This window comes from Isoptericola sp. AK164 (genome assembly GCF_029643425.1).
Lineage (GTDB): Bacteria > Actinomycetota > Actinomycetes > Actinomycetales > Cellulomonadaceae > Isoptericola > Isoptericola haloaureus.
The window spans coordinates 2,962,559-3,019,880 of the sequence record NZ_CP119106.1 but is presented as its reverse complement, the minus strand read 5'-3'; the positions used below and the strand labels follow the sequence as shown (position 1 = coordinate 3,019,880).

Genomic DNA, 57,322 nt, shown 5'->3' with positions numbered 1-57,322 from the left:
GGGGCCCAGAGCCTGCTGTGACGGCACGGTGAGGGCCGGGCCGGACCCGCGCCGGGCGGGCGCCGCCGCCGGCACGGCCGTGCGGAGCCTGCTGCGGCGGATCCGGCTCCGCCAGGGCTGGGCGCGGGTGCGGACCGGGTTCTGGCCCATCGTGCAGGCCTCGCTGGCCGCCGGGGCCGCCTACGGGATCGCGCACCTCCTGCTCGGGCACGCCCAGCCCTTCTTCGCGGCCGTGGCCGCCTGGGTCTGTCTCGGCTTCTCGTTCGACCGCGAGCTGCGCCGGGTGGCCGAGGTCGCCGTCGGCGTGGCCGTCGGCGTCGGGATGGGCGAGCTCGTCGTCGAGGTCATCGGCTCCGGCTGGTGGCAGCTCACCGTGGTGCTGCTCGTCTCCGCCCTGCTGGCGCGGTTCATCGACCGCGGGCCGCTGCTCGTCACGCAGGCGGGCGTCCAGGCGATCGTCGTGGTGGGGCTGCCGCTCGCCGTCGCCGCCGACGGCGCGTTCGGCCGCTGGACCGACGCCGTGATCGGCGGTCTGGTCGCCCTGGTGGTGACCGTCCTGACGCCGGGTGACCCGCGGCGCCGGCTGCGGGTCCAGGCGGCGAACGGGACCGGTGAGCTGGCCGAGACCCTCGAGTCGATCGCCCGCGGGCTGCGCGCCCGGGACCTGGACGAGCTGGGCGCGGCGCTCGTGCGCGGCCGGGCGAGCGAACCGGTGCTGGCCGAGTGGCGTGACGGGGCGCGACGGTCCGCCGAGATCGCCCAGGTGAGCGTCAACCGCGGCCACTGGGCCGAGTTCCGGCTGCTGGCCGAGCAGGCCGTGCTCCTGGACCGGGCGATGCGCAGCGTGCGGGTGCTGGCCCGGCGCGCCCCGACCGTCGTCGGGCCGGACGGCTCCTGGCCCGACGTGACCGCCGCCGCCGATCTCGTCGAGCGCTACGCCGGCGGGGTGCGGCTGCTGTCGACGGCGCTCGGGGGCGGAGGATCGATGGAGGACGCCCGGGCGCTGCTGCTCGAGGTCGCCGCCGCCGCGGACCCCCGGCTGGTCGGCGGTGACGACCTCGGCGTGGCCTCGTTGGTGGTGCTGCTGCGGGCCCCCGTCGTCGACACCCTGGAGGCCGCCGGCGTGCCCGCGGGAGAGGCCCGGGCCGCGCTGCCGGAGCTCTGACCCCGCCGCTCGACGCCGTTGTGGGCGTGAAATCTGCAGCCCGGACCCGCCCGAGACTGCAGATTTCATGCCCACAGCGGAGACGAGGAGGACGAGGAGTCAGGGGGCCGGGTCGGCCGCCTCGTGGAACAGGATCGACTCGACCTCGGCGGCGATCTCCTCGACGTCCGGGTCGTGGTCGTGCCACTCCCGCACGATCTGCTGCAGCCGGCGCCGCTCGCTCTCGCGCAGCACCTCCGCCGCGAGGTCCGTCTGGTCCGTGGCGACGACCGAGTCCCCGTCGAACCGCAGCAGGCCGCGGGCGGCGAGCCCCGTGGCCACGTGCCGCACCGTGGCGACGGACGCTCCGCTGCGCTCGGCCATGACGGAGACCGCGCGGCGGCGCTTCAGGGAGACGCGGGTGACCATCCACGCCTCCTCGGGCGAGAGGTCGGCGTCGGCGGCCGTGACGGCGTAGACCCGCAGCGGGTCGCGCACCCCCACCCGCCGCCACAGGATCATGCGCAGCTCCTCCAGCGAGGTGCGCGCGGCCGGGAGCGCGAAGGCGTCCCCCGCGGCCTGCCCGGCGACGTCCGTCAGGTCCGCCTCGCGGGTGGCGGTGCGCAGCTCCACCTGGGGCAGCAGCCAGGACAGGGCGAAGGCGACGACGGCGACCGGCACCGCCCACGCGAAGACCGTCTGCAGGGTGTCGGTGTAGCCGTCGAGGAACCACTCCTGCACCGGCGGCGGGCACTGGGCCAGGGTCTCCACCGACGACTCCAGGGTCGCCGGCCCGCACGGCCCGGTGGCGCCCGCCGGGGGAGCGGCGGTGAGGTTGGCGGCGAGACGGTTGGCGAAGACGGTGCCGAAGACGGCGACGCCCACGGCGGACCCGATCGTGCGGAAGTACGTGGCACCGGACGTGGCGGTGCCGAGGTCGCGGTAGGCGACGGCGTTCTGCACGGCGATGACCAGCACCTGCGTGACCATGCCGAGCCCCGTGCCGAGCACGAACATGCTCAGGCCGGCCTGCGTGGTCGTGGTCGTGCGGTCCATCAGCGACAGCAGGAACAGCCCGACGGCGGTCACGGCCGTACCCACGACCGGGAACACCTTGTACCGGCCGGTGCGGGTGATGAGCTGGCCGGAGCCGATCGAGGTGAGCAGCATCCCGAGCATCATCGGGGTCATCTCCAGCCCCGACACGGTCGGGGAGGATCCCTTGACGGTCTGCAGGTACAGCGGCAGGTACGTGATGGCGCCGAACATCGCGAACCCGACGACGAAGCCGACCACAGCAGCGACCGAGAACACCCGGTTCGTGAACAGGCGCAGCGGCAGCACGGGCTCGGCGGCGCGCCGCTCGACGAGCACGAACGCGACGATCCCGACGACGGCGACCGCGCCGGTGAGCAGGACCTGCGGCGAGCCCCAGCCCCAGGCGGTCCCGCCCAGGCTGGTGACGAGCACGATCGCCGTCGACACCGTGGCGAGCAGCACGATGCCCGCGTAGTCGATCCGCGGCCGCGCCCGCGGCGTGATGGGCGGCAGCACGACGGCCACCACGACCAGCGCGACGACCCCGATCGGCACGTTGACGTAGAACACCCACTGCCACGACAGGTTGTCGACGAACCAGCCGCCCAGCAGCGGGCCGGCCACCGAGGCGACGCCGAACACGGCGCCGAACAGGCCCTGGTAGCGCCCGCGCTCGCGCGGGGAGACCACGTCGCCGATGATCGCCTGGCTCAGCACCATCAGACCGCCGCCGCCCACGCCCTGCAGCGCGCGCCAGGCGATGAGCTCGCCCATCGACCCCGAGGTCCCGCACAGCATGGATCCGCCGAGGAAGATGCCGATGCACACCAGGAACAGCACCTTGCGACCGAACAGGTCGCCGAGCTTGCCCCACAGCACCGTGGTCGCGGTGGTGGCGAGCATGTAGGCCGTCACGACCCAGGACAGGTGCTCGGCGCCGCCGAGGTCGCTGACGATCGTCGGCAGGGCGGTGGCCACGATCGTCTGGTCGAGCGCCGCGAGCAGCATCGCGAGCATGAGCCCGCCGAAGACCGCCCAGACCCTCGACGAGGGCAGCACCGGTGGGTCGTCGGTCCGTGCGGTCGTCACCGGGTCGCCCTCCCTGGGTCGCCTCGTCGGCAGCCTGCCACGCGGGCCGGCGGGGCGCGCGGGGAGCGGCACGAGCAGGTCCAGGGGCGCCGACCTACCTCCGACGGGCCGGACTGCGGTAGCGTCGTCGCTCATGGACGTCCCCGTGAGCACGCTGCGCGCCGAGCTCAAGTCGTGGATCGAGAAGGCCCGCGCCGGCGAGGAGGTCATCATCACCGAGCGTGGCGTTCCCGTCGCCCGCCTCAGCGGGGTGCAGAGCGCCGACCTGGTCACGCAGCTCGTGCGCGACGGGCTGGTCTCCCCGGCGGACCAGCCGCGTCCCGAGCACCAGGTGCCGACGACGGCGGAACCGGCCGGGGCGGGCAACGGCTCGTCCCGAGCCGCCTCCGGGTCCGGTCTGTCGGGTCTCGTCCGCCGCATCCGGCGCTGACCGGGACGGGAGACCGCGATGGCCCTCGTCTACTTCGACGCCAGCGCCCTGGTGAAGCTCTGCGTCCCCGAGGCCGGTTCCGAGCTGGCCAGCGCGCTGTGGAACCGTGCCGACCTCGTGGTCACCTCGCGGCTGGCGGACGTGGAGCTCCGCGCGACGCTGGCGGCCGGCCTGCGTGCCGGCGTGCTCGACGCCGCCGCGCACGAGGAGGCGGTCGCCCGGTGGGAGGAGCTGTGGCCCGCCCTGCACCGGGTGGAGCTCACCGAGGAGCTGGCCGAGCAGGCCGCCGTGCTGGCGGCCGGGCCCGCACCCCTGCGCGGCGGCGACGCCGTGCACGTCGCCGGCGCGATCGCCGTGACCCGGGACGGCGGTCTGGTCGCCGCCTGGGACGACCGGGTGGCCGCCGCCGCGCGGAGCCACGGACTGCACGTGCTGCCGTAGCCTGGGCCCGTGATCGCGAGCCTGCAGTTCTACGTCTTCGTCATCCTGGCGGTCGTCATCTTCGTCATCGAGGTCTTCGCCCTCGTCGACGCGGTGCGACGGCCCGCTCACGCGTACACCGCCGAGGGCAAGCTGTCCAAGCCGATCTGGCTGATCATCCTGGGTGTCGCCACGGCGCTCGGTTTCCTGGCGCTGCCCACGTCCGGCGGCGCGATCAGCTCCCTGGGGTTCCTCAGCATCGTCGCGGTGGTCGCCGCCATCGTCTACCTCGTCGACGTCCGGCCGCGGCTGAAGCCGTACGGCACCGGCCGCGGCTCCGGCCGGTCGCAGGGGTCGAACGGGTGGTGAACGTCGCGCGCGGAGCCGTCCCCCTGGCGGAGGTCGTGCGCGGCGACCTCGTGGAGTCGGTGCACCTGGGCCACCTCGTCGTGCTGGACCCGGACGGCGCGGTCGTCCTCGAGGCCGGTGACCCCGACGTCGAGATCTGGCCGCGGTCGTCGCTGAAGCCGGTCCAGGCGCTGGCGATGCTGCGCGCCGGGCTGGATCTCCCGCCCGAGCAGCTCGCGCTCGCCGCCGCCAGCCACGACGGGACCCCTCGGCACGTCGAGGTGGCCCGCGAGGTCCTGGCCGGGGCCGGCCTGACCGAGGGGTCGCTGGCGAACACGCCGGACCTGCCGCTCGACCCCGCCACGGCCGCGACGTGGCAGGCCGCCGGGCGCGGTCCGGACCGGCTCACGCAGAACTGCTCCGGCAAGCATGCCGCGATGGTGGCGACCTGCCGCGTCGCCGGCTGGCCGGTCGCGGGGTACCTGGCGGCGGACCACCCGCTGCAGCAGCAGGTGCAGGCCGCCGTCGTCGAGCTGGCCGGCCCGGGCGCGGCACGGCACCGGACCGTGGACGGGTGCGGGGCGCCGTTGTTCTCCACCACGCTCGTGGGTCTGGCGCTGTCGTTCGGCCGTCTGGCCGCGGCGCCGGTCGGCAGCCCCGCGCAGCGGGTGGCCGCCGCGATGTCGGCCCACCCCGAGCTGGTCGCCGGGGCGCGGCGCGACGCCACCCTCGCGATGCGCGCGGTGCCGGGGCTCGTCGCCAAGGACGGGGCCGACGGCGTGTACGCCGCCGGGCTGCCGGGTGGCGCAGCGCTGGCGTTCAAGATCCTCGACGGGGCCTCGCGGCCGCGTCCCGCCGTGCTGTCCGCGGCCCTGCGGGTCGCCGGGGCGCTCGACGTGCCGGGCACCGACGAGGCGGCGCTGGACGCGCTGGCCGCCACGCCCGTGCTCGGCGGTGGTGCACCGGTCGGCGAGGTCCGCGCCACCGTGGCCGTCCCGGCGGAGGCGGCCTCGTGAGGGCCGTGGTCCAGCGGGCGACACGGGCGAGCGTCACCGTCGACGGCGAGGTCGTCGGGGCGATCGACCGGCCGGGTCTGGTCGCGCTCGTGGGCGTGACCCACGAGGACGGGGCGGGCGACGCGGCGACGATCGCCCGCAAGATCGCCGACCTGCGGATCCTGCGCGGCGAGCGCTCCGTGGCGGACGAGGGAGCGCCGGTGCTGGTGGTCAGCCAGTTCACGTTGTACGGCGACGCGCGCAAGGGGAGGCGGCCGACCTGGCAGGCGGCCGCACCCGGCCCCGTCGCGGAGCCGCTCGTCGACGCTGTCGTGGCGCACCTGCGCGAGCGGGGGCTCGAGGTCGCCACCGGCGCCTTCGGCGCCGACATGGCGGTCGAGCTCGTCAACGACGGCCCGGTGACCCTCCTGCTGGAGACCTGAGCGCCGGCGTCACCCGGCCCGGCGCCGGCGGACGACGACGATGGCGGCACCGCCGGCGACGAGGCCGAGGGCCAGGACGATCAACCCGGTGAGCTGCGGCCCGGTCACGGGCAGGATCGGCGTGTCGCCGTCGGGCGGAGGCGCTGCCTCCGCGGGCGGCTCGGTCGCGGGGGGCTCGCTCGCGGGGGGCTCGGTGGTCGGCGGTTCCCCGGGCGGCGGGTCGGTGGAGCAGTTCGGCGTCGACGGCGGGTAGGCGACCGTCGTGGTGACCGTCGGGTTCACCTCGAACGTCACCTGCACGCTGGGTCGGACCCAGTCGAACTCGTCGCCGACCACCCACTCTCCGTCGACCAGGCGCCAGCCGGGCCAGTCGACGGCGTTGCCGGAGCCGTCCACGACGGCTCCCGGCCACAGCACGCGCCCGGACAGCGGGAGCTCGCTCTGCACGACGTCCTCCCCGCCGGGGTTCACCCAGATGATCCGCACGTCCGAGGGCGGCGGCTCGACCCCTTCGGTGGCGACCTCGTACACGAGGTACGGCACGTCGCCGTCGCAGACCGGGCTCAGCACCTCGACCGTCAGCGTCGGCTCCGGCGGCGGTCCGTACCCGTCGTCGCTCGGTCCGGGGCTCGGGCTGACGTCGTCCTCGACGTCGGCGATCACGCGGACGTCGTCGTCGACGTCGGCGGTGGCGACGGCCGCGCCGGGCAGCAGGAGGGCGACGCCGAACGCTGCCGTCCCCAGCACTCGTCCCACAGGCCGTCGAACTCTCATCGGACTCGTCTCCTCGTCGCGCGTCCCGGACCACTCGTCTTCACGCTAGGCACATGTGCCGTCGCACGGTGAAGCAGCACGGGGTGAAACCTCACGACGGCACGAACTTCACCCGCAGACCGGGACCTCGGAGACGTGCAGACCGGGCGTCCCGACGGTCGGAGTGGTCCAGAGCTCCCGCGTGCCCGGTGCCGGCGCTCCGCCGCCCCGGGCGACGGCGGCCGGGGCGCGCGTGGTCATGGTCACCTCCGTCGACTCCCCGGGCGTCAGCCGCACGTTGACCGCCACGCGCTGCCGACCCTGCACGACCACGGAGGAGCCGCCGACCACGTCGTCGTCGCGCGTCAGCTCCGGCACGACCCCGTCGCGCGCGCCGTACGCCGTGAGATTGAGCGACATCGTCCCGCGGTCCGGGGCGTCGTGCGGCCCGGCGACGTAGAACGGCAGGTCGCGGGCGCGCTCCTCGTCCAGGGTGTTGGCCATCCGCAGGGTCACGGTGTCCGTCCGGCCGTCGTCGGTGCAGACCGACCCGGTGTGCTCGACCGTCGTCTCGAGGTGGGACGAGAGCTTGCCCACGACGGTGTCGTCGAGGAACATCCCGGTCGCGTCCGCGGCACGGTCGGCGCTGAACCCGCCGGACAGGAGGGTGCCGTCGACCAGGGCCTGCTCGTCCTCGCGGGCCGACCACACGAGCAGCCGGTGCGACTGCGCGGCGTGCTGCAGCGCGGGCAGCGCGTCCACGGGGGAGACGTCGGCGGTGGACAACCGGGCGAAGACGGTGCTGGCGACGACCGCGAAGAACGCGTCCGCCCGAGCGCCGTCGAGCGCGTCGTAGGCGCGGCGCAGGAGCAGGTCGACGACGGTCTCGGCGGTGATCTCGACCCGCTCGGTGCCGATGGCGTCGGCGATGTCCTCCGGGACCTCGACGGTGACGGGGCCGGTGACCTCCAGCAGCCGGGACAGCGCGACGGGGTCGGTGGCGAGCACGCCGTCGACGGGGCCGTGGTCCTGCTCCCACATCGCCGCGGCGATACGGGCGGACGTGGGGAAGTCCGGGGTGAGCGTGACGTCCTGCACGAACCGGCCCACGCGGGTCGTGTATGCGGCCTCGACCTCGGGGTCGAGAGGCACCACGGGCTCGGCGAACGGTCCCACGTCCCCGCTCGAGGCCTGGCGGACGACGTCGACGCGGCCGCCGTCGGCCTCCAGCAGCGTCAGGGAGCCGACGATGCCGCCCCCGGCGCGCAGCTCGGCGTTGTTCAGGCCCAGCAGCAGGTAGCGGCGGGGCTCGTCCGCGCCGAGCATCGGGGGGAGCAGGACGGCGGCCCGTTCGGCGCCGCCGAGCAGCTCGTCCAGCTGGGCCAGCTGGTCCTCGAGCATGGTCACGGGCTCGACGAACTGGGACTGGAGCGCGGTGGTGTCGATGCCGGCGAGCTCGGCGTGGGCGTCGGCGATCACCGCGCGGGCGGTGCCGACGTCCTCGGCGGAGGCGGCGAGCGGCTGCAGGTCGATGCTGCCGTCGTCGTCGCGGCCGGTGCGTGCGACGGCGTCCCCGGCCGTCGCGAGCGCGGGCAGCGCCACCTCGGCGACCTGGTCGAGGACCGCGGAGACGGTCGTGGCGGCGTCCACGGACGCGCCGACGACCGGGAGGAGCGCGGCGACCCGCCACAGCGGGCCGTCGGTCGCCTCGCGGGCGGTGCCGGTCTGCTCCTGGAGCTCGGCGAGCGCGGGCACGTCGGTCAGGGAGCCGCCGGCGTCGGCGGCGACGTCGGTGAGGCCGGTGCGCAGGGACTGCTCGACCTCCGGGACGATGAGCGCGGCCTCCTCCAGCGCGTCCCGGGCCGTGAGGGCATCGCGCGCCAGCAGCGCGGTGCACGCGACGACGACGACGGCGAGCACGGCGAGGCCGAGCAGCACCCAGCGCACGGGGCGACGCCGGCGGGGCGCCGGCCGGGTCGCGCTCGACGCCTCGGCGTCGGTCGGGCGAGCCATGCAGAAACAGTACGTCGGTCCGCCACGCCCCGGGCGGGCAGGGGCGGGTGAATCGGGCGCGATATCATCCGGAGACCTGACAAACTCGTGACCTGCATCGATCATGCGGTTCACCGGGAGGTTGACGATGACGTCCCTGGGACCGGCCGATCCGGCGGTGGGACGCACGGACCGTGCGCGCGCCGTCGTCGCGCCGTCGGTCGTGGCGCGGCTCGAGCGGGTGGCGCCGGGCGACCCCCGCGCCGTCGACCAGCTCGCCGCCGTGCTGCGACCGGTGCACCTCGACGGCGGTGCGCTGCTGCCCGATCCGCTGCCCGCGGTCCCCGCCGTGCAGGCCCGCGTGCCGACGGCCGTCCTCGCGCCGGAGGAGCGACGCGTGCTGGTCTGCGCCGCGCTGGCGGTGACCGAGCGGGCCGAGGTCGTCCTGCACGCCGCGGCGGCGGACGCGGCCGTTCTTGCCCGACCGGTGGTGCGCGAGCTGCTCGCCGTGCGCGACGGGCGCGCGACCCTGCGCGACGTCGGGGTGCGTGCCGCGCTGCACGCCGGCACCGCGCTCTCCGAGCGGTCCGGGCTGCACGCCGCGCTGGCCCGCTCGGCGCGGCGGGTCGGGGACGCGGCGAGCGCGCTCTGGCACACGGCGGCGAGCACCCTGTCGGGCGACGAGCTGCTCGCGGACGGCCTGCTGGAGCTGGCGGACCTGCTGCTGTCCCGCGGGGACGCGGAGTCGGCGCACCTCGTCGCCCGGGAGGCGATCAGCCATGCCACCGGCGTCCGGCGGGCCCGCGCCTTCCTGCTGTCCGGCCGGAGCGCCCTGTGGAGCGGACACCTCGACGACGCCGAGCGGTGGCTCCGGCGGGCGGCGGGGTGCGAGGTGCCCGAGGTGGCCGGTGCGGCGGACGCAATGCTGGCACCGACCCTGGGTCTCCGTCGGGGATCCCCCGACGGGTCGACCGCCGCGCACGCCCCGGGCGGCGCCGGTGCGGCGCTGTCCCGCCTGGTCGTGCCGGTGGGGGCCCTGGCGGCGACGCCGTCCGACCGGGCCGCGCTGGCGTCGGCGGTCGACGCCCTGCACCTGTTGGACAGCGACCCCGCGGCCGCCGACGCCGCGCTGGCCCGCGCCGTCGTCGGGGCTGTGCCGACGGTCCGCCGTCCCGGCCCCTGGCCGGTGGTCGCGGGGGCGCTCACGCCGCTGGCGGAGGCGCACCTGCGCGTGGTCCAGGCCCTGGTGCTCGTGTGCACGGGCGAACGCGGTGTCGCGGCCGAGGTGCTCTCGGACGGGGTCGCGCGGCTGCCGGTGTCGCACGTCGTGGGCGGCCTCGTGGCCGACCTGACCGCCCACCTGGGTGCCGAGCCGGGCGCGCGCGGAGGTGCGCCGGCCGCGGCGTGGCAGCGCTGGGGGCCCGAGCGGTCCGTCGCGGCGGGGGCGGTCACGGCCCTGCTGCCCGGGGCCGTCCCGCCGTCGGGGTCGACGCTCGCGCTGGCTGCGGCGCCGGCGCCGCGGGTCGACGAGAGCGGTCAGGAGGGCCCGGCCGGGCTGCCGGCGGCCTGGTCGTCCGCGCTCACCGCGCGCGAGCTCCAGGTCGTCGCCGCCGTGGCCCGGGGCCGCAGCAACCGGCAGGTGTCGGACGAGCTCTCCGTCTCCGTGCGGACGGTCGAGGTCCACCTGGGGCGGGTGTTCCGCAAGATCGGCGTCTCCTCGCGGTCCGAGCTGCTGGTCCGCGCGCTGCGCCCCGCGGACTGACGGCGCCGTACGGGTTCACCCGTACGGCGTGGTCGCGGTCCCTCCGGCCAAGTGTGTGGACATCCCTGATCCCCAGAAACGCAGGTTCCCTTACTTTTCTGGGGAGCGGCGTTCACCGACGAACGGCCGGGCGGGTCTGCCGGCCGGCGCCGGCGGTGGCGTCCCCGACGACAGGAGCAGGAGATCCCATGCGAGCACCTCACCCGGCGCGACGCCGACTCGGCGCCGCCACCGCCGCGGTCGCCCTCGCGGCGACGACTCTCGTGGCGGCCGCGACCGCCCAGACGGCGAGCGCCGCCGTCGAGTGCGCGACGCCCTGGGCGGCCGAGGCCGTCTACACCGGCGGCGACGTCGCCTCGTTCGACGGCCAGAACTGGACCGCCGGCTGGTGGACCCAGGGCGAGGAGCCCGGGTCCGCCGCGTGGGGTCCCTGGACCAGCGACGGCGCCTGCGGCACGACCGAGCCCAGCCCCGAGCCGACGCCGGAACCGACCGAGGAGCCGACGCCGGAACCGACCGAGGAGCCCAGCCCCGAGCCGACGCCCGAACCGACGGCGGACCCCGGCGAGCCGCTGTCGACGAACCCGGACGACGTCTGCCGCCCCGACGGCATGAAGCCGACGGCGGGCGTGGAGACGCCGTACTGCGACGTCTACGACACCGACGGACGCGAGATCCTGCCGAACGGGCTCGACCGCCGCGTCATCGGCTACTTCACGAGCTGGCGCACCGGCGCGAACGACCAGCCCAGCTACTTCGCGAGCGACATCCCCTGGGACAAGATCTCGCACATCAACTACGCGTTCGCCCACGTCGGGCCGGACAACAGGGTGTCGGTCAACGAGGACGTGCCGGGCAACCCGGCCACGGACGCCACCTGGCCCGGCCAGGAGATGGACCCGGCGCTGCCGTACACCGGGCACTTCAACCAGCTCGCGCAGTACAAGGCCGCCAACCCGGGCGTCAAGGTGATCCCCGCCGTCGGCGGCTGGGCGGAGACCGGCGGCTACTTCGACGGTGACGGCAACCGGGTCGCCTCGGGCGGCTTCTACACGATGACCGAGACGCAGGAGGGCATCGACACCTTCGCCGACTCCGTCGTCGACTTCGTCCGCACCTACGGGTTCGACGGCATCGACATCGACTACGAGTACCCGACGTCGAACACGAACGCCGGCAACCCCGACGACTTCGCGTTCTCCGACGCACGCCGTGGCGAGCTGTTCTCCGGGTACGTCGACCTGATGCGCACCCTGCGCGAGAAGCTCGACGCCGCCGGCGCCGAGGACGGCGAGTACTACCTGCTCACGACCGCCTCGCCGTCCTCCGGCTGGCTGCTGCGCGGCATGGAGGCCCACCAGGTCGTCCAGTACCTCGACTACGTCAACCTGATGTCCTACGACCTGCACGGGTCGTGGAACGAGTACGTGGGCGGCAACTCCCCGCTGTTCGACGGCGGGGACGACCCCGAGCTGGCCGCCGGCGGCGTCTACACCGCCTACGACGGCATCGGCTACCTCAACGGCGACTGGGCCGCGCACTACTTCCGCGGCGCGATGCAGTCCGGCCGCATCAACCTCGGCGTCGGCTTCTACACCCGCGGGTTCCAGGACGTGCAGGGCGGCACCCACGGCGACGGCGGCACGGCCCCGGCTCCGGCGGGCTTCGACTGCCCGGCGGGCACCAACGGCTCGTGCGGGTACGGCGCCGACGGCATCGACAACCTCTGGCACGACCTCGACCCCGAGACGGGTGAGCCGATCCCGGCCGGGGTGAACCCGATCTGGCACGCGCTCAATCTCGCCGACGGCGTCGTCGGCGACTACGCCGCGTCCTACGGCGTGCCGACCACGATCGAGGGCACCTACACCCGGCACGTCGACGAGGTCACCAAGAACGAGTGGTGGTGGAACGGGACCACGCGGACCTACCTGTCGGGCGACACCACCTGGGCGATCGGGGAGAAGGCCGACTACGTCGTCGACTCGGGCCTCGGCGGCATGATGATCTGGGAGCTCGCCGGCGACTACGGCTACGACGAGGCCGCCGGGCAGTACGGGATCGGCTCCACGCTGGTCGACCTGATGCACACGAGGCTGTCGGGCACCACGCCGTACGGGGCGACCAAGGCGAACGCCGACCGGACGATGCCGGACCGGGCGCTCGACGTGAGCATCGACTACACCGAGTTCGCGCTGGGCGACAACAACTACCCGATCGCCCCGAAGGTCGTGCTCACCAACCACGGGGCCACGGACATCCCCGCCGGCGCCACGATCTCGTTCCAGTACGGCACCAGCGACCTCGGCGAGATGAGCGACTGGTCCGGGTTCGGCACGACCGCCACCCGCCAGGGCCACACCGGCGACAACGTCGGCGGGCTGACCGGGGACTTCCACGACGCGGAGTTCACGGTGCCCGCCAGCGGCATCCCCGCCGGCGGGTCGATCACCAACAACCTGACGTGGACACTGCCGATCGCGCAGTTCTCCAACGTCCTCGTCACCGTCGACGGGACGGGCTACGCCACGACGTACGACCAGCCGCGCGGCGCGACCGTCGTCGACCTGCCCGCCGGCTCCGGCGGGTCCGGGGGCGGCGACGGCGGCGGAGCGGCGGACGGCACCGCCTGCGAGGCCCCGGCCTGGGAGACCGGCGGGACCTACACCGGCGGGGACGCCGTCACCCACGCGGGCCACGCCTGGACCGCGAAGTGGTGGACCCAGGCCGAACCCACGGCGAGCGCCGACGCCTGGGCCGACGAGGGCACCTGCTGACCGTGCACCACCGACCGACCACAGGAAGGACAGGACCATGCCTGGACCACGACGAGGAGCCCGCCGTCTCGCGGCAGCCCTCACCAGCGCCGCCGTCGTCCTGGCGGGCGCGCTCGGCACCGTCGCCGCCACGAGCGCGACGGCCGCCGAGAGCTCCGCCGGCGACAGCGCCATCAACGGGTACCGCAACGTCGGCTACTTCACGCAGTGGGGCGTCTACGGACGCGACTTCCACGTCAAGGACCTCGACACCTCCGGCGTCGCGGCCGACCTGACCCACATCAACTACGCGTTCGGCAACATCCACCACGAGACCCTCGAGTGCTTCGAGGCGAACAAGGCCCAGGGCACCGGCCCGAACGGGTCCGACGGCGCCGGCGACGCCTACGCCGACTACGGCAAGAGCTACTCCGCCGCCGAGAGCGTCTCCGGCGAGGCCGACGCCTGGGACCAGCCGCTGGCCGGATCGTTCAACCAGCTCAAGCAGCTCAAGGAGAAGCACCCCCAGCTCAAGGTGATGATCTCGCTGGGCGGGTGGACCTGGTCGAAGAACTTCTCGAAGGCCGCCGCCACGGCGGAGTCCCGGCAGAACTTCGTGGCCTCCTGCCTCGACCTGTACATCGAGGGCAACCTGCCCGTCGTCGACGGGCGCGGCGGTCCGGGGGCCGCGGCCGGGGTGTTCGACGGCATCGACATCGACTGGGAGTGGCCCGGGTCGTTCAACGGCCTCGAGGGCAACCACGTCGACGTCGAGAACGACGCCGAGAACTTCCGGCTGCTGCTGGCCGAGTTCCGCGCCCAGCTCGACGCCCTCGGCGCCGAGACCGGCGAGGACTACCTGCTCTCGGCGTTCCTGCCGGCCAACCCGGCCGACATCGCCGCCGGCGGGTGGAACGACCCGCGGAACTTCGACTCCCTCGACTTCGGCAACGTCCAGGGCTACGACCTGCACGGGGCCTGGGACCCGGCGCTGACCGGGCACCAGGGCAACCTGTACGACGACCCCGCCGACCCGCGCGAGCCCAGCCGGCAGTTCTCCGTGCACCAGGCGGTGCAGGAGTACGTCGGCGCCGGGATCGACCCCGCCCAGCTCGGCCTCGGCCTGGCGATGTACGGGCGCGGTTGGCAGGGCGCCACGTCCGCGGACGCCTGGGGCCCGGCCTCCGGCGCGGCCCCCGGCACGTGGGAGGACGGCAACGAGGACTACGACGTCCTCAAGACGCTCGGGACCGAGTACTACGACGCCGAGATCGGCGCCGCCTGGCGCTACGACGGCAACCAGTGGTGGTCCCTCGACACCCCGCAGAGCGTGACCCAGAAGGTCGGCTACGTGCGCGACCAGGGTCTCGGCGGCGGCATGTGGTGGGACCTGTCCGGCGACGAGGAGGGCGAGCTCGTCGACGCCCTGGCCGCGGGCCTGTACACGGGCGCGACCGGTCCGGTGGACGTGCCGGACCAGCCGGAGCCCACTCCCGAGCCGACCACCTCGCCCAGCCCGGAGCCGACGACGTCCCCGAGCCCCGAGCCGACGCCGGAGCCCGGCGAGTGCGCGGCCACGGCCTGGGACGCCGCCGCGGTCTACGTCGGGGGCGACGTCGTCGCCCACGCCGGCAGCGAGTGGGAGGCCAAGTGGTGGACCCAGGGCGCCGAGCCCGGCACCGCGGACGTGTGGGCCGGGCTCGGGGCCTGCGACGGCGGGGAGCCCACCCCGGAGCCGACGACGACGCCCGCGCCCGGTGACTGCACCGCCGCGGCCTGGGGCACGGGCGCCGTCTACGTCGGTGGCGACGTCGTGAGCCACGACGGCGCCGAGTGGACCGCGAAGTGGTGGACCACCGGCGAGGAGCCCGGCACCGCCCAGGTGTGGGACGGCCCGGCGACCTGCTGACGCCCGACCCGCGCGACGCCGGCCCCCGACCTGACCAGGTCGGGGGCCGGCGTCGTGCAAGGCTGGTCCTGTCGGCGACACACACCGGGTAGGACCGGCACGCGGACGCGACCCGCGCCGCCGGCCCGCGACCGACGACGACCGCAGGAGGCCCCGTGAGCGCCGACGAGGCGACCGAGCACGACGGCGCATGGTTCGACGCGCTGTTCGCCGCGCACGCCGGGGCCGTGCACCGGTATCTCGTGCGCCGGCTGCCGGCCGGTGCCGGCCACCGCGACGAGGCCGAGGACCTCGCCGCCGAGGTGCTGGCCACGGCCTGGCGGCGCCGTGACGACGTCCCGGCCGGCGCCGAGCTGCCGTGGCTCTACCGCACCGCGGGGTACGTGCTGGCCAACCACCGCCGCAAGCACCGGGCGACGCCCGTCGCGGCCGTGCCGGAGGAGCCGGACGACGTCGACCCCGCGGCGCTCGCGGTCACCGACGACGCCGTGCGGGACGTCCTCGGCCGCCTGAGCCCGCGCGACCGCCGCATCCTGCTGCTCGTCGCCTGGGACGGGCTGGGCGGGGACGCGCTCGCCGAGGTGCTCGGCGTCTCGCGCGGCGGCGCGGACGCCGCCCTGTCCCGCGCGCGGGCCCGGCTGCGCTCGGCCTGGCAGGAGGCCGAGGCGAGTGCCGCGTCGGCGGACGACGTCGAGCAAGGGAACCGGCCGTGACGACACAGACCGGGTGTCCTAGCAGAGACCGGGGCGGACCCGCCCACCGGCTGCGTCACCGAACCGTCAGGAGGTCGTGATGGACGAGCGAGACGAGGCCTTCGACAGGCTCCGGGGAGCCGACCCGGCCGCCGACGTCGACACCCGCCACGGCGTGCTGCGCGCCAAGACCGACGCGCTGCGCGACGGGCACGAGCAGCCCTCCGAGGGGCCGTCCGGCCCAGGGGCGTCCGCCGGGCGGGACGAGCTCGCCGCGCGGCGCGACCGCCGGCGCTCCGGCTGGCTGGTCGCCGCCGGCGTCGCCGGGGCGGTGGTGCTCGGCGGCGGGGGGTACGCGCTGGGCTCCGCCGACGGCTCCGGGGCGCCCGTCGCCGAGGACGGCGGCGCGCTGCCGCCGATCACGCTGGACGGCGGGTCCGGTGCGTCGGCCGGCGCCGACGCTGCGGACGGTGCGGTGACCGAGGAGCGCGCGCTCGGGAGCGGGCCCGCGCCCGAGGCGGCCGTGGGCACCTCCGTCATGCCGGCCCCCGGGTTCGGCGGGCGCGCCACCTTCAGCCACGACGGGCTGTCCACCGAGGCGGGCACCGCCACGGCGTACGCCTACGACGCCGCCGACGTCGCGACCGAGTCCGGCGCGGCGAACCTGGCCGCGGCGCTGGACGTGTCCGGTGAGCCGCGGTGGGAGTACGGGACGTGGGTGGTCGGCCCGCGCGACGGCAGCGGTCCGAGCCTGTGGCTCGCCGCCGACGGTGTCGCCTCCTTCAGCTACCAGGACCCGTCCCTGGACCCGTGGCGGTGCGAGGAGGTCGAGATCCTGCCCGAGGAGTCCACGTCCTCGGGTGCGGCCGAGCCCGGCCAGGCGATCGAGCCGGCCCCCTGCGAGCCCGCCGGGGGCGGGGACGTCTCCGCCGACGAGGCCGTCGACCGGCTGCGCGGGCTCATGGAGCAGGTCGGGGTCGACCCGGCCGGCTTCGAGATCGAGGCCACGCAGGCCCAGGGCGCGGCCCGCCGTGCCCTCGCGTCCCAGGTCGTCGAGGGGCAGCGCACCGGTGCCACGTGGAGCGCCACGGTCACGGCCGACGGCGTCGCCTGGGCCGACGGGTTCCTGGCCGGGACCGTCTCGCTGGGCTCCTACCCCGTGGTGAGCCCGGCCGAGGCCGTCGACCGCCTCGGCGACCCCCGGTTCGGCCAGCAGCTCTGGCCGATCGCGTACGCCGACGACACCGTCTCCGGGCTGGAGCCGCGCACCGACCGTCTGCCCGCCCCCGACGTCGTCGAGCCGGGGGACGGCGTCGAGCCGGGCAGCGAGCCGACCGTGCCGCCCGCCCCGCCGGCGTCGGGCAGCGACCTGCCCTGGCCCGTGCGCGACGTGACGATCACCGACGCCCGACTGGGCCTGGCCCAGGAGTACACGGTCGACCAGGGCGTCCTGCTGCTGCCCGCCTACGAGCTCACCGACGCCGACGGCAGCACCTGGTCGGTGGTGGCGGTCGCCGACGAGGCCCTGGCGATGACCTCTCCCTGAGCCGGTTCGCGGGGTACTGTCGGCGGTGACCTGACGTACCCGCGAAGGAGGCTCCATGCCCACTCGTACCGCACGCACCGCGTGGAACGGCTCACTGACCGACGGCTCGGGGACGGTCGAGCTCGTCAGCTCGGGCACCGGGACGTTCGACGTCTCGTTCCCGCGGCGCGCCGCCGAGTCCGCCGACGGCGTGACGAGCCCCGAGGAGCTCATCGCCGCCGCGCACTCGTCCTGCTACTCGATGGCGCTGGCGGCCGAGGTCGGCGCGCTCGGCGGCACGGCCGAGCAGGTGGAGGTCACCGCCGAGGTGTCCCTGGGTGACGACCCCAACGGCGGCCACCGCATCACCTCCAGCGTCCTCACCGTGAAGGGCTTCGCGGCCGGGCTCGACGAGGCCGCGTTCCGCCAGGCGGCCGAGGCCGCGAAGATCGGCTGCCCCGTCTCCAAGGCGCTGGGCACCGTCGACGAGATCGTCCTGCAGCTCGACTACGAGCACTGAGCCGCCGAGACCGTCCGTCGAGCGCCCGTCCCGCACCGTCGGGGCGGGCGCTCGCCGCGTCCGGCCGCCGCGCCGGGCCGACGCTCAGCGCTGCAGCGGCGGCGTGTCGGCGCTCGCGCGCTCGAGCACCCCGTGCAGCACCTCCAGCAGCACCTCGCCCTGCGAGCGGGTGGGTCGCCAGCGCAGCACCTCGCGGGCCCGGGAGGTGTCCATGACGATGTTCGCGGCCGCCATGTCCAGCCAGCCCGCGTCGATCGGCACCACGTGGGCGCGCGAGGCGAGGTCCAGGCCGGTGCGCAGCAGGCCGACCGGGAGTTCGACGAGCTGGCCCGCGGCGAGCAGGTCGGCCAGGTCCTGGCCGGTCAGGCCGCCGTCGGGAGCCAGGTTGAAGGCACCGCCGTGCCGGCCGACGACGGCGGCGCGCACGGCCGCGGCGGTGTCGTCCGGGTGCAGCACCTGCAGCCGCAGGCCGGCCGGGAACGGCATCAGCGGGAACAGCGGGGGCTCGGCGGGCTCGGGCAGCCCCCGCCACCCCCGCACGGCCCCGCCGACCGCCTGGCCCAGCGGGCCCACCGCGACCTTGAGCCCGATCTGTCCCAGGGGTCCCAGGAAGTAGCGGCCGATCTCGGCCCCGGCCTCGCGCTGCAGCATGATCGCCGCGCGCAGCCGGGTCACCGTCAGCCAGGGCGCCGCCTCCTCGACCGCGTCCAGGTGGTGCTCCACCTCGGCCTTCTGCAGGGCGTAGGACGAGCCGGGCACGCCGTCGCGGGGCCAGTCCTCGTCGACGTCGGACCCGTCGGCCGGGCCGGGGGAGTACACCCCGGAGGCGGACATGAACAGCAGGTGCGGGACCCGGTTGCGCACCACCGCGTCGGTCACGGCGCGGGTGCCGCCGACGTTGATGCGGTGCAGGGTCTCGGGGTCGCGGGCGGGCTGGATGGCCCAGACGAGGTGGATCACGGCGTCGGCGCCCGCCAGGGCCTCGTCGAGCCGGTCGGCGACGGTCTCGGCGTCGGCCAGGTCGACGCGCACCCACTGCGCGGCGTCGTGGGGCGGGCCGACCGTGCTGGACCCGTCGGTGCGCGGCACACGGCGGGCGACCCCGACGAGCGAGGTCACCACCGGTTCGGCGACGAGGGCGCGCAGGATCGAGGTCCCGACGTTTCCAGTGGCTCCGATGACGACGACGCGCATGCACCGACGCTATCGGCGTGCGGGTCCCGGCGCGCGGGGACGCCGACGACGCCCGGGGACGGACGATTCGCCACACGACGCCGTCACGGTGGCACAATCGCCACGTGTCCGCCCAGACGACGACTCCAGCGCCCGGCCCGAACGGTTCGACCTCGTCGGCTCGCTCCGCCGCGTCCGGGGACGCCGCGGAGCAGGCCCGGCGGGAGGCCGAGCGCGAGGCGCAGCGACAGGCCGAGCGCGAGGCGCAGGAGGCCGCCGCCGAGGCCCGCGAGGCCGTCGCGACGGCCCTGCGCACGGTGATGACCGGTGACGTGGACACCTCCACGCGCCGCCGCGCCGAGTACTCCACGGACGCGTCCAACTACCGGGTGGTGCCGGACGTCGTCGTCTACCCGCGCACGACCGACGAGGTCGTCGCCGCGCTGGGCGTGCTGCGCGAGCTCGAGGTGCCCGTGACCGCGCGCGGCGCCGGGACCTCGGTGGCCGGGAACTCGGTCGGCCCGGGGGTGGTGCTCGACCTGTCCCAGCACCTGGACACCATCCACGCCGTCGACCCCGAGACCCGCACGGCCGTCGTCGACCCCGGGGTCATCATGTCCTCGCTGCAGCGCGAGGCACGCCCGCACGGGCTGCGGTTCGGGCCCGACCCGTCGACGCAGAACCGCGCCACCCTCGGCGGCATGATCGGCAACAACGCGTGCGGGCCCCACGCCGTGGCGTACGGCCGCACGGCCGACAACGTCGTCGAGCTCGACGTCGTGGACGGGCACGGCCGCCGGTTCACGGCGTCGCACGGCGACCCGACGTTCGCGGCCGTGCCGGGGCTGGCCGAGCTGGTCCGGGAGAACCTGGCCCTGATCCGCACCGAGTTCGGGCGCTTCGGCCGGCAGGTCTCGGGCTACTCGCTGGAGCACCTGCTGCCCGAGAACGGTTCGAACCTGGCCAGGTTCCTCGTGGGGACCGAGGGCACCCTGGTGACGGTGCTCGGCGCGACCCTCGACCTCGTGCCCGTGCCGAACGCGCCGACGCTGGTGGTGCTCGGCTACCCGGACATGCCCGCGGCCGCCGACGACGTGCCCGTGCTGCTGCAGCACGACCCGCTGGCCATCGAGGGCCTCGACGCCCGTCTGGTCCAGGTCGTCCGCGACGCCAAGGGCGCCGACGCGGTACCGGAGCTGCCCGAGGGCGCCGGCTGGCTGATGATCGAGGTCGGCGGCGGCAGCGAGAACGAGGTGCGCGAGCTCGCCGAGATGATCGTCGGGGCCTCCTCCGCCGTCGGCGCGGCCATCTACCCCGCCGGTCCCGAGGCGACGCAGATGTGGCAGATCCGGGCTGACGGCGCCGGGCTGGCCGGTCGCACCCCGGCCGGCGAGCAGGCCTGGCCCGGCTGGGAGGACTCCGCGGTGCCGCCGGACCGGCTCGGCGACTACCTGCGCGACCTCGACGCGCTCATGGCGCGCTACGGCGTCGACGGGCTGCCCTACGGGCACTTCGGCGACGGCTGCATGCACCTGCGCATCGACATCCCGCTGGAGGCCTCCGGCTCGGTGCTGCGCACCTTCATGACTGAGGCCGCCGAGCTGGTGGCCAAGTACGGGGGGTCGCTGTCCGGCGAGCACGGGGACGGCCGGGCCCGGTCCGAGCTGCTGCCCGTCATCTACTCGCCCGAGGCCGTCGCGCTGATGGAGCAGGTCAAGGCGCTCTTCGACCCGCACGACGTGCTCAACCCCGGCGTGGTGGTCCGGCCCGCCGCCGTGGACGCGGACCTGCGCCGCCCGGCGGCCTCCGCGGTGCCGTCCACGAGCCCCGTCGGCCAGCGCGGTCTGCTCGGCTCGGGCACGCTGCGCGGGACGGCGAGGAAGACCGGGTACGCAGGGTTCAGCTTCGCCCACGACCACCACGACCTGACCACGGCCGTGCACCGCTGCGTCGGGGTCGGCAAGTGCCGCGCCGACAACCAGGCCGCCGGCGGCTTCATGTGCCCGAGCTACCAGGCGACGAAGGACGAGAAGGACGTCACCCGCGGCCGGGCCCGGGTGCTGCAGGAGGCCGTCAACGGCTCCCTCGTCGGCGGGCTGACCGCCCCGGAGGTCCGCGAGTCGCTCGACCTGTGCCTGAGCTGCAAGGCCTGCTCCTCGGACTGCCCGGCCGGTGTCGACATGGCCCAGTACAAGTCCGAGGTGCTGCACCGGACCTACAAGGGCCGCCTGCGTCCCGTCGACCACTACGCCCTGGGCTGGCTGCCCCGGTGGGCGCGGCTGGCGGGCGTCGCGCCACGCACGCTCAACAAGGTGCTCTCGGTCGACTGGATCCGCAAGGCCGTGCTGTGGGCGGGCGGCATGGACACCCGGCGCTCCGTGCCGGAGTTCGCCGAGATGCCGTTCCGGCGCTGGTGGGGCCTGGGGTACGCCACGCAGGGGGTGCCCGGGCTCGCGCACCGGCAGTCGCCGGGCAAGCCCGTCGGCGGCGCGCGGCCGCAGGTCGTGCTGTGGACCGACTCGTTCAGCGACTCGATGTCGCCGTCGGTGCCCCGGGCCGCGATCCGCGTGCTCGAAGCGGCCGGCTACGACGTGATCGTCCCGCGCGGCGAGGCCTGCTGCGGGCTGACGTGGATCTCCACCGGCCAGCTCGACGGCGCCCGGCGCCGGCTCGACGGCCTGCTCAAGACCCTCGGCCCGTACGCCGTGAACGGGTATCCCATCCTCGGGCTGGAGCCGTCCTGCACGGCGGTGCTGCGCTCGGACCTGCTCGACCTGTTCCCCGACGACCCGCGGGCCGCCGCCGTGGCCGGGGCGACGAAGACGCTCGCCGAGCTGCTGACCGACCCCACGACGGCCCCGGCCGAGGACTCGGGGTGGGAGCTGCCCGACCTCAGCGACGTCACCGCCGTCGTGCAGCCGCACTGCCACCAGCACTCCGTCATGGGCTTCGCCGCCGACCGTGCCCTGCTGGCGCAGGCGGGGGCCACCGTGAACGAGCTGGCGGGCTGCTGCGGCCTGGCGGGCAACTTCGGCATGCAGAAGGGCCACTACGACGTCTCGGTCGCCGTGGCGGAGAACGCCCTGCTGCCGGCGCTGCGAGAACGCGAGGAGTCGGATGTCTTCGTTGCCGACGGCTTCTCCTGCCGCACGCAGGCCGTCCAGCTCGAGGGTGTCGAGGGCAAGGCCCTGGTCGAGGTGCTCGCCGAGCGCCTGTGAGTGCGGCAGGCTGGCGCCATGGAGTTCCGTGACGTGGTCCGACGGCGGCGCATGGTCCGGCGGTTCGGCCCCGACCCCGTGGACCCGGCCGTGGTCGACCGGCTGGTCGAGACCGCCGTGCGGGCCCCGAGCGCGGGGTTCACCCAGGGCTGGTCGTTCCTCGTGCTCACCACCGCCGCGGAGCGCGAGCGGTTCTGGGCGGCGACCACCCCGCCGGACTCCGCGCGGGACATGTCGACCTGGCTGGCCGGGATGCGCACCGCCCCGGTGCTCGTGGTGGCGCTGGCCTCGCGGGACGCCTACGTGGGGCGCTACGCCGAGCCGGACAAGGGCTGGACCGACCGCGACGAGGCGCGCTGGCCGGTGCCGTACTGGCACGTGGACGCCGGCATGGCCTCGCTGCTCATGCTGCAGACCGCCGTCGACGAGGGGCTCGGGGCGTGCTTCTTCGGCATCTCGGCCTACCAGATCGCGGCGTTCCGCGAGGCCTTCGGCGTGCCGGCCGAGTGGGCGCCCACCGGGGTGGTCGCCGTCGGGCACCCCCAGGCCGGGGGAGCGAAGGGGTCACCGGCGCGGCGGCGGCGCAAGCCGCTGGACGAGGTGGTGCACCGCGGGCGGTGGTGACCGCCGGCCGGCCCGTCAGGGGCGGACGGTGCCGACGAGCCGGTCGCGGACGGCGAGGGGGAGCTCGGCGACGTCGTCGATCGTGTCCAGGTCGGCGGCCGTGCCCGGGCGCAGCACGACGGCGGCGCGCAGCCCGTGCCGGGCGGCCTCGGCCTCGTGGGCGGCGCGGGACCCGGCGCCGAACCGGAAGGCGTGGTCGCCGACCCGGGGGACGGCCAGCAGGTTCGTCCCCGTACCGTGCCGGTCCGTGGCGACGACGACGTCGGCCCGCGCGGTGGCGACCGCGTCCACGTCCGCCGGGGTCAGCAGCGGCAGGTCGGCGTGCACCACGAGCAGCCGGTCGGCGTCGGGGCCGTCGGGCCCGTCCGCGTCGCCGGCGTCGCCCGCGACGTGCCGCCGGGCGTGCTCCAGCGCCGCGTTCAGCCCGGGGCGGCCGGGCGGCTCCGCGATCACGTCGACAGTTCGTCGTCGACGCGGCAGTTCGAAGTGCCGCGTCGACGACGGACTGCCGACAGGACCCGGGCCGTCGTCGAGCACCTCGCGGGCGAAGTCGACGTCCGCCGTCACCACGACGACCCGCCCCACCGACGCGGCGTCGGCGAGCACCCCCAGCACGTGCCGGGCCAGGGCGACCACGAGCCGCCGTCGGGCCGCGGGCTCCAGCGCCGTGGCCAGCCGCGACTTGCCGCTCGCCCCGTCGCGCAGCGGGACGACGGCGGTCACCCGCCCGGGCTCCGGTGCGTGCGGTGAGTCGCCGTCGGCAGCTGCCGGTTCCGTCATGCCAGCGCGAGCAGCTCGCGGGCCAGTCGCTCGCGACCCGCGGGCCCGCCCATGACGGTGTCGGTCACCAGGACCTCGAACCCAAGGTCCTCGACGGCGCCGGCCAGGTCCGCGTCGGCGGTGTCGATCACCATGACGTCGACCAGCCCGGTGTAGAGCCGGGCGACGCCGAGCGCCGAGACGTCGTGCCCGAGGGACTCCAGCACCTGTGCGGCGGGGCCCTTGAGCGCCCTCCCGCCGACGATGGGGCTGACGGCCACCCGGCGCGGGCCGCCGGCCCGGACCGCCTCGCGCACGCCCGGCACGCCGAGCACCGGCTCCACGGACAGGAACGGGTTCGACGGCGCCACCACGAGCAGGTCGGCCCCGTGCAGCGCGTCGAGGACCCCGGGCGCCGGACGGGCGGCGTCGATCCCGTCGAACGTCAGGTCGAGCACGGCGTCGGCGTGCCGGCGCCGCACGAAGTACTCCTGGAACTCCAGCTCGCCCGACGGCGTGGTGATCCGGGTGCGCACCGCGTCGTCGGTGACCGGCAGCAGCCGCGCCGCGACGCCCAGCGAGGCGGTGAGACCGGCGGTCACGGTGCTCAGGGGCAGGCCCTCGCGCAGCCGGGCCGTGCGCACCACGTGCGTGGCCAGGTCCTTGTCGCCGAGGGTGAACCACGTGTCCTCGCCGAGCCGCTCCAGCTGGGACAGCGTCGCGTACGACTCGCCCGTCAGCCCCCAGCCGCGATCCTCGTCGTCGAGCCCCGCCAGCGTGTACATCACCGTGTCGAGGTCCGGCGCGACGTGCAGCCCGTGCCGCTCGGTGTCGTCGCCGACGTTGACCACGCAGGTCAGGCCGCCGTGCGCGCCGGGCGCTCCGCCGTCGGGCAGGGCACGGGCGAGACCGTGCGCGAGGCGGGCGCCGCCGACGCCACCGGCCAGGAGGGTCACCGAAGTACTCACGCCCCGAGCCTAAAGGCGTCATGATGGCCCCATGGCTGTCTTCGCGTTCTCCGTCGCTCCGCTCGGTGCCGGCGAGTCGGTCACCGACTCCGTCGCCGAGGCCGTCCGCATCGTCCGGGAGTCCGGGCTGCCCAACCGCACCACCTCGATGTTCACCGAGATCGAGGGGGAGTGGGACGAGGTGATGCCGGTGATCCAGCGCGCCACCGAGGCCGTGGGCAACGGCGGGCACCGTGTCTCGCTCGTGCTGAAGGCCGACATCCGCCCCGGGCACACCGGCCAGCTCGAGGGCAAGGTGACCCGGGTGGAGGAGGCGCTCGCCGAGGACGAGTCGGCGACCGGTCACGCCTGAACCGCCCGACGAGTCCGGCTCGTCACCTTGTCCGGATCTCGGCGCATGTGCCGGTTCTGTGTCGTGAGAGTCCTCACCGACCTGGGCTGTTGTACGACCCCTGAGGGCCCGCCGTAGGCTATGGCGGATCACGGCCACACGGGTCGTGTGCGGAGCCGGGGAGAGTCAGCGCGATGCCACTGTTCGAGGTCGACGCCAGCAGGCCGCTCCTCGTCCAGTCCGGGCGGACCGCGGGGTCGGTCGAACCCGGGCTGGCGACGACGGCCCACCGCGTCGTGGACTCCCACATCGACGGACTGCTGGGCGAGCAGATCTTCCCCGTCGCGCAGGGCTCCGGGCCCGACGAGCCGCACCTGCTGGCCCTGGACGCCACGGGGTCGCCCGTCGTCGTCGAGCTGGTCGCCAACCTGGACAAGGCGGCGCTGACCCGGGCCCTGGACCATGCCGGGTGGGCCGGCCGGCTGACCCGCGGCGAGCTCGCCGCCCGCTACCACGGTGGTCAGAACGCGTTCCAGCGCGACATCGCCACGTTCTACGACTCGGTGCCGATCACCCGCTCCCAGCCGGGACGCTCCAGCGCCCGCCTCATCGTCATCTGCCAGGAGGCCGGCGAGGACATCCTCAACGCCGTCGACTTCCTGCGGCAGCCGACCATGCCCGTCGAGGTGCTCAAGATGGGGGTGATGCACGGGCAGGACGGTCGGCGGTTCGTCGACGTCTCGCCGCTGGTCATCCACCCGGCTTCCGAGGCGACGGCGCCGCAGCTGTCCGGGCACGGCCGTCCCGTCGGTGCGCCGCAGGCCGCCGGCGCGGACGCCCGCACCGAGGCCGAGCCGGAGTCGTTCGCCGAGGGGGTCAAGGTCGGCATCGCGCTGACCGGGAAGAACCCGGCCGTCGCCGTCCCCGCCGGGGGCGCCGACGGGAGCGGGTCTCCCGCCCGTCCCGCTCCGGACGCGGTCGGGGACACCGCCGAGCAGCCGCCGCTGCGGCGCGGTCGTGCGGCACGACGTGCCGAGGCGGAGGCCGCGGCCGGCCCCCCGAGCCTGGCGGTCCCGTCCGTCCCGACGTCGTCGCAGCAGCCCCCGGCGCCGACGCCCGCTCCGGCGCCGGCCCCCACGACGGCGCACGCCCCGGTCCCGCCCCCGCCGCAGGACCCGCCGGCGCCGCGACGCCGGTCGCGCAGCGACCGCTTCCGCGAGGCCGGGCCCGCGCCGCAGCCGCCGCGTCCCGCCGCACCGGCACCGGCCCCCGCGCCCGAGCCGGCGCCGGCCCCGGCGCCGGCACCGCGCCGCCCGTTCTCGGCGTCGTCGGCCGACGACCTCGACCTCGCCGGTCTCGCCCGGCGCACCACCTCCGCGGCGAGCTCCGACACCCCGTCGCTCGGCGAGGACTTCGCCCGGGCCGCCGCCCCGGCGCTGGACCGTCCCGCCCCGGCGTCGGACGCGCGGAGCTCGGACCCGCTGGACTCGTGGACCCCCTGGTCGGAGAGCACGGACCGGCCGTGGCAGCCGTCGACGCCGGAGACGTGGACCAGCGCCTCCGACGACCTGCCGCGCCTGCAGGTCCCGCCGCTGGAGGCGCCGTCGTACACCCCGCCGCCCGAGCGCGGCCTGTACGACGACGCCGGGACCACCGTGCTCGACGAGGAGGAGGTGGACGGTGACCTCGTCGCGCTGGCGAGCACGCTGGGTCGGCCCACCTACCTCGAGTGGTCGCGCCCGCGCCGCCAGCAGCACTTCGAGGCGCTGCTGCACCCGGACGGGGTGATCGAGCTGCCCGACGGTTCCCGGTTCCAGCACCCCGACCACGCGGCGTCGGCCGCCTGCGGGGCGCCGACCGACGACGGCTGGAACGTCTGGCGGATCGTGCCCGACGGCGTCACGCTGCTGGACGCCTACCGCGCCCGCTTCGCCTGACCCCACCCCGCACACCCCGCCCCACCTGTCGTTGTGGGCATGAAATCTGCAGGTCTTCCCCGGGGAAGACCTGCAGATTTCATGCCCACAACGAGCAAGGGGAGGGGCAGGTCAGGGGGTGACGACGATCTTGCCGGTCTGCTCACCGGCGGCGAGCCGCGCCAGGCCGGTCCCGACGTCGGCCAGCGCCACCTCCGAGTCGACGACGGGGCGCACCCCGGTCCGCGCGCAGAACCGCAGCAGTGCCGCCAGGTCCTCGCGCGACCCCATCGTCACGCCCTGCACCCGCAGCTCGGTGAAGAAGATGCGGGACAGCTCGGCCGCCGGGGCGTCGCCGCTCGTGGCGCCGCACACCACGATCGTGCCGCCGGGGCGCACGGAGCGCACCGAGTGCGCCCAGGTGGCCTGACCGACCGACTCGACCACGGCGTCGACCCGCGCCGGGACCCGCTCGCCGGGTTCGACGACGGCACTCGCCCCGAGCTCGAGCGCCCGGTCGCGCTTGGCCGCGTCGCGGGAGGTGGCGGTGACCTCCAGCCCGGCCGCGGCCCCGAGGACGATGGCGGCCGTGGCGACGCCGCCGCCGACGCCCTGGACGAGCACGCGGTCGCCGGGGCGAAGGTCGGCCGCGCGGAACAGCATCCGGTAGGCGGTCAGCCAGGCGGTGGGCAGGCACGCGGCCTCGGCGAAGGACAGCTCGGCCGGCTTGGGCACGAGGTTCGCGGTCGGCACCGACACCTGCTCGGCGAGCGTGCCGGGGTACTTCTCGCTGAGCAGGGTGCGGCGCTCCCGCGGCCCGACGCCGTGGCCGTCGGCCCCGACGACGCCGTGCACCACGACCTCGCTGCCGTCGGGCGCGACGCCGGCCGCGTCCGTGCCGAGGATCATCGGGAGCTGCTCCTCGCGGAGCCCGACGCCGCGCAGGGACCACAGGTCGTGGTGGTTGAGGCTCGCGGCCCGGACCTCGACGGTGGTCCAGTGCTCACGCTCCTCGGGTGCCGGGCGGTCGGTGACCTCCAGGCCGTCGAGCGGGTTGTCCGGGGCGAAGCGGGCGACGGTGGCGGCGAGCATGCTCCCAACGTACCGGCGTCGGCGACTACGGTGTGCGGGATGACGCAGGCAGCGGACGAGCAGGACGGACCGGCCGTGGGTCCCGACGTGCTGAAGGACGTGACCGAGGCCCGCGCGGCGATCCGCGCACGACGCGCACTGGTCGAACGCCGCGGCCCGGCCGACGCGGCCGTCCGGGACCGGCAGGCCGAGGTGCGCGACGCCGAGGCCGCGCTGCGCAGCGCCCGGGCGCACGTCGGGCGCCTCGAGTCCTGGGGTCCCGCCGGTCTGCTCGCCCGGGTCCGCGGCAACCGTGCGGCACGGCTCGCCGCCGCCCGCGAGCGGCTGCGCGCGGCGGAGCACGAGGTCGACGCGGCCGGGTCCTGGGTCGTCGCAGCGCTCCGGGAGCGTGCCGCGATCGACGCCGACCTCCACGGCACCTACGACGCCGAAGAACGCCTCGAGGAAGCGCTCCGGCGGGCCGAGGACCGGGTCCTGGACGCCGACTCCGCAGCGCCGTCCGATGTCGCCTCGGAGCTGGCGACGATCCGCGAGGACCGCGCGGAGGTGCAGGCGGAGCACGCCGCCGTCGAGTCGGCGCGTCGGACGGCGGAACGGGCCGCCCGCGCCCTCGACACGGTCGTGCGCCGCCTGCTCACCGTCACGAACACCCCGACCCACGACACCTGGCCCTCCAGCGGGGCGCAGAGCACGATGCGCAAGCACGTCGAGGTCCAGCGCGCGGGCGAGCTCATGCGGGAGGCCGGTCCGACGCTGCAGCGGCTGCAGGGCGAGCTGCGGCGGTGCCGCGGCGGGGTGGTCGGGCAGATGGGCACGCTCGAGTTGGACGGCACCGTGATGACGGGTCTCGTCGACGGGCTCCTGGACACCTCGTCGACCGACGTGGTGCTGGGTCGACGGGCGCTGGCGGCGCACAGGCAGGTCGGTGCCCTCCGGGACGACGTCCGGCGCTGCACGAACCTGCTGACGTCGCGGTCCCGCGAGCTCGACGTCCGGCTCGCGGCGCTGGCCGCCCGTCGCGAGGAACTGCTGTTCCCCTGACCGGTCCCAGGAGCCCGGTCAGGTCGTCCCGACGTCGAACATCCAGGCGATGCCGAACTTGTCGGTGAGCTGCCCGTAGTAGTCGCCCCAGGGCGCCTTCTCGAACGGCATGACGTCGGTCGCGCCCTCGGACAGGGCGGCGATGGCGCCACGCACGTACTCCAGGTCCTCCGGGCCGCCCGTCAGTGCCACCGTGACCCCGCTGGTGGGCGCCGTGTACGTCATGGACGACGGCGTGTCGGAGGCCATGACGACCAGCCCGTCCGGCGTGGTGACGGACCCGTGCATGACCAGCTCCTGGTCGGCAGGATCGTCGGCCATGCCGGGCATCGAGCCGAAGGTGGTGATCTCGAGCTCGCCGCCGAGCGCGGACCGGTAGTGCTCCAGGGCCTCGCGGGCACCGGTGCGAAAGCTGAGGTAGGGGTTGAGCCGCGCCATCGTGGCCTCCACGGTCGAAGCGGTCCGCCGTCGTCGGCGGCGCACCCACGGTAGGTCGGCGCGGCCGGACTCGCTCGCCGTGCCGACGAGCGGTGGATCAGGCGGGGGAGACGCGCTCGACCTCGGCGAGGAAGTCGCGCACGAGCGGCCCCATCTGGTCGAACTCCAGCAGGAACCCGTCGTGCCCGAAGTCGGAGGTGATGAGTCGCGTCCCGGCAGCGTGCGGCAGCCCCGCCGCGATCCGGTCGGACAGCTCCGGCGGGAACAACCGGTCGGAGTCCACGGCCACCACGAGGGCCTGGGACTCGACCTGCGCCAGCGCGGCCTCGACGCCACCGCGGTCGCGTCCGACGTCGTGGGTCAACATCGTCTCGGTCAGCCGCAGGTAGGAGTTGGCGTCGAACCGGCGGGCGAGCTTGTCGCCGTGGTGGTCGAGGTACGACTGCACGGCGAAGCGGCCGTCGGTCTGCGGGTCCTCGCCGCCCTGGGGGAGCCGCCCGAACCTCTCGTCGAGCTCGCGTGCGGTCCGGTAGGTGGTGTGTGCGATCTGCCGGGCGATCCCGAGCCCGGCGTGCGGGCCCTCGCCCGGGGCGGCGTCGTAGTAGTCGCCGCCGTTCCAGCGCGGGTCGGAGCGGATGGCGCCGAGCTGGGGGTGCGCCCAGGCGATCTGGTCGCCGGAGGACTGCGCGCTGGTGGCGATCGAGACGATCGACCGCACGTCGATCCCGGCCTCGGGGCCCAGCAGCGCCCACTCCAGGACGCGCATCCCGCCCATCGAGCCGCCGATGACGGTCGCCCACGAGCGGACGCCGAGCAGCCGGGCGAGCTCGATCTCCACGGCGACCTGGTCGCGGGTGGTGATCCGCGGGAAGCGTGCGCCCCACGGTCGGCCGTCCGGGGCGGTCGACGCCGGTCCGGTGGTGCCCTGGCAGCCGCCGAGCACGTTGGGCACGACGACGAAGTAGCGGTCGGTGTCGATGGGGGCGCCGGGGCCGATCATCGGCTCCCACCAGCCGGCGGTCGCGTGGCCGGGGCCGGCCGGGCCGCGCACGTGCGCGTCGCCGGTCAGCGCGTGCAGCACGAGGACGGCGTTGGATCCGTCGGCGTCGAGCTCGCCGTGGGTCTCGTAGGCGACCCGCACGTCGGGCAGCCGCGACCCGACCTCGAGGTCGAACGTGCCCACGTCGAGGAACCGACGGGCGCCCGCGGGGTCGCCCTCGCGCCAGGCGCCGGACGCCGGGACGGGGCCGGCCGGGGCGCGGCGCGCACCGCGCGGCGACTTCCAGCCGGTCTCGGAACCGGGATGGCGGGGTGTCGTCGTGGTCATCGTCTCTCCTGGCTGCGGTGCCGGGGGACCGGCGGGGTGCGGGCGGGCGAGGAGCGCACGCTGCGGGTGAGCTGCACGGCGTGGGACGCAGGCAGGCGAACGTGCGCGGTGGCTACGGGCACATTCGACGAGTCATGTCCTCGACGGTAACCGCCGCACCGACGCCTGCCCATCCCGATCTCACGATGCGGGACCACATGTCGAGACAGAGGTGGATCTCCTGTCGAGACGTGACGTGGACCACCCGGCGTACGGTGGGTCGATGTACGAGGCGAGGCTCCCCGTCGTCGAGATCGTCGGGGTCTACCACGCCGAGGGCAGCCTCCTCGGCGAGGTGCGGTACGTGCTCGGTCGGCTGCGCGGCACGGCGCACTGCGCGCTGTGCGACATCACGCACGGCGCGGTCCGACGGCGGCGGGCCTGGGACGCGTACGTCGCCACGCTCGACCTGCCGGTCACGCTCGTGCACCTCGACGAGACGGACGACGACGTCGCGGCCGCCGTCGCCCGCGCCGGCAGCCCCGTCGTGCTCGGCCGCACCTCCGGCGACGCCCTCGTCACCCTCCTCGACGCCGACGCCCTCGAGGACCTGGACGGGGACGTTGCCGCCTTCGGCGACGCGCTGACGGCGGCGCTGGCCGCGACCACCCGCTGACCGGTCTCAGGGGCGCAGCAGCACCTTCGTGGCGCGGCGCTCGTCCATGGCGGCGTAGGCCTCGGCGACGTCGGCCAGCGGCATCTCGACGTCGAAGACCCGCCCCGGGGCGATCGCCCCGGACAGCACGTCGTCCAGCAGGTCCGCCATGTGCGCCCGCGCCGGCGCCATGCCGCCGCCGACGGTGATGTTGCGGCCGAACAGGGTCCGGATCGGCACCTGCGAGCCCCCGTGCGGCACGCCGACGAACCCGACCCGGCCGCCGCCCCGCACGGACCCGAGCGCCTGCTCCATCGACTGCTCGGTGCCGACGCACTCGAGGGCGGCGTCCGCGAGGTCGCCGCCCAGCAGGTCGCGCAGCGCCGCGACACCCTCGTCGCCGCGCTCGGCGATCACGTCGTCCGCCCCGAGCTCGCGGGCCAGCGTCGCCCGGTCGGGGTGGCGGGAGAACGCGACGACGCGCTCGGCGCCGAGCCGCCGGGCCGCGACGACGCCGCACAGCCCGACCGCGCCGTCCCCGACCACCGCGACGGTGTCCCCGGGGCCGACGCCGGCCGACACCGCGGCGTGGTGGCCGGTGGACATGACGTCGGCCAGCGTCAGCAGGTGCGGCACGAGACCGGCCTCCTCCAGCTCGGCCTCGCTGCGCCCGACCGGGAACAGCGAGTGCTGGGCCAGCGGGATGCGCACGCGCTCGCTCTGGGCGCCGTCCACCGGGTGGCCGTCCCGGTCGGTGGACCCGAACCCCGTGACCCGGTCGCAGGCCGACGGGAAGCCCGCCCGGCACGACTGGCACTCGCCGCAGCTCAGCGAGAACGGGACGACGACGAAGTCCCCGGGCGCGGCCGACGTGACCGCGGAACCGACCTCCTCCACGACACCGACCAGCTCGTGGCCGATGGGGTGCGGCTCGCGGGTCTTCGCGACACCCCGGTAGGGCCACAGGTCGGAGCCGCAGACGCAGGCGGCCGCCACGCGCAGCACGGCGTCGTGCTCGGTGCGCAGGACGGGGTCGGGGCGGTTCTCGGCGCGGACGTCCCGCGCGGCGTGGATCATCGCGGAAAGCATGGCCCCACGGTAGGCCGACGACGGCGGTCGCACCCGCCGCCGTCGGCCCGCGCAGGGCGTGGCCCCGCGCACGGCGGGTCAGCCGTCGAGCGCCGCCTTGGCCGCGGTGAAGCCGAGCTCGAGGTCGGCGAGGACGTCCTCGACGTCCTCGATACCGACGGCGAGGCGCACGAGCCCGGGCGTGACGCCGGACTGCGCCTGCTCGGCCTCGGTGAGCTGGCTGTGCGTCGTCGAGGCGGGGTGGATCACCAGCGAGCGGACGTCGCCGATGTTCGCCACGTGCGAGTGGAGCTGCAGCGCCGAGACGAACGCCTGCCCGGCCTCCGCGCCGCCGTCGAGCTCGAAGGCGAGCACGGCGCCGGCGCCGCGCGGTGCGTAGCGCTGCTGGACGGCGTGCCAGGGGCTGGACTCCAGGCCGGCGTAGTGCACGCGCAGCACGTCGTCGCGCTGCTCGAGCCACTCGGCCACCTGCTGGGCGTTGTCGACGTGGCGCTCCACGCGCAGCGAGAGCGTCTCGATGCCCTGCGCGATCTGGAAGGCGTTGAACGGCGAGACCGCCGAGCCGAGGTCGCGCAGGAGCTGCACCCGGGCCTTGAGCACGAACGCCAGGTTGGCCCCGAGCGCGCCGTCGACGCCGAGGTCGCGGGCGTAGACCAGCCCGTTGTACGAGGGGTCGGGGGTGTTGAAGCCGGGGAACCGCTCCGGGTAGCGCGCGTAGTCGAAGTTCCCGGAGTCCACGATGACGCCGGCGACGGTGGTGCCGTGCCCGCCGAGGTACTTGGTGGCCGAGTGCACGACGACGTCGGCCCCGTGCTCGATCGGGCGCACCAGGTACGGCGTCGCCACCGTGTTGTCCACGATGAGCGGCACCTGGGACTCGTGCGCGACGTCGGCGACGAGCGCGATGTCCAGGAAGTCGTTCTTCGGGTTGGGGATCGTCTCCGCGAAGAACGCCTTGGTGTTGTCCTGCACGGCGGCGCGCCACGCGTCGGCGTCGTGGGCGTCCTCGACGAACGTCGTGGTGATGCCGAACCGGGTCAGGGTGTGCTTGAGCAGGTTGTAGGTGCCGCCGTAGAGGCTGGCGCTGGCCACCACGTGGTCCCCGGCCTCGGCGACGTTGAGGATCGCGAACGTCTCCGCGGCCTGCCCCGAGGCGAGCAGCAGCGCGCCCACGCCGCCCTCGAGGTCCGCGATGCGGTTCTCGACGGTCTCCTGGGTCGGGTTGGTGATGCGGGTGTAGATGGGGCCGAGCTCGGCCAGGGCGAAGCGGTTCGCCGCGGTCTTGGCGTCGTCGAACACGTACGACGTCGTCTGGTAGATCGGCAGCGCGCGCGCCCCGGTGGCGGGGTCGGGCGTCTGGCCGGCGTGGATCTGGCGGGTCGCGAAGGACCAGCGAGGCGTGTCGGTCATGAGGGTGCTCCAAGGGGTCCGGCGGGTCGGGGGATCGGCAGCGCGCACGTGCTCCCCACGGCCGGGCCGACACGTGCTCGGCCGGGCGGCCGGACGTGGGCAGGCGAACGTGCGCTGGGTCAGCGGCACATTCGACGCGTGGTCATGCCTCGACCGTAGGTTCCCGTCTCGGCGGGCGGAAGGGGGTGTCCATCTGGTGAACACTGCGCGGGTGCGTCGGGCGTCGGCGTGTCCCGTCACCGTGTGCGCTAGATTCGCCGCACGTGGGTCGACGACCGAGGGAGTGGCCACCGATGGGGCTGGGCGGCGGGAGCAGGCTGGGCAGGTTCGTGCGGGCGGTGACGGCGGGTGCGGTGACGGTCGGTCTGGCCCTGACGGGAGCCCTCGTCGGGGTCCCCGCGGCGGTCGCGGCGGACAGCACCACGACGATCGAGCTGGAGGCCGACCGGGCCTGGCGAGGGCAGGTGCTCGAGGTGCCCGTCCGCGTCACCCAGGACGGCGCTCCGGCGACGGGGACCGTCTGGCTCTACGTCGACGGGACGCTGGTGACGTGGTACCGGGCGCTGTCCGACGGCGGTGCCGTCCTGACGCTGTTCACCGACCGGCTCTCCGGCGGCACGCACGAGATCGAGGTGCGGCACATGGACGGCGAGTCGTCGGCGGACTGCCGCTGCTCCTCGTCGGCCACGGCGTCGCTGGAGGTCGTCGAGCCGACGACCCCGCTCCTCACCCCGGACGGGTGGTACGCGGGAGAGTCCGTGTCGCCCCGGTTCGACCTCACCGGGACCGACCTCCCCGCAGACGGGACCGTCGAGCTGATGGGGAGCGCCGTCGTCGCGCCGCTCGTGGACGGAGTCGCCGAGCTCGCGCTGACGGGCGACGAGGTCCGCAGCCCGCAGGTCCGGCTGACCCACCGGAGCCCGGAGGGCGACGTGCTCTCGCGCTGGCTGCTGCCGGTCGACCTCGCCGCCAGGCCGGTCACCGCGGACGTCGAGATCCCCGAGACCTGGCGCCGGGGCGAGACGGTCCGGATCGCCGTCGACGTGACGTCCGACCACGGGACCCCGACCGGCGAGGCGTCGGTGACCTACCTCGACGGTGCCGAAGGGGTCCCGCTGGCGCGGGAGACGCTCGTCGACGGTCGGGGAGAGCTCGTGGTCGACGTCACGGACCTGCCGGTCGGGGAGCAGCGGATCGAGGTCCGCACGCGCGGGGGACGGGAGTACGAGAACACCCGCGCGGAGCACGTGGTCGAGGTGCTTCCCCCCGCGACCCGCGTCCGCGTGTCCACGGCCCGCCGGTGGACCTACGCCCAGCGCCGCAGCGTCGACGTGGACGTCACGTCCTCGGTCGGCACGCCGGAGGGGAGGGTCGTCCTCCACCAGGCGGGACGGAGGATCGGCGCGGCCGACCTGGTGCACGGTCGGGCGTCCGTGCGGGTCGGGGGCAAGAAGGTCGACCCGGGTCGGCGCACGATCGTCGCGAGGTTCGTGCCGGACTCGGGGGAGCACGCGCCGTCGCGCACGTCGTGGACCCAGCGGGTCCGCAAGGCGCAGCCCACGGTCAGGCTGCGGATGCGACGCACGACGTACTGGGCGGACGTCGACCTCACGGGCAAGCGGTCGGGCCGCATCGTCGTGCGGACCCCGGGGATGCCCGAGGTCGGCAGGCTGGTGCTGCAGACCCGAGACCGGCACGCGACGAACGACGGCTGGCGGACACGGAAGTCGTGGTGGTTGAGCCGGAGCGAGGACGGTGTCCAGCGGATCAAGGTCCCCGCCCGCTACCTCGACAAGGCCGGCGGCCGGAGCGGCCGGGTCCACCTGCGTGTCCGCTACGTGCCCGCCGACCGCGAGCACGTCGCGAAGCGCCGGTCCCCGCGGCTCACGATCTACCACTACTGAGCCGCGCAGCGGCTCCGGGATGACGACGTCGGCCCCCGTCCCGGTGCGGGACGGGGGCCGACGGGGGTTCCGGGAGGACGGCGGCTCAGTGGTGGTAGCCGGAGTCCTTGGCGCGCTGGATCGAGCGGTTGATCTCGGCCTCGGCGTCCTCGCGGCCGACCCAGTGGGCGCCCTCGACGGACTTGCCGGGCTCCAGGTCCTTGTAGACCTCGAAGAAGTGCTGGATCTCCAGGCGGTGGAAGTCCGAGACGTCGTCGATGTCCTGGCGCCAGGCGGCGCGCTGGTCACCGGTCGGTACGCAGAGGACCTTGTCGTCGCCGCCGGCCTCGTCGCGCATGCGGAACATCCCCAGCGCGCGGCACTTGATCAGGCAGCCGGGGAACGTGGGCTCCTCGAGCAGGACCATGGCGTCCAGAGGGTCCCCGTCCTCACCGAGCGTGCCCTCGATGAACCCGTAGTCGTCCGGGTATCGGGTCGAGGTGAAGAGCATGCGGTCCAGACGGATGCGACCGGTCTCGTGGTCCACCTCGTACTTGTTCCGCTGACCCTTCGGGATCTCGATGGTGACGTCGAACTCCACAGTTCCTCCGCTTCGTGATGCGTACGCGCGTCACCAAGTGTGCCATGCAGGGCGCCTCCACGAGCCCTCGGAGGCCGGTTCGTCCCGGCACCGCGTGCAGGACGGTCGTGCGACAATGCGGGCTGACCGAGCCTGCGTGTGACCAGGTTCACGAGACGGGGAGGACCGCATGGGGTGGCGGCTGAGGGTCGGTGCCGCCGTGACGTCGGTCCTCACCCTGTTCGGCGGGTACCTCGTGGCCGACGCCTACGACGTCGTGCCCGGCATGGTCACCTTCGACCCGCCCCACGCCACACCCGCGCCCTTCCCCTCCGCGCCCGGCGCCACCACCGGCCCCACGCCCCGGACCGCCGTGCCGCCGCTGTCCTCCGAGGCCCCCTCGCCGGACGCCGCCGCCGTCGGGGACCTCGTGGACGGGATCGTCGACGACGAACGCCTCGGCAACCGGGTGGGCGTCGTCGTCGCCGACGCCGACACCGGCGAGACGCTCGGTGCGTCCGGACCGGACCGGCTCATGGTGCCCGCCTCCACACAGAAGGTCCTCACCGCCGTCGCCGCCTACGCCGGCCCGGGCGGCGAGGTCACCCTGCCCACCCGGGCGATGCTGCAGGGGACCTCGCACGTCGTGCTCGTCGGCGGCGGGGACATGATGCTCGCGGCCGACGACGGCGACCCGGACGCCGTCAACGGGCACGCGGGCCTCGGCGACCTCGCCGACCAGGTCGTCGACGAGCTCGGGCTCTCCGGCCGGGACACCGTCACGCTGTCCGTCGACGACACGCTGTTCACCGGGCCGGCGCTCGCGCCGTCGGTACGGCGCAGCGACGCGGCCGCCGGGTACGTCGCCCCCGTGGCGGCGCTCGCCGTCGACGTGGCCCGCCTGGAGGACGAGAAGTACGCCCCGCGCCAGTCCGACCCCGCGATGGCGGCCGCCGAGACGTTCGCGGAGGCGCTGGCCGACCGTGGGCTGACCGTCGCGGGCAGCGTCCGGCGCCACGAGGCGCCGTCGTCCGCCCGGGAGATCGGCAGGGTCGAGTCCGCGCCGCTGGGCGCGGTCGTCGACTACTTCCTCGCCGAGTCCGACAACACCCTGACCGAGGTGGTCGGCCGGGTCGTCGCCCTCGACGCCGGGCTGCCCGGTTCGCAGGCCGCCGCCATCAGCGAGGTCGTGGCCGCCGTCGAGCGCCTGGGCGTCGACCTGTCCGGCGCCGAGCTGATGGACCTGTCGGGGCTGGGCGTCGGCTCGCTGCTCACCCCGGCCCAGGTCGTCGCCACGCTCGAGGTCGCCGCCCAGGACCCCGCGCTGCGCGAGACCCTGATCGGGCTGCCCGTCGCCGGGATGCAGGGCACGCTCGCCGACCGGTTCGGGCAGGACAACCCGGGCCGCGGCTACACCCAGGCCAAGACCGGCAGCCTGCCGGACACCCGCTCCCTGGCCGGGACCGTGGTCACCGCCGACGACCGGCTGCTGCTGTTCACCGTCATCGCCGACCGCATCCCCGACGGGCAGTCGTTCGGGGCCAACTTCATCATCGACGACTTCGTCGGCGACCTCGCCGCCTGCGGCTGCCGTCCGCAGGGCGGCTGACCGGCTCGGCCGCGGCGCTCGCGAACCGGTGCGTGGACGCCGCCGCTACGGTGGGACCCGTGACCTCCACGAGCGCCCTCGTCGACTGGCAGACCGCCGCCCAGATCGCCCGCCGCGTCGGGCGCCCCGGACCGGTCGCACCGCGCGCCGAGCTCGACGACCTCGTCGACGGGCTGCGCACCGCGGCCCGGGACGCGGTCCCGCACGTGCTGCGGGTGACCCGGATGCGGCCCGCGGGCGCCGAGGTCGAGCGCGAGCGCGACGCCTCCGGACGGTTCACCCGCCGGGTCACCGTCAAGCGTCCCGACCTGGGCGACGTCCGGGTCGTGGACCGTGCCACCTGGGCGCGCGCCAACACCACCTCCATGGCGGCCCTGACGGACCCCGTGCTCGCCGACCTCGACGTCGGGGCGCGGCTGGGGGAGTCCTCGGCCGCCCGGCTCGCCGGCGCCGCCGAGGTCGGCGGGCTGCTGGCCCTGCTGTCGACGAAGGTGCTCGGCCAGTTCGACCCGTACGGCCCCGGACGGCCGACACTGCTCCTCGTGGCACCCAACGTGCTCGCCGCGGAACGGGCCATGAAGGTCGACCCGCACGACTTCCGGCTCTGGGTGTGCCTGCACGAGCAGACGCACGCGCTGCAGTTCGCCGCCGCCCCGTGGCTCGCCGACCACCTCGCCGGCCGGCTCGGCGGCCTGCTGCGGGACGTCACGACCTCCTCGGTCGAGCTCAGCCACGCCCCGTTGCGGGACAAGGTGGCGCTGGTGGGACGCACCCTGCTGGACGCGGTGCGCGGCGACCTCACCACCCCGGTCGACCAGGTGATGGGGCCCGAGCAGAAGGAGCAGCTGGCCGAGATCACCGCCGTCATGGCCCTGCTCGAGGGGCACGCCGACGTCATGATGGACGCCGTCGGACGGCGCGTCGTGCCGTCCGTGCGCACCATCCGGTCCCGCTTCGAGAAGCGGCGCGACGGCGAGGGCGCGCCCCGGCTCGACGTCGTGCTGCGGCGCGTGCTCGGCATGGACGCCAAGCTCGCCCAGTACCGCGACGGTGCCGCGTTCGTGCGGGAGGTCGAGAAGCAGGTCGGCCGCGACGGTCTCAACGCCGTCTGGGCCGAGCCCGCCCACCTGCCCAGCGCCCGGGAGATCGCCGACCCGCGCGCCTGGGTCCGCCGCGTGCACTCCTGAGCCGGCACCCGTGCCCCGCATCGACCCGGCGCTCGCCGCCGTCCGCACCGCGGTCCGCGCCGACCTGGCCGACCTCGGCCCCGGCGACCTCGTGCTCGTCGCCTGCTCGGGCGGACCGGACTCGCTGGCGCTCGCGGCCGCCGTCGCGCACGAGGCGCGCCGTGTGGGCCGGTCCGTGCGTTCGCGCGGGTACGCGGTCCGCGCGGGCGCCGTCGTCGTCGACCACGGCCTGCAGCCCGGGTCCGCCGCCGTGGCCGCCCGGGCCGCCCGGCAGTGCCGCGCCCTCGGTCTCGACCCGGTCCTGGTGCGTACCGTCGACGTCGTCGTGGGCGGCGACGGGACGGAGGCGGCCGCCCGCACCGCGCGCTACGCGGCGCTGGAGGCCGCGGCCGCCGGGTCCGGTGCGGCCGCCGTGCTGCTGGGGCACACCCTGGACGACCAGGCCGAGCAGGTGCTGCTCGGTCTCGCCCGGGGCAGCGGCGCCCGCTCCCTCGGCGGCATGCCCGCGCGCCGCGGGCCCTACCGACGCCCGTTCCTGACCCTCCGGCGCGAGCAGATCCTCGCCGCGTGCGCCGCGAGCGGCATCGTGCCGTGGCACGACCCGACGAACTCCCCGGCGCCCGACGGCGGCACCCCCGCGCCGTTGCGCTCGCAGGTGCGGGGGTGGTTGCTGCCGGTGCTGGCCGAGGTCCTCGGTCCCGGGGCGGTCGAGGCGCTCGCCCGCAGCGCCGACCAGCTGCGCGACGACGCCGCGGTCCTCGAGGACCTGGGGGCGGAGCTGCTGGCCGCGGCGCGGTCCGGCGAGCCTGCGCGGGGGCCGGCCGACCCGGTGGTGCTCGACGTCGCACCGCTGGAGCGGGCGCCGGCCGCGGTGCGCCGCCGCGCGCTGCGGGCGGCGGCCCTGGAGGCCGGGTGCCCCGCCGGGGCCACCACGTCCCGGCACGTCGACGCCCTCGACGCGCTCGTGGTGCGGTGGCGCGGCCAGGGGGCGGTGCACCTGCCCGCCGACGTCCGCGCGGTGCGGGACTGTGGCAGGCTGTTCCTGCGGCCGTCGGTGACGGGTCCGCGTCACCCTGCCACGCACCCCGAGGAGTAGCCCCGTGGACAAGTCGGACGTCGCCGGCGACCTCGCCGACATCCTGATCACCGAGGAGCAGATCAGCACCCGTCTGGACGAGATGGCGGCGCAGATCGACGCCGACTACGCCGGCAAGGACGTGCTCCTCGTCGGCGTGCTCAAGGGTGCGGTCATGGTCATGGCCGACCTCTCGCGCCGCCTCCACCACCCCCTGGAGATGGACTGGATGGCGGTGTCCTCCTACGGCTCGGGCACCAAGTCCTCTGGCGTGGTGCGCATCCTCAAGGACCTGGACTCCGACCTGACCGGTCGGGACGTGCTCATCGCCGAGGACATCATCGACTCCGGCCTGACGCTGTCGTGGCTGGTGCAGAACCTGCGCTCGCGCGGACCGGCGTCGGTGGAGATCGCCACGCTGCTGCGCAAGCCGGACGCCGCCAAGGTGGACGTCGACGTGCGGTACGTCGGGTTCGACATCCCGAACGAGTTCGTCGTCGGCTACGGCCTGGACTACGCCGAGAAGTACCGCAACCTCCCCTTCATCGGCACCCTCGCCCCGCACGTCTACTCCTGACCCTGACGCCCTGGGCGAACATCCGTCAGCACTGAGGGAACTTTTCCCGCCACGGTGTAGTTTCGTAGGTCGAACCATCGCCCGACCGAAGGGAAGCGGGGCAGGGCCCCGTCACGGATGAACTTCAAGAAGATCTTCAGCGGACCGCTCGTCTGGATCGTGCTCGGCCTGATCCTGGTCGCGCTCGCCTTCTCCGCCTTCACCGGTGAGCGGATCGAGCGTGTCGAGACGTCGCAGGGCCTCGAGCTGCTGTCCGGCGACACGGTCGACCACGCGCTCATCGTGGACGGCGACCAGCGCGTCGAGCTCGAGCTCAGCGAGCCGTACGTCACCGACTCCGGCACCGAGGACGAGCGGGACTACGGCGAGAAGGTCGACTTCTTCTGGGTCCAACCCCAGGGCGAGGACGTCGTGTCCGCCGTGGAGTCCGCCGACCTCGCCGAGGGCTACGACACCTACGTGCCGCAGCCGTCGTTCCTCGGCTCGATGCTGTCCTTCCTCGTGCCCTTCCTGATCATCCTGGTGATCTTCTGGTTCGTGCTCTCGCGGATGCAGGGCGGCGGGCGCAACGGCGTCATGGGCTTCGGCAAGTCCAAGGCGAAGATGATCTCCAAGGACACCCCGCAGGTGACGTTCGCCGACGTCGCGGGCGTGGACGAGGCCGTCGAGGAGCTCCACGAGATCAAGGAGTTCCTCTCCGAGCCGGAGAAGTTCCAGGCCGTGGGCGCCAAGATCCCCAAGGGCGTGCTGCTGTACGGCCCGCCCGGGACGGGCAAGACCCTCATCGCCCGTGCCGTCGCGGGCGAGGCCGGGGTGCCGTTCTACTCGATCTCGGGCTCGGACTTCGTCGAGATGTTCGTCGGCGTCGGCGCCTCGCGCGTGCGCGACCTGTTCGAGCAGGCGAAGAACAACTCGCCCGCGATCATCTTCGTCGACGAGATCGACGCCGTCGGCCGCCACCGCGGCGCCGGCATGGGCGGCGGTCACGACGAGCGGGAGCAGACGCTGAACCAGATGCTCGTCGAGATGGACGGCTTCGACGTCAAGACGAACGTCATCCTCATCGCGGCGACCAACCGCCCGGACATCCTCGACCCCGCGCTGCTGCGCCCGGGCCGCTTCGACCGTCAGGTCGCCGTCGAGGCGCCGGACCTCAAGGGCCGCGAGCACATCCTGCAGGTGCACGCCCAGGGCAAGCCGATGGTCGAGACCGTCGACCTCGCCGCCGTGGCGCGCCGCACGCCCGGCTTCACCGGTGCCGACCTGGCCAACGTGCTCAACGAGGCCGCGCTGCTGACCGCCCGCTCCGGGGCCCAGCTCATCGACGACCGGGCGCTGGACGAGGCGATCGACCGCGTGCTGGCGGGTCCGCAGAAGCGCACCCGGGTGATGAAGATCAAGGAGCAGAAGATCACCGCGTACCACGAGGGCGGGCACGCCCTGGTGGCGGCCGCCATGCGGTACACCGACCCGGTGACGAAGGTGACGATCCTGCCGCGCGGGCGGGCCCTCGGCTACACGATGGTCATGCCCACCGAGGACAAGTACTCCACCACCCGCAACGAGCTCCTCGACCAGCTCGCCTACGCCATGGGCGGCCGCGTGGCCGAGGAGATCGTGTTCCACGACCCCACCACCGGGGCCAGCAACGACATCGAGAAGGCCACCGCCATCGCCCGCAAGATGGTGATGGAGTACGGCATGAGCGAGAAGGTCGGCGCGCTCAAGCTCGGGTCCGCCTCCTCCGAGCCGTTCCTGGGCAAGGACATGGGCCACCAGCGCGACTACTCGGAGGCCGTGGCGGGCACCGTGGACCACGAGGTCCGCAAGCTCGTCGAGGCCGCGCACGACGAGGCGTGGGAGGTCCTGTCCGAGTACCGCGACGTGCTCGACGACCTCGTCCTGCAGCTGCTCGAGCACGAGACGCTCAACCAGGAGGAGCTGGCCGCGGTCTTCGCCCCGGTGAGCAAGCGCCCCGCGCGGGACGTCTGGCTGTCCAGCACCGAGCGCACCGTCCACGACCGCGGTCCGGTGATGACCGAGGGCGAGCAGGCCGCGTACGCGACGAACGGCCACGCCGGTCTCCCGCAGGACGAGGCCGCCGTCGTGGGCAACGTCGAGGCCGAGGCCGCGGCGTCCCGTCGCCCGCACGAGCGTCCCGCGGGCGACGACGGCGCGACGGCGGAGCGCACCGACGGCCGCTCCGACGGCGAGGAGACCTGAGTGACGGAGCCGGACCTGCCGCTGACGCCGGTCTCGCTGGGGATGCGGCCGGCGGCCGACGTGCCGCCCTACGACGCCGAGCGCGCCGAGGCGGCGATCCGCGAGCTGCTGCTCGCCGTCGGTGAGGACCCGGAGCGCGAAGGGCTGCGCGACACCCCGGCGCGGGTGGCGCGCGCCTACCGGGAGATCTTCGCCGGCCTGCACCAGGAGCCCGAGGACGTCCTGACCACCACCTTCGACCTCGGGCACGAGGAGATGGTGCTGGTCAAGGACATCGAGGTGTACTCCACGTGCGAGCACCACCTGGTCCCGTTCCACGGGCTCGCGCACATCGGCTACATCCCGAGCGCCGAGGGGCGGATCACCGGGCTGTCCAAGCTCGCCCGGCTGGTCGAGGTCTACGCCCGGCGCCCCCAGGTGCAGGAGCGCCTCACCACGCAGATCGCCGACGCCCTGGTGCGGATCCTCGACCCGCGCGGCGTCATCGTCGTCGTGCAGTGCGAGCACCTGTGCATGTCGATGCGCGGGGTGCGCAAGCCCGGGTCCCGGACGGTCACCTCGGCCGTGCGGGGCGTCATGCAGACCGCCGCCACGCGGTCCGAAGCGATGAGTCTGATCCTGGGGCACTGACGCATGAGCACTCGCGACGCCGTGGTCGCCGGTCTGCCCGAGCTGTCCGGCGCCGGCCGCTGCCTCGTCATGGGCGTGGTCAACATCACGCCGGACTCGTTCTCCGACGGCGGGGAGTGGTTCGAGCCCGAGGCCGGCGTCCAGCACGGCCTCGACCTGCTCGCCGAGGGCGCGGACGTCCTCGACGTGGGCGGGGAGTCGACCAGACCCGGCGCCCAGCGGGTGACCGAGGCCGAGGAGCTGCGGCGCGTCGTCCCCGTCATCGGGCGCCTGGCCGCCGCCGGTGCGGTCGTGTCCGTCGACACCACGCGGGCCGCCGTGGCCGAGCGGGCGGTGGCGGCCGGGGCGCGGCTGGTCAACGACGTCTCCGGCGGGCTGGCCGACCCGGACATGGCGGGCGTCGTGGCCGAGACGGGCGTGCCGTACGTGGCGATGCACTGGCGCGGGCACAGCGACGTCATGGACGCCCGGCAGGACTACGACGACGTCGTGGCGGACGTGCGCGACGAGCTCGCCGCCCGGGTCGCCGCTCTGCACGACGCCGGGGTCGCGCACGAGCAGATCGTGCTCGACCCGGGCCTCGGCTTCGCCAAGTCCGGGGCGCTGAACTGGCCGCTGCTGGCACACCTGGACGCGCTGCACGCCCTGGGCCGCCCCCTGCTGGTCGGTGCGTCGCGCAAGCGGTTCCTCGGCCACCTCCTCGCGGGGGTGCGCGGGGCCGCCGCGGACGAGCCGGTCCCGCCCGCGGGCCGGGACGACGCCACGACGGCGATCACCGCGCTGGCCGCACACGCCGGGGCGTGGTGCGTGCGCGTGCACGCCGCGCGTGCGAGCGTTGACGCCGTACAAGTGGCGGCCGCCTGGAGGCGGGCCGAGACGACGGAGGACACCGCGTGACATTCGCCGACGCCGTGACGGGGTCGGACGGCCGACCCCTCGACCAGATCCGGCTGACCGGGGTGACCGCGACCGGTCACCACGGCGTGCTGCCGCAGGAACGTGTCGAGGGACAGACCTTCCGCGCCGACGTCGTGCTGCACCTGGACGCGCGCCCCGCCGCCGGGTCGGACGACCTCGCCGCGACGGTCAGCTACGCCGAGGTCGCCGAGGACGTCCACGACGTGCTCTCGGGGTCCCCGGTGGACCTCGTCGAGACGCTCGCCGAGCGGATCGCCGCCGTCGTGCTGTCCCGGTCGGCGGTGCGGGCCGTCGACGTGCGCGTGCACAAGCCGCAGGCGCCGATCTCCGTGCCGTTCGACGACGTCGAGGTCGTGGTGCGCCGCGACCGGGAGAACCCGCCGGCCGTGCCGGCCGCGACGAGCACGGACCAGCAGGTCTCCCCGGCGCCGGCACCGGCCCCCGCGCCGGCGCCGGCTCCTGCGCCGGCGGCGGCGCCCGTTCCCGCGCCGCCGGTGCCGCCCCCGCCGGCGCCGCCCGAGCCCAAGGCCGCGACCCCGGTGCCCGCGGCGACCTCGCTCCCGACCCCCGCGGTCGCCGAGACGGCGGTCCCGGCACCTCCCGCCCCGGACGCGACCACCGTCGACGCTGCACCCGTCCCGGGCCCGGAGGCCCCCGGCCCGGAGTCCGCGCCGGCGCCCCCCGCCGTCGACCCGCTCGACGAGGCCCCCGAGGCGCCCGTGGACGCGGTGCTCGCCCTCGGGGCCAACCTGGGCGACGCCCAGGGCACGCTGCGCGCCGCCGTCACCGACATCGACCGCATCCCCGGGGTGCAGGTCATGGAGGTGTCCCCGCTGGCCCGGACCGTCGCCGTCGGACCCGAGCAGCCCGACTTCCTCAACGCCGTGCTCCTGGTGCGCACCACGCTGCCCGCGCGCGACCTGCTGGGTGCCTGCCAGGAGGTCGAGCTCCTGCACGGCCGGGTGCGGGACGAGCGGTGGGGCCCGCGCACGCTGGACGTGGACGTCGTCCAGTACGGGGACCTGACGTCGACCGCGGAGGACCTGGAGCTGCCGCACCCGCGGGCGCGGGAACGGGCGTTCGTGCTGGTGCCGTGGGCCGAGGTGGATCCCCAGGGCGTGCTCGTCGGTCTCGGCGGCGGCCCGGTGGCCCAGCTCGCCGCCACCGCGCCCGACCGGTCGGGCATCCGGTGGCTCGCGCTCGACTGGCTGACCGAGCCGGCCTCGAGCGGCGCGGTCCCGGCGGCACCGTCGCCGCAGGCGCCCTCCTCGCAGCCGGTGCCCGCGGCACCGCCGTCGCACCCCTCCCCGCAGGCGCCGAGCACCGCGGCCTTCCCGGCCCAGGCGCCGCCGTCGGTGCCGGTGCCGCGTCAGGACCCGCCCGACGACGTGCCGCCGGCGCAGGAGCCGCGCGGTTTCGTGGCCGCTGCCGGCATGCACGCCCCGATCCCGCCCGCGCCGGACGCCGAGCACCCGGAACGCGCCTGACGTGCGCCGGACCCGTGTGCGCACGCTGGTCGCCGTCGCGGTCGGGGTCGCCGCCGTCGGGACCTTGCTGCTGCGCCTGCTCGAGACCCGTGGGGTCTACCTGCCAGGAGCGGCGTGGGTGGAGGTCGTGGCGCTGGTGCTCATCGCCGGCCTCGTGCTGTGGGCCGGGTGGGCCGTCCGCGCCTACCTGCGCGGCGAGAAGCCGGACCTCGACCCGCTGCGCGCCGCCCGCACCTTCGCCATGGCCAAGGCCGCGGCGTACACGGGAGCGCTGCTGACGGGGCGCTACACCGCGTCCGTGCTGCTCGTCCTGCCGCAGCTCGCCGTCGAGCCCCGCCGGGAGGTGGCCATCACCTCGGGCGTGGCGGCCCTGGCGGCGATCGGTCTGGCCGTCGTCGGCCTCGTCGTCGAGAAGTTCTGCGAGGCGCCCCCGCCCGAGGAGGACGAGGGGCGCGAGGCGATCCCGTCCTGAGGCGTCCGGAGCGGTCGTGGGCGGCGATTCTGCGAGGATGGTCCCATGACACACCCCGCATCGGGTCCGGCCGACCCGTTCGACCCGCCGGACGTGACCTGGGACCGGGTGTCCCCCCGGCTGGTCCCCGCGCGACTGGTCGTCGTGGGGTTCTGGCTCGGGCTGCCGCTGCTGGTCTGCCTGGTCCTCGCGCTCGCGGTCACGGGATGGCTGTGGATCCCGGCGGCCGTCTGCGCCCTCCTGCTGCTGTGGATCGGGCTGCTCGTGCCGCGCCAGGTCCGCGCGATCGGGTACGCCGAGCGTGACGACGACCTGCTGATCCGCAAGGGCATCCTCTTCCGCGAGCTGGTCGTGGTCCCGTACGGGCGCATGCAGTTCGTCGACGTCACCGCCGGTCCGCTGGACCGCCGCCTGAACATCGCCACGGTGCAGCTGCACACGGCCTCGGCCAGCACGGACGCCGAGATCCCGGGGCTGACCCCGGACGAGGCGGAGCGGCTGCGGGACCGCCTGACGGCGCGCGGCGAGGCGAGGCTGGCCGGGCTGTGAGCGCCGCGGAGCCGACGTCGGGGGCCACGGGGACGGCACCGGCGCGCGAGTGGCGACGGGTCCACCCGATCACGCCCGTCGTGCGGGGCTGGGCCGCCATCGCCGTGCTGCTGTTCGTCCTCGGGCAGCAGGCGATCGAGAGCCTCGAGTACGCCGGCGAGGTCGTCGACGGCGTCACCCGGGTGTGGTGGCTCGCGGTCCTGGTGGTCCTCGTCGTGCTGGCGGTCATCTTCGGCGTCTCCGCGCTCGCCTGGCGCATGACCTCCTACGCGGTGGACGACGACGCCGCCCACCTGCGCAAGGGCATCCTGTTCCGCCAGCAGCGGCACGCGCGGCTCGATCGGCTGCAGGCCGTCGACGTCCGTCAGCCCCTGCTCGCCCGGCTGTTCGGGCTGGCCGAGCTGACCCTGGAGGTCGCCGGCGGGTCGGACTCCGGGGTGGTGATCGGGTTCCTGCGTCTCGACGACGCCAAGCAGCTCCGTGCCGAGCTGCTGGCGCGCGCCGCCGGGGTCAGGGCACGGCGGGCCGGTGGCACGGTGCCGTCCCCGGCGGGCTCCTCCCCGGTGGGCATCGCCGCGGACGGCGGCCCCGCCGGCCCGGACGTCGCCACCGAGCCGTCGCCGGCCGCAACCGGCCCGGTCGTGGCGGAGGTGCCGCCGCCGGCCGAGGAGGCCCCGGAGAACCTCGTCTACGAGGTCCCCCCGGGTCGGCTGGTCGTGTCGCTGCTGCGGCTGCCCGCCGTCTGGGTCGCCCTCGCGGTGCTCGTCGCTCTCGTGGTCTTCGTGCTGGTCACCCGCGCCGTCGGCGTGCTGGTCTCCATGCTGCCGGTGGCGTTCGGCGTCGCGACGTTCCTGTTCAACCGGTTCGCCGGGGAGTTCGGCTTCCGGGCCGCGATCTCCCCGGACGGGATCCGGCTGCGGCACGGGCTGCTGGAGACGCGCGCGCAGACCATCCCGCCCGGACGGGTGCAGGCGCTGGAGCTCACCCAGGGCTTCTGGTGGCGCGGCAAGGACTGGTGGCGGATCAAGGTCAACGTCGCCGGGTACGGCGGCGAGGAGCAGAACGCCACCCAGAACGTGCTCCTCCCGGTCGGACCGCGGTCCGAGGCGATGGCGGCGCTGTGGCTGGTGCTGCCCGACCTCGGGGCCGAGGACGCGACCGAGCTGCTCGACGAGGCCCTGACCGGGGAGGCGCGCACGGACCGTTTCTTCACCACGAGCCCGCGTCGTGCCCGGCTGCTGGACCCGATCAGCTGGCGCCGCAACGGGTTCGCCGTCGCCGACCGGGCGCTGCTGCTGCGCGGCGGACGGCTGACCCGGCGGCTGTCCGTCGTCCCGCACGAGCGCACCCAGTCCCTCGGTCTCGTGCAGGGGCCGTGGCAGCGGCGGCGGGGACTGACGACGTTCGCGGTGCACTCCACGCCGGGCCCGGTCACCACCCGTGCCCACCACCTCGACACCCCCGACGCGCAGCACCTGCTGGCCGAGCAGTCGGTGCGCGCCCGCGCGGCCCGGTCGCACCAGACGCCGGAGCGCTGGATGGAGCGCGTCGCGCCGCTGGCCCGCCCGGCGGCACCGGGCGACGGACCGGAGGACAGCCCGTGACGGCCCCGGACACCGCGGCACGCCCCGGGCGCCTCGGGGTCGGCGTCGTCGGCGCCGGGCGGGTCGGCGCCGTCCTCGGCAGCGCGCTGCGCTCGGCCGGGCACGCCGTCGTCGGGGCATCCGGGGTCTCGGACGCCTCCCGGGACCGGATCGAGACCATGCTGCCCGGCGTGCCGCACCTGGACGTGCCGGAGATCGTCGAGCGCTCCGAGCTCGTGCTGCTGGCGGTGCCCGACGACGCCCTGGAGGGCCTCGTGGCCGGGCTGGCCGACGTCGGTGCCTGGCAGCCGGGCCAGCTCGTCGTGCACACCTCGGGCCGGTACGGGGCCGAGGTGCTGGCCCCCGCCCAGCGGGCGGGAGCGATCCCCCTGGCCGTGCACCCGGCGATGACGTTCACCGGGACCTCGCTGGACCTGGCCCGGCTGACCGGCTGCACGTTCGCCGTGACCGCCCCGGCCGCGGTGCTGCCCATCGGCCAGGCGCTCGTCGTCGAGATCGGCGGCGAACCCGTCGTCGTGGACGAGCAGGCCCGCGGGCTCTACCACGCCGCCCTGGCGCACGGCGCCAACCACCTCGTGGTGCTGGTGGCGCAGGCGGCGCAGGCCCTCGAGGCCGCCGGCGTGGAGCACCCCGGGCGCGTGCTCGCCCCGCTGCTGGGTGCCGCCCTCGACGGCGCCACGCGGGCGGCAGACCTGCGCGACGGCGAGGGGCCCGGCGCGATCGCCGCCCTGACCGGCCCGGTCGCCCGCGGCGACGCCGGCACGGTGGCCCGGCACCTGGAGGTGCTCGGCGACCTCGCGGCCGGCACCGGAGCGACCGACGTCCCGGACAGCTACACCGGGCTCGCCCGCGGCGCCGCCCGGCGCGCGCTGGCCGCCCACCGCATCGACGACGCCGCGGCGCGGGCGCTGCTGGACGTCCTCGGCGAACCGCCCAAGGAGCACTGATGACCGCACCTGCTGACCGTGCGACGCCGTCGTCGCCCGCCGACGGCGTCGTCGCGCACACCCGCGCCGAGCTGCGGGACGCCCTCGCCGCCTGGACGATCGGCGGCGCGGACCCCACCGACCGACGCGCCGTGGTGATGACGATGGGTGCACTGCACGAGGGGCACCTGGAGCTGGTCCGTCGGGCGCGTGCCGAGGTCGGCCCCGGCGGCCAGGTCGTGGTGACGATCTTCGTCAACCCGCTGCAGTTCGGCGAGGGGGAGGACCTCGACGCCTACCCCCGCGACCTCGCCGGGGACCTGGAGCGGCTGGCCGAGGTGGGGGCCGACGTCGTCTTCGCCCCGACGCCCGACGTGGTCTACCCCGACGGCGACCCGATCGTGCGGGTCTCGGCCGGACGGATCGGCGAGGTGCTGGAGGGTGCGTTCCGGCCCGGCCACCTCGACGGCGTGCTGACCGTGGTGCTCAAGCTGATGCAGCTCACGCGGCCGGACGTCGCGCTGTTCGGCGAGAAGGACGCCCAGCAGCTCCTCGCCGTGCGGCGCATGGTGCGCGACCTCGACCTGGAGGTCGAGATCGTCGGCGTGCCCACCGTGCGCGACGCGGACGGGCTGGCGCTGTCGTCGCGGAACGCGTACCTGTCCGACGGCGAACGGGACGCCGCCCTGGCGCTGTCGCGGGCGCTCCGGGGAGGGGCCGAGGAGGCCGCCGCCGGGCACGGCGCGCCGGCGGTCCTGGCGACGGCCTCGGGAATCCTCAACGCGGTCCCCGACGTTGTCGTGGACTACCTGGCACTCGTCGACCCGGATACTGTGGAGGAGGTTCCCGGTGACCGCACCGGGCCCGCCCTGCTGCTCGTCGCCGCGCGCGTGGGCACCACACGACTGATCGACAACCAGGCCGTGGACGTCGTCGCGTCCTCTGACGAGGACGAAACCGCAGGCCAGGAGGCAACCCGTGACTGACCAGACTGCATCGCCCGTCGGCTCGACCCCGACGGACCGCCGGACCGGTGCGCGCCGCCCGGCGTCGTTGCAGCGCCCGATGATGATCGGCAAGATCCATCGCGCGACGGTGACGCAGGCCGACCTGCACTATGTGGGATCCATCACGGTCGACACCGACCTCATGGACGCCGCCGACCTCCTCCCCGGCCAGCAGGTCGACGTCGTGGACGTCGACAACGGCGCCCGGCTCACCACCTACGTGATCCCCGGCGAGGCCGGCTCGGGCCAGATCAGCATCAACGGCGCCGCCGCGCACCTGGTGCACCCCGGCGACACCGTCATCATCATCGCCTACGGCATGCTCTCGGACGCCGACGCGCGATCCTTCCTGCCGCACGTCGTCTTCGTCGACGGCGAGAACAGGATCGTCGACGTGCACGACGACCCCGGCCAGGTCCCGGACGGCTACGGACTCGTCAGCTCCGGCATCCCCGTCGGCGCGCGGTGAGCCCGGACCGGCTCGCCCGTTCCCTCGTCGCCCCGGCCCCGGGCTGGACGACGCGCGCGGACGCCGTCGTCGTCGGCTCCGGGATCGCCGGGCTGACGGCTGCCCTCGAGCTGCGCACCCGGGTGCCGCACGTGCTCCTGGTGACCAAGGGCGAGCTGTCCTCCGGGTCCACCGTGTGGGCCCAGGGCGGCATCGCCGCGGTGCTGCACCCGGACGACACCCCCGAGGCGCACCGGCACGACACGCTCGTGGCCGGCGGCGGCCTGAGCGACCCCGAGGCCGCCGACGTGCTGGTCACCGAGGGCCCGCAGCGGGTGCACGAGCTGGTGGCCCGCGGCGCGAGCTTCGACCGCGCCGACGACGGCGGCATCGCCCTGACCCGCGAGGGCGGCCACCGGGCCGACCGGATCGCGCACGCCGGCGGCGACGCCACCGGGGCGGAGATCTCCCGCGCGCTGGTCGCCCAGATCGAGGCCGTGCAGCACGACCCGGGGATCGAGGTGATCTCCAACGCGCTCGTGCTCGACGTGCTCACCGGCGCGCCGGACGCCTCCGGTCAGCGGCCCGTGGCCGGCGTGACCCTGCACGTGCGCGGCGCGGGCTCCCGCGACGGCGTCGGGGCCGCCCTGGCGCCCGTGGTGGTGCTCGCCACCGGGGGAGTGGGGCAGGTGTTCCGGTCCTCGACGAACCCGCCCGGGGCCACCGCCGACGGCATCGCCGCGGCGCTGCGTGCCGGTGCCGTGCTGGGCGACCTGGAGTTCGTGCAGTTCCACCCCACGGTGCTCTGGCTGGGCGCCGGCGCGCGGGGCCAGCTCCCGCTGATCAGCGAGGCCGTGCGGGGCGAGGGGGCGCTGCTGCTCGACGTGCGCGGGCACCGGTTCATGCCGGACGTGCACGAGCTGGCCGAGCTGGCCCCGCGCGACGTCGTGGCGCACGCCATCGTGCGGCAGATGGCGGCGACCTCCGCGGACCACGTGCTGCTCGACGCCCGGGCGCTCGGGGCGGACTTCCTGCGCCGCCGGTTCCCGGGGATCACCGCCCGGCTGCTCGAGCAGGGCATCGACTGGACCGAGGAGCCCGTGCCGGTCGCCCCGGCCCAGCACTACCACTCGGGCGGTGTCGTCACGGACCTGCACGGACGCACGTCGGCCCCGGGGCTGTACGCCGTCGGGGAGGTCGCGTGCACGGGAGTGCACGGTGCCAACCGGCTGGCCTCGAACTCGCTGCTCGAGGGGCTCGTGTTCGCCCACCGGGCCGCCGCCGACGTCGTCGCACGCTTCGAGGCGGGCGAGCTGTCGTCGGCGCCCGAGCCCGTCGAGCGCCCCGGCGGCGCCGCCCTGGTCGCGGCCGCGGCGCGGTCGCGGATCCAGCGGGTCACGTCCGAGGGGGCCGGGCCGATCCGCACCGCCGAGTCCCTGGCGCAGGCGGAGGCGGCCCTGGCGGACGTGACGACGTCGGCCCACGGCGACGCCGGGGTGGTGGCCGCCCCGCAGGTCGCGGAGTGGGAGACGACGAACATCCACCAGGTGGCCCGGGCGCTGGTGCGGGCTGCCGCCGAGCGCGCCGAGAGCCGTGGCGGCCACTTCCGCGCGGACTTCCCGGACCGGGACCCGGCCGGGGAGCGTCGCGTGACCGTGGCCCTGGAGGACGACGGGACCCTCGTCACGAGGTAGGCAACCTCCCGCCGAGGTAGGCAACGTCCGGCCGAGGTAGGCAAGTTCCCGCCGAGGTAGGGCACCGCGGGACGACGACGTCCCGTTGGTTCGCCGTCGTCCCCTGCTGGCGCGAGGGCTCGGCTCAGCGCAGGTCGAGCGCCAGGTCGAGGATCGGTGCCGAGTGCGTCAGCGCCCCCACGGACAGGTAGTCCACCCCGGTGCTCGCGACCTCGCGCGCCCGCTCCACGGTGAGGTTGCCGGTGGCCTCGAGCTCGACGTGCTCCGGGACCCCGTCGCGACCCTCCCGGGCGCGCACCGCGGCCACCGTCTCGGCGAGCACCGGCGTCGGCATGTTGTCCAGCAGCAGGAAGTCCGCCCCGGCGTCGAGCGCCTCCAGGGCCTGGTCGGTGGTGTCGGCCTCGACCTGCACGAGCACGTCGGGGAAGGTGCGTCGCACGGCCTCGACGGCGCCGCGCACCGAGCCCGCGGCCACGACGTGGTTGTCCTTGACCATCGCGACGTCGTACAGGCCCATGCGCTTGTTCGTCCCGCCGCCGGCCCGCACGGCGTACTTGTCCAGGGCGCGCAGCCCCGGCGTCGTCTTGCGGGTGTCGAGCACCTGCGCCCCGGTGCCGGCCAGCTCGCGGGCGAACTCCGCCGTCGCCGTGGCCACGCCCGACGCGCGGGAGGCCAGGTTGAGCAGGGTGCGCTCGGCCACGAGCAGCACCTGCACCGGCCCGGTGAGCCGGGCCAGCACCTGCCCGGGCACGACGGCGTCGCCGTCCTGGGCGTGGAACGTCGCCGCGGGGGCGGGCAGCCCGAGCCGTGTCGCGGTCTGCGCCAGCGTCTCGTCGACGACGACGAGGCCGGCCACCGTCCCGGCCTCGCGCGCCACCAGGTCGGCCGTGCCGACGTCGGACGCGGGGATGGTCGCCTGGGAGGTCACGTCCCGGCCGGGTGCGGGGCCGAGGTCCTCCTCCAGGGCGATCTCGACGGCGCGGCGGGTCCACGCCGGGTCGAGGGTGGGATCCACGGCGGACGGCGAGGCGTGGACCGGGAGGGGGTGCTCGGGCGTGCTCACGGCGACACGGTACTGCCCGCGGGTCCCCCTGGGTCGGGTTCGGTCGAGCGGAACGGGTTCGGTCGAGATGCTGACCGAACCCGTTCCGCTCGACCGAACCCGGTCACGGGCGGTTTGGCGCCGGACCGTAGAATCGGACGGTGACCACCCCCGAGAATGTCGACTCCGCCGTGTCCGACGACCTGCCCGAGCAGCTCCGGGTCCGCCGTGAGAAGCGCGACCGGATCATCGCTTCCGGCGGCGAGGCCTACCCGGTCAACCTGCCGATCACGCACACGATCGCGCAGGTCCGCGCCGCCTACGACCACCTGGAGGCCGGTCAGGAGACCGACGACCTCGCCGGTGTCGCCGGCCGGGTCGTGTTCCTGCGCAACACGGGCAAGCTCTGCTTCGTCGCCCTCCAGGACGGCGAGGGCAACCGGCTGCAGGCCATGCTCAGCCAGAAGGTGGTGGGGGAGGAGGCGCTCACCGCGTTCAAGGGTGACGTCGATCTCGGCGACCACGTGTTCGTCCACGGCCGCGTGGGGGCCTCGCGGCGCGGGGAGCTGAGCATCTTCGCCGACTCCTGGCAGCTCGCCTCGAAGGCGCTGCGCCCGTTGCCGGTGCTGCACAAGGAGCTCTCCGAGGAGGCGCGGGTCCGTCAGCGGTACGTCGACCTCATCGCGCGCCCGGCGGCCCGGGACATGGTCCGCCTGCGTGCCGCCGTCGTGCGCTCGCTGCGCGAGAACTTCCACGCCCGCGACTTCCTCGAGGTCGAGACGCCGATGCTGCAGACCGTCGCCTCGGGTGCCTCGGCGCGTCCTTTCGCGACCCACATGAATGCCTACGACATGGAGCTGTTCCTGCGTATCGCGCCGGAGCTGTTCCTCAAGGAAGCCGTCGTGGGTGGCGTGGAACGCGTCTTCGAGATCAATCGCAACTTCCGCAACGAAGGTGCGGACTCGTCGCACTCCCCGGAGTTCGCGATGCTCGAGGCCTATGAGGCCTACGGTGATTACGACACCATGGCGGCCCTCACGCAGGACCTCGTGCAGACCGCCGCGCGCGAAGCGCTCGGCACGACCGTGGTGACGCTCCCGGACGGCGAGGAGTACGACCTCGGCGGCGAATGGGCGCACATCACGATGTACGGATCCCTTTCCGAGGCGGTCGGTGAGGAAATCACGCCCGAGACCTCGGTCGAGCACCTCAACGAGCTCGCCGAGAAGGTGGACATCTCGATCGACCCGAAGCAGATGATCCACGGCAAGCTGGTCGAGGAGCTGTGGGAGCACCACGTCGGCAACCACCTGTACGCGCCGACTTTCGTGCGCGACTTCCCGGTGGAGACCTCGCCGCTGACCCGCGCCCACCGCACCATCCCGGGCGTGGTGGAGAAGTGGGACCTGTACGTGCGCGGTTTCGAGCTCGCCACGGCCTACTCCGAGCTCGTGGACCCGGTCGTGCAGCGCGAGCGGTTCGCCGAGCAGGCGCGGCTCGCCGCGGCCGGCGACGACGAGGCGATGGCGCTCGACGAGGACTTCCTCACCGCGATGGAGTACGCCATGCCGCCGGCCGGCGGCATGGGGATGGGTGTCGACCGACTTCTCATGGCTCTCACGGGGGCGGGAATCCGGGAGACGATCCTCTTCCCCCTCGTCAAGCCCACGCACTGAGGAAGGCGATCGTGGACACTTTCTGGGCAGTCGTCGCGGGTCTCGTGCCGTCGATCGGTGTCGGACTCCTCTTCTGGTTCGCCATGCGCAAGATCGTGCGGGCCGACCGGAATGAACGGGCCGCGCAGCAGCAGTTCGAGCAGGCGCGTTCCGAGCGCGCGGACATGAATGATTGACTCAGGTCATCTCTTCATTCCATCGCGCGTGAGTTGACATTGCATTCCTGATTCGGGCATCCTTTAATCGTCATTGCATTTCGGATCCTGAGAAGGGTGGCAACGTGGTCCAGAAGACCCAGGTCGTGCTGTTGGATGACATCGACGGCACGGAGGGTGACGAGACCGTCACTTTTGCGCTGGACGGCGTCTCCTACGAGATCGACCTCACCTCGGCCCACGCGGCCGAGCTGCGGGAGTCCTTGGCGAAGTGGATCGGGCACGGCCGCAAGTCCGGCCCGAAGACCGCGACCCGCGCGGCAGGCCCGCGCCGCGGCCGCACGGACCGTGCGCAGCTGCAGAAGATCCGCGAGTGGGCACGCGAGAACGGCCACGAGGTGAACGACCGCGGCCGGATCCCGGCGCGCGTGCTGGAGGCCTACGAAGCGGCGCACTGAGCCGCCACCGACCGCCCTCGCCCCGATCGGCACTGCCCGGTCGGGGCGCGGTGCTGTCCGGGGCCCGGCGGCCCGCCCGCCGGCGCACCGCCGGGAGCACCGCCGTCGGACGCCTACGCTGGACCCATGACCACTTCGAGCGCCTCCGTGCCGCTGTGGGTCGGGACCTATCCCGCGGCCGGCGCAGCCGCCGGGAGCGGCGAGGGCGTCTGGCGCGTCGACCTGGACCGCGGTGACGGGTCGCTCGGCGAGCCGTGGCTCGCCACCGAGCTGGCCTCGCCGTCGTTCCTCGCCCGTCACCCGTCCGCCCCGGTCCTGTACGCCGTGACCGAGACGCCGCACGGCGCGCTCACCGCCCTGCAGGACGGCGGTGACGGCGCGCTGGCGGTGCTGTCGTCCGTCGGCTCCGGCGGGGACGACCCCTGCCACGTCGCCGCCGCGGACCGGACCGTGTGGGTCGCGAACTACGGCGACGGCGTCGCCGCGGCCCTGGGCCTGGCCGCCGACGGCGCGCCCACGCCGGAGCACCGGTCCCTGCACGCGGGCTCGGGCGCCGGACCGGTCACGGACCGGCAGGAGGGCCCGCACGCCCACCAGGTGACGATGACCGGTCGCCGGGTGCTCGTCACGGACCTGGGCGCCGACGTCGTGCGGAGCTACCCCCTGGACCCGGCGCCCGGCGACCACGGGCTCCTGCCCGACGACGGCGGCTCGGTCGCGGCCTGGCTGCCCGCCGGTACCGGACCCCGGCATCTCGTCGTGCTGCCCGGCGGAGGGCTGGTCGTGGCCGGCGAGCTCGACGCCCGCCTGCACCTGCTGCTGCCGGCCGAGGGCGGCGCGTGGCGGCACGTGGGCAGCGTCCCGGTGTCCCCGCAGGCGCCGGTCGGGGAGGCGTTCCCCGGTCACCTCACGCTCAGCGCCGACGGCCGCCGGCTCCACGTCGGCGTGCGTGGCCCGGACCTGCTGGCGGTGCATGCGGTGTCCGACGGCGAGTCCCCGCAGATCACGCACCTCGCCGACGTCGCGCTCGGCGAGGGTGGCTGGCCGCGGCACCACGAGGTCCTCGCCGGCGCCGACGGGACCGAGCTGGCCGTGGTGGCCCTGCAGGGCACGAGCGAGCTCGTCACGGTGCGGATCGACACGGCCTCCGGAGCGGGCGAGGTCGTCGACCGCGCGCCGTGGGCCACGCCGCCGTCGTGCGTGCTGGAGGCCGGGTGAGCACGGACCGCGAGGGGCCGCGGGTGGCGATGATCTCGGTGCACACCTCGCCCCTGGACCAGCCCGGC

53 protein-coding genes (2 of these 53 cut by a window edge) are annotated in these 57,322 nt (G+C 75.0%); 40 read left to right on the top strand and 13 right to left on the bottom strand.

The window, feature by feature from the left end; genetic code table 11:
• Positions 1 to 21: the 3' portion of a glycine cleavage T C-terminal barrel domain-containing protein gene (locus tag PO879_RS13880; protein ID WP_278235460.1), read on the top strand. It extends 1,149 nt beyond the left edge of the window; 21 of the gene's 1,170 nt are visible here — the last part of the coding sequence; the start codon falls outside the window, past its left edge; its stop codon occupies positions 19 to 21.
• 7 nt (positions 22 to 28) lie between these two features.
• The gene (locus PO879_RS13875) at positions 29 to 1,165 is read left to right on the top strand and encodes an FUSC family protein (protein ID WP_278235459.1); all 1,137 of its coding nucleotides are present in this window, start codon (positions 29 to 31) and stop codon (positions 1,163 to 1,165) included.
• 99 nt (positions 1,166 to 1,264) lie between these two features.
• On the opposite strand, the gene PO879_RS13870 is transcribed toward PO879_RS13875, so the two are convergent.
• Entirely contained in the window at positions 1,265 to 3,271 is a 2,007-nt protein-coding gene (locus tag PO879_RS13870) for an MDR family MFS transporter (RefSeq protein ID WP_278235458.1), read from the bottom strand.
• Positions 3,272 to 3,404: 133 nt separating this feature from the next.
• Between PO879_RS13870 and PO879_RS13865 the strand changes: the two genes are divergently transcribed.
• From PO879_RS13865 to dtd, 5 genes are read left to right on the top strand one after another with little or no spacing between them, the layout of a single operon-like run.
• The gene (locus PO879_RS13865; RefSeq protein ID WP_278235457.1) at positions 3,405 to 3,701 is read left to right on the top strand and encodes a type II toxin-antitoxin system prevent-host-death family antitoxin; all 297 of its coding nucleotides are present in this window, start codon (positions 3,405 to 3,407) and stop codon (positions 3,699 to 3,701) included.
• An 18-nt stretch (positions 3,702 to 3,719) separates the two neighbouring features.
• Positions 3,720 to 4,142: a type II toxin-antitoxin system VapC family toxin gene (locus PO879_RS13860; RefSeq protein ID WP_278235456.1), complete on the top strand. Its 423-nt coding sequence runs from the start codon at positions 3,720 to 3,722 to the stop codon at positions 4,140 to 4,142.
• A gap of 9 nt (positions 4,143 to 4,151) precedes the next feature.
• Complete coding sequence (locus PO879_RS13855; RefSeq protein ID WP_278235455.1) at positions 4,152 to 4,490, top strand: DUF2516 family protein; 339 nt, start codon at positions 4,152 to 4,154, stop codon at positions 4,488 to 4,490.
• Positions 4,484 to 5,485: an asparaginase gene (locus PO879_RS13850; RefSeq protein WP_278235454.1), complete on the top strand. Its 1,002-nt coding sequence runs from the start codon at positions 4,484 to 4,486 to the stop codon at positions 5,483 to 5,485. The genes PO879_RS13855 and PO879_RS13850 overlap by 7 nt, the downstream gene beginning before the upstream one ends.
• Complete coding sequence (gene dtd, locus PO879_RS13845) at positions 5,482 to 5,907, top strand: D-aminoacyl-tRNA deacylase (RefSeq protein ID WP_278235453.1); 426 nt, start codon at positions 5,482 to 5,484, stop codon at positions 5,905 to 5,907. Before PO879_RS13850 ends, dtd begins: the two co-directional genes overlap by 4 nt.
• A gap of 9 nt (positions 5,908 to 5,916) precedes the next feature.
• Here dtd and PO879_RS13840 read toward each other — a convergent pair whose 3' ends face one another.
• Together PO879_RS13840 and PO879_RS13835 are read right to left on the bottom strand one after the other, a co-directional pair.
• Complete coding sequence (locus PO879_RS13840; RefSeq protein ID WP_278235452.1) at positions 5,917 to 6,663, bottom strand: LPXTG cell wall anchor domain-containing protein; 747 nt, start codon at positions 6,661 to 6,663, stop codon at positions 5,917 to 5,919.
• Positions 6,664 to 6,789: 126 nt separating this feature from the next.
• Positions 6,790 to 8,673 carry a DUF4012 domain-containing protein gene (locus PO879_RS13835; RefSeq protein ID WP_278235451.1) on the bottom strand — a complete coding sequence of 628 codons (1,884 nt, stop codon included), beginning with the start codon at positions 8,671 to 8,673 and terminating at the stop codon, positions 6,790 to 6,792.
• Positions 8,674 to 8,800: 127 nt separating this feature from the next.
• Between PO879_RS13835 and PO879_RS13830 the strand changes: the two genes are divergently transcribed.
• The 6 genes from PO879_RS13830 to PO879_RS13805 all read left to right on the top strand — a co-directional run bounded on the left by PO879_RS13830 (position 8,801) and on the right by PO879_RS13805 (position 17,816).
• Positions 8,801 to 10,414: a helix-turn-helix transcriptional regulator gene (locus tag PO879_RS13830; protein WP_278235450.1), complete on the top strand. Its 1,614-nt coding sequence runs from the start codon at positions 8,801 to 8,803 to the stop codon at positions 10,412 to 10,414.
• 188 nt (positions 10,415 to 10,602) lie between these two features.
• On the top strand, positions 10,603 to 13,191 hold the full coding sequence (locus tag PO879_RS13825) for a glycosyl hydrolase family 18 protein (protein WP_278235449.1): 2,589 nt from the start codon (positions 10,603 to 10,605) through the stop codon (positions 13,189 to 13,191).
• A 37-nt stretch (positions 13,192 to 13,228) separates the two neighbouring features.
• Complete coding sequence (locus PO879_RS13820; RefSeq protein ID WP_278235448.1) at positions 13,229 to 15,079, top strand: glycosyl hydrolase family 18 protein; 1,851 nt, start codon at positions 13,229 to 13,231, stop codon at positions 15,077 to 15,079.
• Between the two features lie 155 nt (positions 15,080 to 15,234).
• On the top strand, positions 15,235 to 15,792 hold the full coding sequence (locus PO879_RS13815; RefSeq protein WP_278235447.1) for a sigma-70 family RNA polymerase sigma factor: 558 nt from the start codon (positions 15,235 to 15,237) through the stop codon (positions 15,790 to 15,792).
• A 79-nt stretch (positions 15,793 to 15,871) separates the two neighbouring features.
• A complete protein-coding gene (locus PO879_RS13810) occupies positions 15,872 to 17,317 on the top strand; it encodes a hypothetical protein (RefSeq protein WP_278235446.1) in 1,446 nt (481 codons plus the stop codon).
• 55 nt (positions 17,318 to 17,372) lie between these two features.
• Entirely contained in the window at positions 17,373 to 17,816 is a 444-nt protein-coding gene (locus PO879_RS13805) for an OsmC family peroxiredoxin (RefSeq protein WP_278235445.1), read from the top strand.
• Positions 17,817 to 17,900: 84 nt separating this feature from the next.
• Here the strand turns inward: PO879_RS13805 and PO879_RS13800 are convergent, their stop codons facing one another.
• Positions 17,901 to 19,010, bottom strand: coding sequence for an NAD-dependent epimerase/dehydratase family protein (locus PO879_RS13800; RefSeq protein ID WP_278235444.1), 1,110 nt, complete (start codon positions 19,008 to 19,010; stop codon positions 17,901 to 17,903).
• 299 nt (positions 19,011 to 19,309) lie between these two features.
• Here PO879_RS13800 and PO879_RS13795 point away from each other — a divergent pair, with 299 nt between their 5' ends.
• Complete coding sequence (locus PO879_RS13795) at positions 19,310 to 22,207, top strand: FAD-binding and (Fe-S)-binding domain-containing protein (protein WP_278237552.1); 2,898 nt, start codon at positions 19,310 to 19,312, stop codon at positions 22,205 to 22,207.
• A gap of 18 nt (positions 22,208 to 22,225) precedes the next feature.
• A complete protein-coding gene (locus PO879_RS13790) occupies positions 22,226 to 22,831 on the top strand; it encodes a nitroreductase family protein (protein ID WP_278235443.1) in 606 nt (201 codons plus the stop codon).
• Between the two features lie 15 nt (positions 22,832 to 22,846).
• Here the strand turns inward: PO879_RS13790 and cofC are convergent, their stop codons facing one another.
• Positions 22,847 to 23,611, bottom strand: coding sequence for a 2-phospho-L-lactate guanylyltransferase (gene cofC / locus PO879_RS13785; protein WP_278235442.1), 765 nt, complete (start codon positions 23,609 to 23,611; stop codon positions 22,847 to 22,849).
• Positions 23,608 to 24,558, bottom strand: a complete 951-nt coding sequence (gene cofD, locus PO879_RS13780) for a 2-phospho-L-lactate transferase (protein WP_278235441.1) — start codon at positions 24,556 to 24,558, stop codon at positions 23,608 to 23,610. The genes cofC and cofD overlap by 4 nt, the downstream gene beginning before the upstream one ends.
• A 31-nt stretch (positions 24,559 to 24,589) precedes the next feature.
• Here cofD and PO879_RS13775 point away from each other — a divergent pair, with 31 nt between their 5' ends.
• Positions 24,590 to 24,910, top strand: a complete 321-nt coding sequence (locus tag PO879_RS13775) for an MTH1187 family thiamine-binding protein (RefSeq protein WP_278235440.1) — start codon at positions 24,590 to 24,592, stop codon at positions 24,908 to 24,910.
• Between the two features lie 173 nt (positions 24,911 to 25,083).
• Positions 25,084 to 26,826, top strand: coding sequence for a hypothetical protein (locus tag PO879_RS13770; protein WP_278235439.1), 1,743 nt, complete (start codon positions 25,084 to 25,086; stop codon positions 26,824 to 26,826).
• A gap of 111 nt (positions 26,827 to 26,937) precedes the next feature.
• On the opposite strand, the gene PO879_RS13765 is transcribed toward PO879_RS13770, so the two are convergent.
• Positions 26,938 to 27,897: a zinc-binding dehydrogenase gene (locus PO879_RS13765; protein WP_278235438.1), complete on the bottom strand. Its 960-nt coding sequence runs from the start codon at positions 27,895 to 27,897 to the stop codon at positions 26,938 to 26,940.
• 39 nt (positions 27,898 to 27,936) lie between these two features.
• On the opposite strand from PO879_RS13765, the gene PO879_RS13760 reads away from it, so the two are divergent.
• Positions 27,937 to 28,938, top strand: coding sequence for a hypothetical protein (locus tag PO879_RS13760; RefSeq protein ID WP_278235437.1), 1,002 nt, complete (start codon positions 27,937 to 27,939; stop codon positions 28,936 to 28,938).
• Positions 28,939 to 28,956: 18 nt separating this feature from the next.
• Here the strand turns inward: PO879_RS13760 and PO879_RS13755 are convergent, their stop codons facing one another.
• On the bottom strand, positions 28,957 to 29,388 hold the full coding sequence (locus tag PO879_RS13755; RefSeq protein ID WP_347568602.1) for a VOC family protein: 432 nt from the start codon (positions 29,386 to 29,388) through the stop codon (positions 28,957 to 28,959).
• 85 nt (positions 29,389 to 29,473) lie between these two features.
• Positions 29,474 to 30,703, bottom strand: a complete 1,230-nt coding sequence (locus PO879_RS13750; protein WP_278235436.1) for a homoserine O-acetyltransferase — start codon at positions 30,701 to 30,703, stop codon at positions 29,474 to 29,476.
• A 262-nt stretch (positions 30,704 to 30,965) separates the two neighbouring features.
• Here PO879_RS13750 and PO879_RS13745 point away from each other — a divergent pair, with 262 nt between their 5' ends.
• Positions 30,966 to 31,358: a hypothetical protein gene (locus PO879_RS13745; RefSeq protein ID WP_278235435.1), complete on the top strand. Its 393-nt coding sequence runs from the start codon at positions 30,966 to 30,968 to the stop codon at positions 31,356 to 31,358.
• A 6-nt stretch (positions 31,359 to 31,364) separates the two neighbouring features.
• Here PO879_RS13745 and PO879_RS13740 read toward each other — a convergent pair whose 3' ends face one another.
• Entirely contained in the window at positions 31,365 to 32,426 is a 1,062-nt protein-coding gene (locus PO879_RS13740; RefSeq protein ID WP_278235434.1) for an alcohol dehydrogenase catalytic domain-containing protein, read from the bottom strand.
• 78 nt (positions 32,427 to 32,504) lie between these two features.
• A complete protein-coding gene (locus PO879_RS13735) occupies positions 32,505 to 33,836 on the bottom strand; it encodes a bifunctional o-acetylhomoserine/o-acetylserine sulfhydrylase (protein ID WP_278235433.1) in 1,332 nt (443 codons plus the stop codon).
• Positions 33,837 to 34,129: 293 nt separating this feature from the next.
• Here PO879_RS13735 and PO879_RS13730 point away from each other — a divergent pair, with 293 nt between their 5' ends.
• Entirely contained in the window at positions 34,130 to 35,740 is a 1,611-nt protein-coding gene (locus tag PO879_RS13730) for a hypothetical protein (protein WP_278235432.1), read from the top strand.
• Positions 35,741 to 35,825: 85 nt separating this feature from the next.
• Here PO879_RS13730 and PO879_RS13725 read toward each other — a convergent pair whose 3' ends face one another.
• Positions 35,826 to 36,320, bottom strand: a complete 495-nt coding sequence (locus PO879_RS13725) for an inorganic diphosphatase (RefSeq protein ID WP_278235431.1) — start codon at positions 36,318 to 36,320, stop codon at positions 35,826 to 35,828.
• Positions 36,321 to 36,489: 169 nt separating this feature from the next.
• Here PO879_RS13725 and dacB point away from each other — a divergent pair, with 169 nt between their 5' ends.
• The 15 genes from dacB (at position 36,490) to PO879_RS13650 (ending at position 52,705) form a co-directional block, all read left to right on the top strand.
• Positions 36,490 to 37,908 carry a D-alanyl-D-alanine carboxypeptidase/D-alanyl-D-alanine-endopeptidase gene (gene dacB, locus PO879_RS13720; protein ID WP_278235430.1) on the top strand — a complete coding sequence of 473 codons (1,419 nt, stop codon included), beginning with the start codon at positions 36,490 to 36,492 and terminating at the stop codon, positions 37,906 to 37,908.
• 59 nt (positions 37,909 to 37,967) lie between these two features.
• Positions 37,968 to 39,095, top strand: a complete 1,128-nt coding sequence (locus tag PO879_RS13715) for a zinc-dependent metalloprotease (protein ID WP_278235429.1) — start codon at positions 37,968 to 37,970, stop codon at positions 39,093 to 39,095.
• Between the two features lie 10 nt (positions 39,096 to 39,105).
• Positions 39,106 to 40,191 carry a tRNA lysidine(34) synthetase TilS gene (tilS, locus tag PO879_RS13710; protein WP_278235428.1) on the top strand — a complete coding sequence of 362 codons (1,086 nt, stop codon included), beginning with the start codon at positions 39,106 to 39,108 and terminating at the stop codon, positions 40,189 to 40,191.
• A 4-nt stretch (positions 40,192 to 40,195) separates the two neighbouring features.
• Positions 40,196 to 40,747, top strand: a complete 552-nt coding sequence (gene hpt / locus PO879_RS13705) for a hypoxanthine phosphoribosyltransferase (protein WP_278235427.1) — start codon at positions 40,196 to 40,198, stop codon at positions 40,745 to 40,747.
• Positions 40,748 to 40,864: 117 nt separating this feature from the next.
• Positions 40,865 to 42,970 carry an ATP-dependent zinc metalloprotease FtsH gene (gene ftsH, locus PO879_RS13700; protein ID WP_278235426.1) on the top strand — a complete coding sequence of 702 codons (2,106 nt, stop codon included), beginning with the start codon at positions 40,865 to 40,867 and terminating at the stop codon, positions 42,968 to 42,970.
• Positions 42,971 to 43,012: 42 nt separating this feature from the next.
• Complete coding sequence (folE, locus tag PO879_RS13695; protein ID WP_278237550.1) at positions 43,013 to 43,600, top strand: GTP cyclohydrolase I FolE; 588 nt, start codon at positions 43,013 to 43,015, stop codon at positions 43,598 to 43,600.
• A 3-nt stretch (positions 43,601 to 43,603) separates the two neighbouring features.
• Positions 43,604 to 44,497: a dihydropteroate synthase gene (gene folP / locus PO879_RS13690; protein WP_278235425.1), complete on the top strand. Its 894-nt coding sequence runs from the start codon at positions 43,604 to 43,606 to the stop codon at positions 44,495 to 44,497.
• A complete protein-coding gene (gene folK / locus PO879_RS13685; protein WP_278235424.1) occupies positions 44,494 to 46,005 on the top strand; it encodes a 2-amino-4-hydroxy-6-hydroxymethyldihydropteridine diphosphokinase in 1,512 nt (503 codons plus the stop codon). The genes folP and folK overlap by 4 nt, the downstream gene beginning before the upstream one ends.
• 1 nt (position 46,006) lies before the next feature.
• Positions 46,007 to 46,477: a DUF3180 domain-containing protein gene (locus tag PO879_RS13680; RefSeq protein WP_278235423.1), complete on the top strand. Its 471-nt coding sequence runs from the start codon at positions 46,007 to 46,009 to the stop codon at positions 46,475 to 46,477.
• Positions 46,478 to 46,522: 45 nt separating this feature from the next.
• Positions 46,523 to 47,026 (top strand): PH domain-containing protein, encoded by a 504-nt coding sequence (locus PO879_RS13675; protein WP_278235422.1) that lies wholly within the window; start codon positions 46,523 to 46,525, stop codon positions 47,024 to 47,026.
• Positions 47,023 to 48,630 carry a PH domain-containing protein gene (locus tag PO879_RS13670; protein ID WP_278235421.1) on the top strand — a complete coding sequence of 536 codons (1,608 nt, stop codon included), beginning with the start codon at positions 47,023 to 47,025 and terminating at the stop codon, positions 48,628 to 48,630. The genes PO879_RS13675 and PO879_RS13670 overlap by 4 nt, the downstream gene beginning before the upstream one ends.
• On the top strand, positions 48,627 to 49,577 hold the full coding sequence (locus PO879_RS13665) for a DUF2520 domain-containing protein (protein ID WP_278235420.1): 951 nt from the start codon (positions 48,627 to 48,629) through the stop codon (positions 49,575 to 49,577). Before PO879_RS13670 ends, PO879_RS13665 begins: the two co-directional genes overlap by 4 nt.
• Positions 49,577 to 50,542, top strand: coding sequence for a pantoate--beta-alanine ligase (gene panC, locus PO879_RS13660; RefSeq protein ID WP_278235419.1), 966 nt, complete (start codon positions 49,577 to 49,579; stop codon positions 50,540 to 50,542). The genes PO879_RS13665 and panC overlap by 1 nt, the downstream gene beginning before the upstream one ends.
• A 79-nt stretch (positions 50,543 to 50,621) precedes the next feature.
• Entirely contained in the window at positions 50,622 to 51,032 is a 411-nt protein-coding gene (gene panD, locus PO879_RS13655) for an aspartate 1-decarboxylase (protein ID WP_278237549.1), read from the top strand.
• Positions 51,029 to 52,705 carry an L-aspartate oxidase gene (locus PO879_RS13650; protein ID WP_278235418.1) on the top strand — a complete coding sequence of 559 codons (1,677 nt, stop codon included), beginning with the start codon at positions 51,029 to 51,031 and terminating at the stop codon, positions 52,703 to 52,705. The genes panD and PO879_RS13650 overlap by 4 nt, the downstream gene beginning before the upstream one ends.
• A 124-nt stretch (positions 52,706 to 52,829) precedes the next feature.
• Here PO879_RS13650 and nadC read toward each other — a convergent pair whose 3' ends face one another.
• Positions 52,830 to 53,768: a carboxylating nicotinate-nucleotide diphosphorylase gene (nadC, locus tag PO879_RS13645; protein ID WP_278235417.1), complete on the bottom strand. Its 939-nt coding sequence runs from the start codon at positions 53,766 to 53,768 to the stop codon at positions 52,830 to 52,832.
• Between the two features lie 140 nt (positions 53,769 to 53,908).
• Here nadC and lysS point away from each other — a divergent pair, with 140 nt between their 5' ends.
• The 5 genes from lysS to mshA form a co-directional block, all read left to right on the top strand.
• The gene (gene lysS / locus PO879_RS13640; protein ID WP_278235416.1) at positions 53,909 to 55,423 is read left to right on the top strand and encodes a lysine--tRNA ligase; all 1,515 of its coding nucleotides are present in this window, start codon (positions 53,909 to 53,911) and stop codon (positions 55,421 to 55,423) included.
• Between the two features lie 11 nt (positions 55,424 to 55,434).
• The gene (locus tag PO879_RS13635; protein WP_278235415.1) at positions 55,435 to 55,599 is read left to right on the top strand and encodes a hypothetical protein; all 165 of its coding nucleotides are present in this window, start codon (positions 55,435 to 55,437) and stop codon (positions 55,597 to 55,599) included.
• A gap of 104 nt (positions 55,600 to 55,703) precedes the next feature.
• On the top strand, positions 55,704 to 56,036 hold the full coding sequence (locus tag PO879_RS13630; RefSeq protein ID WP_278235414.1) for an Lsr2 family protein: 333 nt from the start codon (positions 55,704 to 55,706) through the stop codon (positions 56,034 to 56,036).
• Positions 56,037 to 56,162: 126 nt separating this feature from the next.
• Entirely contained in the window at positions 56,163 to 57,254 is a 1,092-nt protein-coding gene (locus PO879_RS13625; RefSeq protein WP_278235413.1) for a beta-propeller fold lactonase family protein, read from the top strand.
• A 29-nt stretch (positions 57,255 to 57,283) separates the two neighbouring features.
• Positions 57,284 to 57,322, top strand: partial view of a D-inositol-3-phosphate glycosyltransferase gene (mshA, locus tag PO879_RS13620; protein WP_278237548.1) — the beginning only. 1,251 nt of this gene lie beyond the right edge of the window; only the first 39 of its 1,290 coding nucleotides appear in the window; its start codon is at positions 57,284 to 57,286; its stop codon lies off the right edge, out of view.

Coding starts and splice junctions, on each gene's coding strand:
- PO879_RS13865 (WP_278235457.1), top strand. CDS start 3,405: ATGGACGTCCCCGTGAGCACGCTGCGCGCCGAGCTCAAGTCGTGGATC.
- PO879_RS13860 (WP_278235456.1), top strand. CDS start 3,720: ATGGCCCTCGTCTACTTCGACGCCAGCGCCCTGGTGAAGCTCTGCGTC.
- PO879_RS13835 (WP_278235451.1), bottom strand. CDS start 8,673: ATGGCTCGCCCGACCGACGCCGAGGCGTCGAGCGCGACCCGGCCGGCG.
- PO879_RS13830 (WP_278235450.1), top strand. CDS start 8,801: ATGACGTCCCTGGGACCGGCCGATCCGGCGGTGGGACGCACGGACCGT.
- PO879_RS13825 (WP_278235449.1), top strand. CDS start 10,603: ATGCGAGCACCTCACCCGGCGCGACGCCGACTCGGCGCCGCCACCGCC.
- PO879_RS13820 (WP_278235448.1), top strand. CDS start 13,229: ATGCCTGGACCACGACGAGGAGCCCGCCGTCTCGCGGCAGCCCTCACC.
- PO879_RS13810 (WP_278235446.1), top strand. CDS start 15,872: ATGGACGAGCGAGACGAGGCCTTCGACAGGCTCCGGGGAGCCGACCCG.
- PO879_RS13805 (WP_278235445.1), top strand. CDS start 17,373: ATGCCCACTCGTACCGCACGCACCGCGTGGAACGGCTCACTGACCGAC.
- PO879_RS13800 (WP_278235444.1), bottom strand. CDS start 19,010: ATGCGCGTCGTCGTCATCGGAGCCACTGGAAACGTCGGGACCTCGATC.
- PO879_RS13795 (WP_278237552.1), top strand. CDS start 19,310: ATGACCGGTGACGTGGACACCTCCACGCGCCGCCGCGCCGAGTACTCC.
- PO879_RS13790 (WP_278235443.1), top strand. CDS start 22,226: ATGGAGTTCCGTGACGTGGTCCGACGGCGGCGCATGGTCCGGCGGTTC.
- cofC (WP_278235442.1), bottom strand. CDS start 23,611: ATGACGGAACCGGCAGCTGCCGACGGCGACTCACCGCACGCACCGGAG.
- PO879_RS13775 (WP_278235440.1), top strand. CDS start 24,590: ATGGCTGTCTTCGCGTTCTCCGTCGCTCCGCTCGGTGCCGGCGAGTCG.
- PO879_RS13770 (WP_278235439.1), top strand. CDS start 25,084: ATGCCACTGTTCGAGGTCGACGCCAGCAGGCCGCTCCTCGTCCAGTCC.
- PO879_RS13765 (WP_278235438.1), bottom strand. CDS start 27,897: ATGCTCGCCGCCACCGTCGCCCGCTTCGCCCCGGACAACCCGCTCGAC.
- PO879_RS13760 (WP_278235437.1), top strand. CDS start 27,937: ATGACGCAGGCAGCGGACGAGCAGGACGGACCGGCCGTGGGTCCCGAC.
- PO879_RS13750 (WP_278235436.1), bottom strand. CDS start 30,703: ATGACCACGACGACACCCCGCCATCCCGGTTCCGAGACCGGCTGGAAG.
- PO879_RS13745 (WP_278235435.1), top strand. CDS start 30,966: ATGTACGAGGCGAGGCTCCCCGTCGTCGAGATCGTCGGGGTCTACCAC.
- PO879_RS13740 (WP_278235434.1), bottom strand. CDS start 32,426: ATGCTTTCCGCGATGATCCACGCCGCGCGGGACGTCCGCGCCGAGAAC.
- PO879_RS13735 (WP_278235433.1), bottom strand. CDS start 33,836: ATGACCGACACGCCTCGCTGGTCCTTCGCGACCCGCCAGATCCACGCC.
- PO879_RS13730 (WP_278235432.1), top strand. CDS start 34,130: ATGGGGCTGGGCGGCGGGAGCAGGCTGGGCAGGTTCGTGCGGGCGGTG.
- dacB (WP_278235430.1), top strand. CDS start 36,490: ATGGGGTGGCGGCTGAGGGTCGGTGCCGCCGTGACGTCGGTCCTCACC.
- ftsH (WP_278235426.1), top strand. CDS start 40,865: ATGAACTTCAAGAAGATCTTCAGCGGACCGCTCGTCTGGATCGTGCTC.
- folE (WP_278237550.1), top strand. CDS start 43,013: ATGCGGCCGGCGGCCGACGTGCCGCCCTACGACGCCGAGCGCGCCGAG.
- folP (WP_278235425.1), top strand. CDS start 43,604: ATGAGCACTCGCGACGCCGTGGTCGCCGGTCTGCCCGAGCTGTCCGGC.
- PO879_RS13675 (WP_278235422.1), top strand. CDS start 46,523: ATGACACACCCCGCATCGGGTCCGGCCGACCCGTTCGACCCGCCGGAC.
- panC (WP_278235419.1), top strand. CDS start 49,577: ATGACCGCACCTGCTGACCGTGCGACGCCGTCGTCGCCCGCCGACGGC.
- panD (WP_278237549.1), top strand. CDS start 50,622: ATGATGATCGGCAAGATCCATCGCGCGACGGTGACGCAGGCCGACCTG.
- PO879_RS13625 (WP_278235413.1), top strand. CDS start 56,163: ATGACCACTTCGAGCGCCTCCGTGCCGCTGTGGGTCGGGACCTATCCC.